At 63.6% G+C, this 57,671-nt stretch carries 49 protein-coding genes (2 of these 49 running past the window's edge); 41 read left to right on the top strand and 8 right to left on the bottom strand.

Features of this window, described 5'->3' with window-relative positions; translation table 11 throughout:
• The 9 genes from treC to BM154_RS00645 all read left to right on the top strand — a co-directional run.
• On the top strand, window positions 1–894 hold the 3' portion of the coding sequence (treC, locus tag BM154_RS00685) for an alpha,alpha-phosphotrehalase (protein WP_074879683.1). The gene continues 762 nt to the left of window position 1, outside the view; 894 of the gene's 1,656 nt are visible here — the last part of the coding sequence; the start codon falls outside the window, past its left edge; it ends in the stop codon at window positions 892–894.
• A gap of 100 nt (window positions 895–994) precedes the next feature.
• The gene (ptsP, locus tag BM154_RS00680; RefSeq protein ID WP_074882281.1) at window positions 995–3,538 is read left to right on the top strand and encodes a phosphoenolpyruvate--protein phosphotransferase; all 2,544 of its coding nucleotides are present in this window, start codon (window positions 995–997) and stop codon (window positions 3,536–3,538) included.
• A gap of 2 nt (window positions 3,539–3,540) precedes the next feature.
• The gene (locus tag BM154_RS00675) at window positions 3,541–3,849 is read left to right on the top strand and encodes a PTS transporter subunit EIIB (RefSeq protein WP_074879680.1); all 309 of its coding nucleotides are present in this window, start codon (window positions 3,541–3,543) and stop codon (window positions 3,847–3,849) included.
• A 235-nt stretch (window positions 3,850–4,084) separates the two neighbouring features.
• Complete coding sequence (locus BM154_RS00670) at window positions 4,085–6,739, top strand: glycosyltransferase (protein WP_074879678.1); 2,655 nt, start codon at window positions 4,085–4,087, stop codon at window positions 6,737–6,739.
• A complete protein-coding gene (locus tag BM154_RS00665) occupies window positions 6,739–8,178 on the top strand; it encodes a radical SAM protein (RefSeq protein ID WP_074879674.1) in 1,440 nt (479 codons plus the stop codon). The genes BM154_RS00670 and BM154_RS00665 overlap by 1 nt, the downstream gene beginning before the upstream one ends.
• Before the next feature lie 13 nt (window positions 8,179–8,191).
• Complete coding sequence (locus tag BM154_RS00660; RefSeq protein WP_074879671.1) at window positions 8,192–8,998, top strand: hypothetical protein; 807 nt, start codon at window positions 8,192–8,194, stop codon at window positions 8,996–8,998.
• 94 nt (window positions 8,999–9,092) lie between these two features.
• Window positions 9,093–10,262, top strand: coding sequence for an MFS transporter (locus tag BM154_RS00655; protein WP_074879668.1), 1,170 nt, complete (start codon window positions 9,093–9,095; stop codon window positions 10,260–10,262).
• 100 nt (window positions 10,263–10,362) lie between these two features.
• Entirely contained in the window at window positions 10,363–11,160 is a 798-nt protein-coding gene (locus tag BM154_RS00650) for a hypothetical protein (protein WP_074879665.1), read from the top strand.
• A gap of 114 nt (window positions 11,161–11,274) precedes the next feature.
• On the top strand, window positions 11,275–11,733 hold the full coding sequence (locus BM154_RS00645; protein WP_074879662.1) for a thiol-disulfide oxidoreductase DCC family protein: 459 nt from the start codon (window positions 11,275–11,277) through the stop codon (window positions 11,731–11,733).
• 167 nt (window positions 11,734–11,900) lie between these two features.
• Here the strand turns inward: BM154_RS00645 and BM154_RS00640 are convergent, their stop codons facing one another.
• The gene (locus tag BM154_RS00640) at window positions 11,901–12,770 is read right to left on the bottom strand and encodes a LysR family transcriptional regulator (protein ID WP_074879659.1); all 870 of its coding nucleotides are present in this window, start codon (window positions 12,768–12,770) and stop codon (window positions 11,901–11,903) included.
• A gap of 144 nt (window positions 12,771–12,914) precedes the next feature.
• Between BM154_RS00640 and BM154_RS00635 the strand changes: the two genes are divergently transcribed.
• Window positions 12,915–13,892 (top strand): hypothetical protein, encoded by a 978-nt coding sequence (locus tag BM154_RS00635; protein ID WP_074879656.1) that lies wholly within the window; start codon window positions 12,915–12,917, stop codon window positions 13,890–13,892.
• A gap of 132 nt (window positions 13,893–14,024) precedes the next feature.
• Window positions 14,025–14,801: a sulfite exporter TauE/SafE family protein gene (locus BM154_RS00630; RefSeq protein WP_074879653.1), complete on the top strand. Its 777-nt coding sequence runs from the start codon at window positions 14,025–14,027 to the stop codon at window positions 14,799–14,801.
• A gap of 177 nt (window positions 14,802–14,978) precedes the next feature.
• Here BM154_RS00630 and BM154_RS00625 read toward each other — a convergent pair whose 3' ends face one another.
• Window positions 14,979–17,120: a methyl-accepting chemotaxis protein gene (locus BM154_RS00625; protein WP_074879651.1), complete on the bottom strand. Its 2,142-nt coding sequence runs from the start codon at window positions 17,118–17,120 to the stop codon at window positions 14,979–14,981.
• Between the two features lie 365 nt (window positions 17,121–17,485).
• Here BM154_RS00625 and BM154_RS00620 point away from each other — a divergent pair, with 365 nt between their 5' ends.
• The 3 genes from BM154_RS00620 to BM154_RS00610 all read left to right on the top strand — a co-directional run bounded on the left by BM154_RS00620 (window position 17,486) and on the right by BM154_RS00610 (window position 19,882).
• Window positions 17,486–17,728 (top strand): hypothetical protein, encoded by a 243-nt coding sequence (locus tag BM154_RS00620; protein WP_074879648.1) that lies wholly within the window; start codon window positions 17,486–17,488, stop codon window positions 17,726–17,728.
• Window positions 17,729–17,995: 267 nt separating this feature from the next.
• Window positions 17,996–19,339, top strand: coding sequence for an APC family permease (locus BM154_RS00615; RefSeq protein WP_074879644.1), 1,344 nt, complete (start codon window positions 17,996–17,998; stop codon window positions 19,337–19,339).
• 207 nt (window positions 19,340–19,546) lie between these two features.
• Window positions 19,547–19,882 (top strand): hypothetical protein, encoded by a 336-nt coding sequence (locus BM154_RS00610; RefSeq protein WP_074879640.1) that lies wholly within the window; start codon window positions 19,547–19,549, stop codon window positions 19,880–19,882.
• Between the two features lie 395 nt (window positions 19,883–20,277).
• On the opposite strand, the gene BM154_RS00605 is transcribed toward BM154_RS00610, so the two are convergent.
• Window positions 20,278–20,970 (bottom strand): YetF domain-containing protein, encoded by a 693-nt coding sequence (locus tag BM154_RS00605; RefSeq protein ID WP_074879637.1) that lies wholly within the window; start codon window positions 20,968–20,970, stop codon window positions 20,278–20,280.
• A gap of 304 nt (window positions 20,971–21,274) precedes the next feature.
• On the opposite strand from BM154_RS00605, the gene BM154_RS00600 reads away from it, so the two are divergent.
• The 4 genes from BM154_RS00600 to BM154_RS00585 all read left to right on the top strand — a co-directional run bounded on the left by BM154_RS00600 (window position 21,275) and on the right by BM154_RS00585 (window position 26,604).
• The gene (locus BM154_RS00600; RefSeq protein ID WP_074879634.1) at window positions 21,275–23,197 is read left to right on the top strand and encodes a HAMP domain-containing methyl-accepting chemotaxis protein; all 1,923 of its coding nucleotides are present in this window, start codon (window positions 21,275–21,277) and stop codon (window positions 23,195–23,197) included.
• A gap of 283 nt (window positions 23,198–23,480) precedes the next feature.
• Window positions 23,481–25,019: a catalase gene (locus BM154_RS00595; RefSeq protein WP_074879631.1), complete on the top strand. Its 1,539-nt coding sequence runs from the start codon at window positions 23,481–23,483 to the stop codon at window positions 25,017–25,019.
• Window positions 25,020–25,098: 79 nt separating this feature from the next.
• Window positions 25,099–25,656 (top strand): ankyrin repeat domain-containing protein, encoded by a 558-nt coding sequence (locus BM154_RS00590; RefSeq protein WP_083414412.1) that lies wholly within the window; start codon window positions 25,099–25,101, stop codon window positions 25,654–25,656.
• Window positions 25,657–25,827: 171 nt separating this feature from the next.
• Entirely contained in the window at window positions 25,828–26,604 is a 777-nt protein-coding gene (locus BM154_RS00585) for a hypothetical protein (protein WP_074879628.1), read from the top strand.
• A gap of 29 nt (window positions 26,605–26,633) precedes the next feature.
• On the opposite strand, the gene BM154_RS00580 is transcribed toward BM154_RS00585, so the two are convergent.
• Window positions 26,634–27,842 carry an MFS transporter gene (locus tag BM154_RS00580; RefSeq protein ID WP_074879625.1) on the bottom strand — a complete coding sequence of 403 codons (1,209 nt, stop codon included), beginning with the start codon at window positions 27,840–27,842 and terminating at the stop codon, window positions 26,634–26,636.
• Window positions 27,843–28,072: 230 nt separating this feature from the next.
• On the opposite strand from BM154_RS00580, the gene BM154_RS00575 reads away from it, so the two are divergent.
• From BM154_RS00575 to recD, 4 genes are all read left to right on the top strand, one after another.
• A complete protein-coding gene (locus tag BM154_RS00575) occupies window positions 28,073–28,546 on the top strand; it encodes a winged helix-turn-helix transcriptional regulator (RefSeq protein WP_074879621.1) in 474 nt (157 codons plus the stop codon).
• Window positions 28,547–28,639: 93 nt separating this feature from the next.
• A complete protein-coding gene (gene recC, locus BM154_RS00570; protein ID WP_074879618.1) occupies window positions 28,640–32,089 on the top strand; it encodes an exodeoxyribonuclease V subunit gamma in 3,450 nt (1,149 codons plus the stop codon).
• On the top strand, window positions 32,086–35,736 hold the full coding sequence (gene recB / locus BM154_RS00565) for an exodeoxyribonuclease V subunit beta (protein ID WP_074879615.1): 3,651 nt from the start codon (window positions 32,086–32,088) through the stop codon (window positions 35,734–35,736). The genes recC and recB overlap by 4 nt, the downstream gene beginning before the upstream one ends.
• On the top strand, window positions 35,733–37,763 hold the full coding sequence (recD, locus tag BM154_RS00560) for an exodeoxyribonuclease V subunit alpha (RefSeq protein WP_074879612.1): 2,031 nt from the start codon (window positions 35,733–35,735) through the stop codon (window positions 37,761–37,763). The genes recB and recD overlap by 4 nt, the downstream gene beginning before the upstream one ends.
• A 177-nt stretch (window positions 37,764–37,940) precedes the next feature.
• On the opposite strand, the gene BM154_RS00555 is transcribed toward recD, so the two are convergent.
• Window positions 37,941–38,519: a Maf family protein gene (locus tag BM154_RS00555; protein ID WP_074879608.1), complete on the bottom strand. Its 579-nt coding sequence runs from the start codon at window positions 38,517–38,519 to the stop codon at window positions 37,941–37,943.
• A gap of 111 nt (window positions 38,520–38,630) precedes the next feature.
• Between BM154_RS00555 and BM154_RS00550 the strand changes: the two genes are divergently transcribed.
• From BM154_RS00550 to BM154_RS00490, 13 genes are all read left to right on the top strand, one after another.
• Window positions 38,631–39,158, top strand: a complete 528-nt coding sequence (locus tag BM154_RS00550) for a YceD family protein (protein WP_074879605.1) — start codon at window positions 38,631–38,633, stop codon at window positions 39,156–39,158.
• A gap of 12 nt (window positions 39,159–39,170) precedes the next feature.
• A complete protein-coding gene (gene rpmF / locus BM154_RS00545; RefSeq protein WP_025167420.1) occupies window positions 39,171–39,353 on the top strand; it encodes a 50S ribosomal protein L32 in 183 nt (60 codons plus the stop codon).
• A 3-nt stretch (window positions 39,354–39,356) separates the two neighbouring features.
• Complete coding sequence (gene plsX, locus BM154_RS00540; RefSeq protein ID WP_074879602.1) at window positions 39,357–40,373, top strand: phosphate acyltransferase PlsX; 1,017 nt, start codon at window positions 39,357–39,359, stop codon at window positions 40,371–40,373.
• 99 nt (window positions 40,374–40,472) lie between these two features.
• Complete coding sequence (gene fabD / locus BM154_RS00535) at window positions 40,473–41,423, top strand: ACP S-malonyltransferase (RefSeq protein WP_074879599.1); 951 nt, start codon at window positions 40,473–40,475, stop codon at window positions 41,421–41,423.
• A gap of 15 nt (window positions 41,424–41,438) precedes the next feature.
• Entirely contained in the window at window positions 41,439–42,182 is a 744-nt protein-coding gene (fabG, locus tag BM154_RS00530) for a 3-oxoacyl-ACP reductase FabG (RefSeq protein ID WP_042556697.1), read from the top strand.
• Window positions 42,183–42,374: 192 nt separating this feature from the next.
• Window positions 42,375–42,611, top strand: a complete 237-nt coding sequence (acpP, locus tag BM154_RS00525) for an acyl carrier protein (RefSeq protein WP_003245177.1) — start codon at window positions 42,375–42,377, stop codon at window positions 42,609–42,611.
• Window positions 42,612–42,819: 208 nt separating this feature from the next.
• Window positions 42,820–44,064, top strand: a complete 1,245-nt coding sequence (fabF, locus tag BM154_RS00520) for a beta-ketoacyl-ACP synthase II (protein ID WP_074879594.1) — start codon at window positions 42,820–42,822, stop codon at window positions 44,062–44,064.
• Window positions 44,064–44,876 carry an aminodeoxychorismate lyase gene (gene pabC / locus BM154_RS00515; RefSeq protein ID WP_074879591.1) on the top strand — a complete coding sequence of 271 codons (813 nt, stop codon included), beginning with the start codon at window positions 44,064–44,066 and terminating at the stop codon, window positions 44,874–44,876. The genes fabF and pabC overlap by 1 nt, the downstream gene beginning before the upstream one ends.
• Window positions 44,877–44,879: 3 nt before the next feature.
• Window positions 44,880–45,950, top strand: coding sequence for an endolytic transglycosylase MltG (mltG, locus tag BM154_RS00510; RefSeq protein WP_074879588.1), 1,071 nt, complete (start codon window positions 44,880–44,882; stop codon window positions 45,948–45,950).
• A complete protein-coding gene (tmk, locus tag BM154_RS00505) occupies window positions 45,947–46,579 on the top strand; it encodes a dTMP kinase (RefSeq protein WP_074879585.1) in 633 nt (210 codons plus the stop codon). Before mltG ends, tmk begins: the two co-directional genes overlap by 4 nt.
• Entirely contained in the window at window positions 46,572–47,558 is a 987-nt protein-coding gene (locus BM154_RS00500; RefSeq protein WP_074879581.1) for a DNA polymerase III subunit delta', read from the top strand. The genes tmk and BM154_RS00500 overlap by 8 nt, the downstream gene beginning before the upstream one ends.
• A gap of 33 nt (window positions 47,559–47,591) precedes the next feature.
• A complete protein-coding gene (locus BM154_RS00495) occupies window positions 47,592–47,948 on the top strand; it encodes a PilZ domain-containing protein (protein WP_013791815.1) in 357 nt (118 codons plus the stop codon).
• Between the two features lie 88 nt (window positions 47,949–48,036).
• Window positions 48,037–48,828, top strand: a complete 792-nt coding sequence (locus tag BM154_RS00490; protein ID WP_074879578.1) for a TatD family hydrolase — start codon at window positions 48,037–48,039, stop codon at window positions 48,826–48,828.
• Between the two features lie 269 nt (window positions 48,829–49,097).
• Here the strand turns inward: BM154_RS00490 and BM154_RS00485 are convergent, their stop codons facing one another.
• Window positions 49,098–50,231, bottom strand: a complete 1,134-nt coding sequence (locus tag BM154_RS00485) for an aminotransferase class V-fold PLP-dependent enzyme (protein ID WP_074879575.1) — start codon at window positions 50,229–50,231, stop codon at window positions 49,098–49,100.
• Between the two features lie 73 nt (window positions 50,232–50,304).
• Here BM154_RS00485 and BM154_RS00480 point away from each other — a divergent pair, with 73 nt between their 5' ends.
• The 3 genes from BM154_RS00480 to BM154_RS00470 all read left to right on the top strand — a co-directional run bounded on the left by BM154_RS00480 (window position 50,305) and on the right by BM154_RS00470 (window position 52,228).
• On the top strand, window positions 50,305–50,943 hold the full coding sequence (locus BM154_RS00480; RefSeq protein ID WP_074879572.1) for a TetR/AcrR family transcriptional regulator: 639 nt from the start codon (window positions 50,305–50,307) through the stop codon (window positions 50,941–50,943).
• Between the two features lie 99 nt (window positions 50,944–51,042).
• On the top strand, window positions 51,043–51,648 hold the full coding sequence (locus BM154_RS00475; protein ID WP_074879569.1) for a DUF4823 domain-containing protein: 606 nt from the start codon (window positions 51,043–51,045) through the stop codon (window positions 51,646–51,648).
• A gap of 13 nt (window positions 51,649–51,661) precedes the next feature.
• The gene (locus BM154_RS00470; RefSeq protein WP_074879565.1) at window positions 51,662–52,228 is read left to right on the top strand and encodes a DUF1285 domain-containing protein; all 567 of its coding nucleotides are present in this window, start codon (window positions 51,662–51,664) and stop codon (window positions 52,226–52,228) included.
• A gap of 38 nt (window positions 52,229–52,266) precedes the next feature.
• Here the strand turns inward: BM154_RS00470 and BM154_RS00465 are convergent, their stop codons facing one another.
• Entirely contained in the window at window positions 52,267–53,931 is a 1,665-nt protein-coding gene (locus BM154_RS00465; RefSeq protein WP_074879563.1) for an electron transfer flavoprotein-ubiquinone oxidoreductase, read from the bottom strand.
• Window positions 53,932–54,239: 308 nt separating this feature from the next.
• Here BM154_RS00465 and BM154_RS00460 point away from each other — a divergent pair, with 308 nt between their 5' ends.
• Window positions 54,240–54,989, top strand: a complete 750-nt coding sequence (locus tag BM154_RS00460; RefSeq protein WP_074879561.1) for an electron transfer flavoprotein subunit beta/FixA family protein — start codon at window positions 54,240–54,242, stop codon at window positions 54,987–54,989.
• Window positions 54,989–55,918, top strand: coding sequence for an electron transfer flavoprotein subunit alpha/FixB family protein (locus tag BM154_RS00455; protein WP_074879558.1), 930 nt, complete (start codon window positions 54,989–54,991; stop codon window positions 55,916–55,918). The genes BM154_RS00460 and BM154_RS00455 overlap by 1 nt, the downstream gene beginning before the upstream one ends.
• Before the next feature lie 45 nt (window positions 55,919–55,963).
• Here BM154_RS00455 and BM154_RS00450 read toward each other — a convergent pair whose 3' ends face one another.
• Window positions 55,964–56,947, bottom strand: a complete 984-nt coding sequence (locus BM154_RS00450; protein ID WP_074879555.1) for an alpha/beta fold hydrolase — start codon at window positions 56,945–56,947, stop codon at window positions 55,964–55,966.
• Between the two features lie 97 nt (window positions 56,948–57,044).
• Between BM154_RS00450 and BM154_RS00445 the strand changes: the two genes are divergently transcribed.
• Window positions 57,045–57,671: the 5' portion of a substrate-binding periplasmic protein gene (locus BM154_RS00445; protein ID WP_074879552.1), read on the top strand. The gene runs 204 nt beyond the window's last position; only the first 627 of its 831 coding nucleotides appear in the window; the start codon lies at window positions 57,045–57,047; its stop codon lies beyond the right edge, outside the window.

Raw genomic sequence — 57,671 nt, 5'->3', positions numbered from 1 at the left:
TCGCGCCCAGACTCGAAAGAGTTGTCGATGACCTTCAATTTCCACCACCTGAAGGTGGACTACCCCAACCAGCAGAAGTGGGTGCAGGCCGATTTCGACTTCCTGGCGCTCAAGCGCATCCTCTCCGACTGGCAGACCGGCATGCAGGCCGGCGGCGGCTGGAACGCCCTGTTCTGGTGTAACCATGATCAGCCGCGGGTGGTGTCACGTTTCGGTGATGACGGCGAATACCGCGTGGTTTCAGCCAAGATGCTCGCTACTGCACTGCATTTTCTGCAGGGCACGCCCTTTATCTATCAGGGCGAGGAGCTGGGCATGACCAACCCGGGTTTCGACAGCATCGAGCAATACCGTGATGTCGAGAGCCTGAATATCTACCGCCTCAAACGCAACGCTGGCGAAAGCCCTGCATCGATCATGGCCACCATCATGCAGAAGTCCCGCGACAACGGGCGCACGCCGATGCAGTGGAGCAGCGAGGCGAACGCCGGGTTCAGCAGCGCCGAACCCTGGATCGGCGTGCCTGGCAATGCCGAGCAGATAAACGTCGCCAACCAGTTCGACGATCCTACGTCGGTGCTGCACTACTACCGCCAGCTGGTCGGCTTGCGCCGCCAGGAGCCACTGATCCAGCAGGGCGTCTATCGCCAGTTGCTGCCGGAGCATGAGCAGGTGTGGATCTACCTGCGCGAAAGTGAAAGCGCCCATGAACGGCTGTTGGTGGTGAACAACTTCTATGGCACCTCGTGCGAAGTCGAGCTGCCTGAGCGGGTGATCGATACCGCCAGCCGACAGCGGGTGGTGATCAGCAATTACCCGGACTGCGAACCACGGGGGCGTCAGCTGTATCTCAGGCCTTATGAGTCCTTCGTTTTGCACCTTGCAGACAGCTGATCGAGGGCGGTGCCGCGCATGCCCGAGTCGCCGCGCGGCGCTCGACCCCGAGCAACCCAGTTACGCCATGCATTCCAAGAACAAAACCGCAGGTGAAGCCATGACCGTACCTCAACCCTTGCAATTGCTGGCACCGCTCTCCGGGGTGCTGGTGCCCCTTGATCATGTGCCTGACCCGGTGTTCGCCAATCGGGTGATCGGCGATGGCCTGTGCATCGACCCCACGTCGCAGACTCTGTGCGCGCCCCTGGCGGGCGTGGTCAGCGACCTGCAAGCCAGTGGCCACGCCATCACCATTACCCATGAGGGCGGCGCGCAGATTCTGCTGCATATCGGCCTGGACACCGTGAACCTGGCCGGCAAGGGATTCACCGCGCTGGTCGAAAAAGACCAGCGTGTCGAGGCCGGCCAGGCGTTGATCGAGTTCGATGCCGACCATATCGCCGTGCATGCGCGCAGCCTGCTGACGCTGATGCTGGTGGTCAGCGCCGAGCCGTTCAACATGCTTACCGGCGACAGCGCCAGGGTAGTCGGTGGCCAGCCGTTGCTGGAGCTTGGCCACGTCGGGCTGGCGGACGATGCGCCGGTGAATGAAGGGGAGGCGCTGGTCTCGCAGCCGATCAGCCTGCCCAATGCCAATGGCCTGCACGCCCGGCCTGCAGCGGTGTTCGCCCAGGCTGCCAAGGGCTTCAAGGCCGATATCCGCCTGCACCGGCAGCAGGACAGTGCCAACGGCAAATCCCTGGTGGCGATCATGGCCATGCAGCCGGCCCTTGGCGACGTTCTAACCATCAGCGCCACCGGTGAGGATGCCGCTGCGGCCATCGAGACGCTTGCCGAGTTGCTGGCCGATGGTTGTGGCGAGTCCGTGGCACCGGCTGCGGTCAGCGCGCCGGCCGTCGAAGCGGCGCCGGTAGCGAAGCCCTCGGCCATGTCGTTGCAGGGCGTCTGTGCTTCAGCAGGCTCTGCCCTCGGGCAGGTGGTTCAGGTGGTCGAGCGCAAGCTGGAGATTACCGAGGCCGCCGGCGACCCTCGGGCCGAGCTGCAAACCCTGGATCGTGCGCTGGCCGGGGCGTTGGCTGCCTTGCAGAAGCTGCGCGATGAGGCGGCAAGCGAGGCCCAGGAGGAGATCTTCAAGGCCCATCAGGAACTGCTGGAAGACCCGAGCCTGCTGGAGCAGGCCCGGCTGTTGATCAACCAGGGCAAAAGCGCCGCCTTCGCCTGGAACTCGGTAACCGAAGCGACCGCCGAGCTGTTCAAGGCCAGTGGCAACCGGTTCCTGGCCGAGCGTGCCCTGGACCTTGCCGATGTCGGGCAGCGGGTGCTCAAGCTGATGCTGGATGTGCAAGACAGCGCCTGGGAGCTGCCCGACCAGGCCATTCTGGTGGCCGAGCAACTGACCCCGTCGCAGACCGCGGCACTGGATACCAGCAAGGTGGTGGGCTTTGCCACGGTTGGCGGCGGGGCCACCAGTCACGTCGCGATCCTGGCCCGTGCGCTGGGGCTGCCGGCGGTCTGCGGGCTGCCGGCCGAGGTGCTTGCCCTGGCCGACGGCACCCGGGTACTGCTCGATGCCGACAAGGGCGAGCTGCATCTGGACCCCGATCCCGTTTCCATCGAGCAATTGCAGGCCGAGCGCGAGCAACTGACCCTGCGCCGGCAGCGCGACCTCGAGCAGGCCTCGCTGGCCGCCACCACCCGCGATGGCCATCGCTTCGAGGTCACGGCCAATATCGCCTCGCTGGCGGAGGCCGAGCAGGCCATTGAACTGGGCGGTGAAGGGGTAGGGCTGCTGCGTTCGGAGTTCCTTTACCTGGAGCGCAGCAGTGCGCCCAGCCAGGACGAACAGGCGGCCACCTATAGCGCCATTGCGCGGGCCATGGGGCCGGAGCGTAACCTGGTGGTGCGTACCCTCGACGTTGGCGGTGACAAGCCGCTGGCCTATGTGCCGATGGAGGCCGAGGCCAACCCCTTCCTGGGCATGCGCGGGGTTCGTCTGTGCCTGGAGCGCCCGCAACTGCTGCGTGAGCAATTCCGCGCCATCCTGGCGAGCTGCGCGCTGGCGCGCCTGCACATCATGTTGCCGATGGTCAGCCAGCTGTCCGAATTGCGCCTGGCCCGGCAGATCCTCGAAGAGGAAGCGGCGAGCATTGGCCTCAGCACGCTGCCCAAGCTCGGCATCATGATCGAGGTGCCGTCCGCGGCCTTGATGGCCGATGTGTTCGCGCCGCAAGTCGACTTCTTCTCCATCGGCACCAACGACCTGACCCAGTACACCCTGGCGATGGACCGCGACCACCCACGCCTGGCCAGCCAGGCCGACAGCTTTCACCCCTCGGTGCTGCGCCTGATCTCGACCACGGTGAAAGCCGCCCACGCCCATGGCAAGTGGGTCGGCGTCTGCGGCGCCATGGCCTCGGAACCTTTGGCCGTGCCGCTGTTACTGGGCCTGGGGGTGGATGAGCTGTCGGCCAGCGTGCCGCTGATTCCCGCCATCAAGGCGGCGATTCGCGACGTGCAGCTCAGCGATTGCGAGGCCATTGCGCGCCAGGCGCTGACGCTGGAAAGCGCCGGGCAGGTTCGTGAAGCCCTGCTGTCATGGCGGCCATCGTCGTTACCCCTGTCACCTGTACTGGAGAGCTGAGCATGTTCAATAAATTGCAAAGTGCCTTCTGGAAGGCCCTGACGCCGGATCTTGTGCCGGACGAGCCCAAGGTGACCACGGCGGCCGAAACACTGTTGCCGGCCAAGGTCGTCGAAGCCCTGGGTGGTGAAAAGAACCTGACCTCGCAACAGCGCGTCGCGATTACCCGCATCCGCGTGCAGCTACGTGACGCCGAGCAGCTCGACGAACCGGCGCTGCAAGCGCCTGGCATGCCCGCGGTAATGGTGCTGGGCAAGGGCGTGGTGCATGTGCTGACGCCGGTGGAAGTGCCGTTGGCTGAAACCGGCTGAAGCGCGGCGTGCCGATCGACTGAGTCATGCCTCCGGCAGTTGGTAGAGCCGGGGGCAATGCTCCCCATCATCTCCCGATGAACTGCACTTATTAGTGCCTCGCAGAACACTTGCCACAAGTTGTTCAACACCTTCGTTATTTCCGACGATGCATTCGGTGGGTAACTGTTCTCTGAATTTGGTTCTTTAGTTCGTGGTGATCAATAAAACACTGAAAGACTGAAGGAGTGGAACAATGCAACCGGGGGCTATTTTCATATCATTCGATGCCGTCGCGGTATCGGGTATTACCGTCGAGGCCCTGAAAGTGGCCAAGCGACTCCGACGTAATGACATCGCCTGTTATCTGGATGTGGGTTACGACATAAAGGTCGATAAAGGTAACTTCAATAAACCCTACGACGAAGAGAAAGAAATCTATCAGGGCGTGTTCACCCTTGTTCGTGTCGAGGGCATCGAGGCCATTCCCCATTACAAGGTTCCCTTCATCACGCACTTGCATGAGGTGCTGATCGGGCAAAGAGTTTCTGTTTCGGCTGAGCAAGAAGAGCAACTTCTCGCGGCGGTGGATGAAGCATCACAGGCTTTAGCCCAGCGAATCATCGCGTTGTGGGAATCGCTCGCCATCCGTTATGTGATCGTCGAGAACGGCACGCTGCCGGAAAACATCATCTACACCCGGGCGCTGTACCAGGCCATCGCCACCTATGGCAGGGAACATGGCCTGGGGAGTTTCGTGATCTGGCGCGATCACGACCTGATGTGGAACAGTGAAAAGGCCGTTATGAAGTACGGCCCCGAGCCTTACCCCCATGCCGTCAAGCCGGTGCGCTCGCCCCATATCCGCTACGTGACCCTCAATAACCACCTAAAGAACCTGCTCGAGCAATGGTGCGATCACCAGGTGCAGGTCGAGGTGCGCAAGAACACCTACGACTTCGACCGGCAAGGCACGTACCGCAACATCAGGGAAGGCCTGGATATCCGCGATAGCGACATGCTGATCGCCCGCACCACGCGCATCATTCCGCAAAAGCGCCAGGATCGCGACATCTGGCTGGTCTACCGGCTGAACCAGCTGTTCGCCCAGAGCGGCAGCGCACGCAAGGTGTATCTGGTGGTCGCCGGCGACCCCCAGGAGCACCCGGCGTACTTTGCCGCGTTGAATAAACAGGTCAGGGAACTGAACATCGAGCCGTTCGTGAAGTTCATCGGCTCGTTATCCCACGCTTGCATGCCGGTGAAGAAGAACGCGATCACCATCGAGGATCTTTATGGTTCCTGCGATCTGGTTTCCTTCCTGACGTCCTGGGGCTATGACAGTTACGGCAACCCCATAGGCGAGTCCATCAGCAACCAGCGTTGCTACATCACCACCCGCTATGAGTATTACCAGGAAGTGTATGGCCGGCACGGATTCGAAGCGCCGATCATGAATATTTCGCAAACCAATGATGGACTACCGGATGAACAGTTCGTCGATGACGTTTATCGCCTGCTCAACGACAAGTTACTGATGGCAGACATGGCGCGCAGAAACTTCGCTATTGGCCAGCGCGTGCTCGCCAATAACGTCGCCGGCATGCTCGACTTGAATGAACCTGGAGGAACTATGCGTGACACCATTTTTGTATCGGTCGTGCTGCCGGTTTATAACGAGCGTGACCGCATCGACAGCGTGCTGGAATCGCTGTTCCAGCAGCAGACCCGAGACGGCCTGATCACCCATGACAGTTACGAGCTGATCATCGTCGACAACAACTCCAGCGATGACTCGGTAGAGAAAATCAATGCCTTCAGAGCGCGCAATCCGGCCCTGGATATTCATGTCATCGAGGAGCGCGTGCAGGGCGTTTCGTCGGCGCGCAAACGCGGCATGGACTATGCCAGCGTGCGCTCGAAGCAGCGTGACCTGCGTCTGGGCACCAGCAGCAGGCACTACATCGCGTCCGCCGATGCCGACTGCACGGTGGACCCATTCTGGCTGCACGCGCTGATCAGAAAGATGGTCGATGAAAACGCCGACCTCGGCACCTGTAACTACTACTACAACCAGGCCGCCTTTCAGACCCGGCCGAACCTGTACGCCGAAATCGACAAGACGCTGCGTTGCCGCGAGATGTCGTTCTCGCTGTTCGGTGGCTTTCCCGACGGCAAGGGTTTTGCCGTCGAGCGTACGCTCTACGACAAGGTAGGCGGCATCGAGATCTTCTACCAGTTGCAGAACGGCCGTTTCGTGGAGCACCTCTCCGATGACTGGGACTTCGGCATCCGGGTCATCGCCTGGGGTGGCAAACCCGTCTACGCCCATGAGTCTCGCATCGAAATCAACAGCCGCCGCGTCGACACCATTCTGGAGGAAGTCATCACCGGCAAGGCCTATGGCCAGGATGGCATCATCATCATGAAGGACGTGCGCCCGGACGTGGAGCGGCAGCTGCCCACCCTGGCCGACACCAGTGCCGAGCAGTCGCGGCAGGCCTGGGAATACTCGATCAAGGATTACGTGCCCAAGAACATCGTGCTGCCGGCCTTGCTCAACCCCCATATCCTGCTGGAAAACAGCGCCGTGCGTGAGTTCTTCGGCGGGCCGCTGGCTGACCGTCTTTACCAGCGCATCCACGAAATCAAATACGAATCACGGGTCATCGATTTCAAGCCCATCCATGCCTACAAGACGCCGGCCTATCGCCTGTATTTCGAGTTTCGCGAAGAGCTGTTCAGCGCGTTGCGCCGTGCGGTAGGCGAGGACATCGGCTACCCACCGGCCTTGCCCGAGTGTTTCGCGGCCGTGAGGCCCGAGGATTTCCAACGCTTCGTCTACTACTTCTGCGAGGACCGCGAGTCCGGCGAAGCCCACAACTACTTTGCCAACGGCGGGGTGTTCTGATGAACCTCGAAGCGCTGAACTCACTGAACGATATCGACCCCAATTATCCGCTGCCTCGGGTCCACGAGTTTCTCTCCCGCCCGCAGAACAGCGCCATGCTGGACTACGTATTCAACGATCCCTTCGGCTGCCACGTGTTTCCCGGCGATATCGCCGACTACCCGCTGGAGGGCTTCTTCGCGGACATGGACCGTGAAATCGGCCAGGCCCGGCAGATTCACCTGTGGGCCTACATCCCCACCTGTCGCTACCGCTGCCACTTCTGCCAGTACCCCACGGTCATCCTCAATCCCAAGGCGGCGTCGTCGCAACAGGTGTTCGTCGACCTGGTGGACTACAACATCAAGGAAGCCAGGATGTGGCTGCAGAAGGTCCCCAGCCTGGCCAACGCCGAGGTGGGCGAATTCAATATCTTCGGCGGAACGCCGTCGCTGCTGCCCGAGCCCGAGCTGCGCCGCCTGATGGATTTCTACCTGAGCCATTTCAACTTCTCGGCCGCCACCATGCGCTTCGAAGGCGAGCCGGGCACCCTGACGCGCGACTACCTGCTGCTGTTGAAGGAGCTCGGCTTCACCAAGATCAGCTTTGGCGCGCAGTCCTTCGACGACCGCATCATCTCCGCCTGCGGGCGCATGCATTCGGCCGAAGAGTGCGTGCAGACCATCCTGCATGCCCGGGAGATCGGCCTGGAGTGGGTCAGTGTCGACCTCATCTACGGCATGCTCGGGCAGGGCGTGGACGATGTTAAGTACGACCTGGAGAAGGTCCTCGAGCTCGAGCTTTCCCATGTGGTCATCACCAAGCTGCACATGGAGGAGTTCATGAAAACCCGCACCGGGGTTTCCGGTGAGCGGCAAAGCCACTGGCAGCGCAAGGGCCTGATCGGCACCGACAGCATGACCTTTCCCGGCCTGGGCAAGCAGTACCAGATGCGCGAGCTGGTCGAGCGCTACCTCGCCTCGGGCTATCGCGAACACCCGACCATGTACTTCCACCAGAACCACCTGCAGGCGGAGAAGTGGAAGGGGATCATTACCGACCTGCCGACCCAGTACCCGGAGGTGGCGATCGGCCTTGGCGGCAGCTCGAAGTGCACCCGCGCCGAGGCGATCAACATCACCGGCTACAAGGCGTACAAGGAAGCGCTCGACCAAGACCGCCTGCCCATCGAAGGGAGCCGCGGCGTGTCGCCCCTGCAGCGTGAAGTCAATGCCTTCAAGATGGCGCTTTCCACGCTCGTGCCCGTGGACGACCAGGTGTTCAGGCAACGTTTCGAAGGCAGGAGCCTTTACGACAACCCGATCATCAGCCGCACCCTGGATACGCTGGTGGAAAAGGCCCTGGTCAGCGTGCAGGGCGACGTGGTCAGCCTGACGCCCAACGGCGTGACCCTGGTCGAGGCCATCATCAATACCCAGTTCGTCGAGCCCCATGCCTGAGGAGGGCCAGCCAATGACACAGCCAGACGCTTCAGCTGCGCCGGTCTTCAGCTTCTACTACATCGCCATCGATACCGAGGCCGGGGTAACGCCTGAACAATTCGAACGCTTCGTGCAGGAAAAGGGCGTGCACATTCCCTGTTATCCCGGCTGGAACTGGACCCTGTTGCGCGGCCTGCGCGGCGAGCGGGCCGGGCAGTACCTGATGCTTTTCGAAATACAAAGCGCCGCGCAGCGCGACCTGTACCTGACCGCCGAGGGCAACAAGACCCCGCTGGCTCGCCAGTTCTGGCACGAGCGCCCGGAGGCCCTGGATATTCTCGGCCAGTGGAAGCGCTACGCCACCTTCAGTGAACGGCCGACCCTCTACACCGATTACCGATTGCTGGCCGAGAACACCAGGAGCGACGTGCCCCGCGGCCCACGTTACCAGGCGCGCGCCGGCCAGGAGCCGGTGGCGCGGGTCATCGGCATTCACAACTTGGCGCTGCGTGAAGACGTCGAGGCGCACACCTTCGAGACCTTCATCGCCGAGAACCACCACCGCATCGAGGACTATCCCGACTGGAAATTCCATTTGCTCAAGGGCGAGCGGGGCAACCGGCTGGATCAGTACGTGGTGATGATGGAGATAGCCAGCCTGCAGGCGCTCGACGTGTTCTACCCGGAACCGGATATCGCCACCGACCAGGCGGCGCTGTTTGCCCAGGCGCATCGCGATACCAAGCAGATGTACGAGGAGTGGAAGCAACTCGCTTCGTTCTCCGGCTCGCCGCAGATCTACACCGATTACCTGTCGGTGGCGCAGAGCCTGAGCTGAGCGCAGGCGTTTTTCTCGCGGGCAGACCGCGGTGGCCGCGCTGCCTGCAAGCGTGGCCATCGCCGCCCACAACATGAACCTAGGGTCTCATGCCATGAATGCTGCCTGCCCGAGTATCGCTGCCAATCGCCTCCAGCAGCGCGCTACTCGCCATATTTTCTTTGTCGCCGGGCTCGGCATGGCGTCCTGGGCGCCGCTGATTCCTTTCGTCAAAACCCACCTCGGCATCGATGAAGGCACGCTGGGCCTGTTGCTGTTCTGTATCGCGGCGGGCTCCATGCTGGTCATGCCGCTGGCAGGCCGTGCCATCGCCAGGTTCGGTTGCAAGCGCCTGATCCTGAGCTGCGCCGCGATCTTCTGCCTGGTGCTACCCTTGATGATGCTCGCCGGCTCCGTCTGGGGAATGGCGGCGGCGTTGCTGGTGTTCGGCGCGGTCAATGGCCTGCTGGATGTGTCGATGAATGCCCAGGCGGTGATTGTCGAGCGTGAAAGCGGGCAGGCCAGAATGTCCGGCTTCCATGGGTTCTACAGCATTGGCAGCGTGGCCGGTGCCGGCGGTGTCACCCTGCTGCTGTGGGCCGGGCTTACGCCGCTGCAAGCCATCGGCCTGATCGTGCTGCTGATAGCGCTGTTCACCCTGGCTGCCCGCGGCCACCTGCTGGCCAGGCGGGTAGCGGAGAGTGGCGAGTCGGGCGGCACCTTGCAGGCGTTGGCCCACCCCGGGGTCATGTTCATCGCCGTGCTGTGCTTCTTCGTGTTCATGATCGAGGGGGCCATGCTGGATTGGTCGGCGGTGTTCCTGCACACCGAGCGCGGGCTGGACAAGAGCCATGCCGGGGTCGGTTTTACGCTCTATGCGATCGCCGTCGCCGTGTGCCGCTTGTATGGCGACCGCCTGGTCAACGCCCATGGTCGCCAGCGCATGCTGATGCTGGGCGGCGCCTGCGCCTCGCTGGGGTTGCTGCTGGTCGTGGCCGTCGACCTGCCAGGCGTTGCGTTGCTGGGCTTTGTGCTCACTGGCGTGGGCCTGTCCAATATCGTGCCGATCCTGTTCACCGCCGCTGGCAACCAGCCCGGGGTTGCGTCGGGCTTCGCCCTGTCTGCGGTCACCTTGATCGGCTACACGGGCCTGCTGAGCGGCCCGGCATTGATTGGCGTAGTGGCCCGGCACTGGAGCCTGACCGCGGCCTTCGCCGCGGGGATCGTGATCATGTTGCTGATTTGTGCCAGTGCCCGGCGCATTGCCCGTCACGGCACCGGCTGATCGGTGTCTCCAAGTCTTACGTCGTTGCCTCGATGGGCCCAGGGCTCCGCGCGGCAGCAACCTTGCCAGTGTCCTCTCGCTAATTTCCAGGGAGTCCTCTATGAACAACGTATCCGGGCCTGTATTCAGCCTGCACTACATCGGCCTCAATCTGAAGAAAGGCGTCACTGCCGCGCATTTCGAAGCGTTCGCCCGTGAACGCGGTATCCAGATTCCGGCTTATCCCGGCTGGCAATGGACGCTGCTCAAGGGCCTGCGCGGTGAGCGGCAGCATCAATACCTGATGCTGCACGAGGCACCCAGCGCCGAAGACTACGACCGTTACATCGACGCCAACGGCGATCACACCGCGCTGGCCCAGACCTTCTGGCATCAGCGCCCGCAGGCCCTGGAGCTGATCGCCGAATGGAAGACCTTCGCGACCGTCTCCGAGCGACCCACCATCTTCTCGCACTATTCGCAGGTCGCCGAGAATACCCGCAGCACGCTGCCGGAGGGACCCAACTACCAGGCACTGGCCGGCCAGGAACCCGTCGCCCGGGTCATCGGCATTCATAACCTGGCGCTGCGTCCCGGCGTATCTGCGGCGACCTTCGAACACTTCATCACCAGTAATATCCAGCGCATCGCCGACTATCCGGGCTGGAAATTCCATATGCTGAAATGCCAGGGCGGCAGCCGCATCGATCAATACGTGGTCATGCTGGAAATCGAAAGCCTCGAATCCCTCAATGCATTCCACCCGGAACTCGATGTTTCCACCGAACTGGCACTGCAGTTCGTACGCGAGCACCAGGACGCGGAACGCATGAACGAAGAGTGGCGCGAACTGGCGTCCTTTTCAGGCGCGCCTCAGCTCTACACGGATTACCTGACCATTGCTGGCAATTGCGGTTGATTGGGGGAGGGGCCAACCATCTCGGAGGCAAGATCTGCATATGTCCGAGCTGATGATTGTCGGCTTGGGATCCTGGGCATATGGTATGGAAAATCGCGACGGGACTGATCGTTAATGGACAGAAAGCCAACATGGCCGCTGACCCTCTATTTTGACGGCGAGTGCCCACTCTGCGCCCGGGAGATAAACACCCTTCGCGCGCGCGCCGCCCCGGAGCGCCTGCGCTTCGTCGATATCCGTGACGAAGGTTTCGAGCCCGAATCCATGGCACTCACCTTTGCCCAGATGGAATCATTGCTGCACGCCAGGTTTGCCGATGGAACCTGGGTCACCGGTCTGGAAGCAACGCTGTGGAGCTGGCGCGCAGCTGGCCTCGGCTTCTGGGCTGCGCCCCTGTCATGGCGCTGGGCCAGGCCGATGCTGAACGTCGCCTACCGGTTTTTTTGCCGCTGGCGCCCGCACCTGGCATGGCTGCCTCATCCTGATGGTGCCGGCCGCTGTAAAGGGCAGAGCTGTGCGCTTCCCGAGGCGGGGAATGCAACGCATAAGCAGCCACCGTCTGAAGAGCGTTAGGCCGCGAAGTAGGTCGAACTGGGTGATCCAGAGGCATCTTCCATCGCGAGTGGTCAGCATTGAATCGATGCCGAACGATCAGTTGATCCAATCCTTTAACCCGTAATCCCAACTTGACCTGCAGGGTCGGGCTTTCGCAGGTGCAGTGCCTGGGTCTGTCTTAGCCGCTAGATTGTTCTGAACGAATCTGTCATCAATTCTGCGAATGCATCTCTGGCGCGATGGAAGCCAACATTCTTGTTCCAGACGAAGTAATTCTGTATCGGCGCAAGCGACTCGAAGGTATAGCCTTTTATATTGCCAATCTTCTGATATTGCTCGAACACCCCTGTCGGGACCAAGGAGACCCCCGCGCCGGCACTCACGCAGCCAAGAATGGTGCCATAACTCGCTATGCTTGTGATGGGTGTCGATACCTTGGCAGCCTTCAACCAATTCTCGAGTGCCTGGCGATAAGGGCAGCCCTCAGGCCACATGAAAATGTTGAGGTTGTTGAGATCCTGTGGCGAGGTAATTTCGCCCAGCGACATTGAGGCGATCAATACCAAGGGTTCTTTATATATTTCCTGTTTGCCGATATCAGGGTGATCGCTGTTTACAGCAATTATCGCACCGTCCAGCTTGTGGTCGACGACGTCCGTAACCAAGTTTGACCAGGTATCGGTGCCGAATTGCATGTGCACTTTTGGGTAATGTGCGTGGTAGCGGGACAGCAGAGCCGGTAGACGGCCCGTCGCCGCCGATTCGATTGCACTTATTTTCAGCACGCCTGCTGGAGGCGCTTCGGGGTCAAGCGCCCTTTGCGCCTCCTGACAAACAGCTAGAATCTTGTTCACATAACCGAGAAATAACTCCCCTGATGGGCTAATGACGAGCCCACGGCCTTTGCGTATGAACAGGTCAACGCCCAACTCCTGTTCCAGTAACTTGATCCTGTTGGTGATATTGGACGGTACGCAGTGCAACACCTTGGAAGCTTTAACGATACTGCCTTGCTCGACGATCACTTTAAACATTTTCAGTTGCGACAGTTCCATTGCTACACCGACCATTCATTTAAAGTGAATAGGTTTTTGATTATAAGTTACTTGATTGTTGCTTACAAGTGACCTAGTTTCGCGTTTGTGTGCATTTATCAAATGCTAAGTTCATACATGCCCTTTAGGGAAAAAGGTGAGGCAATGAATTCTAACGTGGTGAAGAGCGCTGTTGTAATGCCCCGGCATCAGTTATCGATGCAGCAGTTTGGTGACGTATTCATCGAGGCGTTGCCCAGGCACATCAGCGCATTGAAGATACCGGGTCGCGTCATTACGGGTGATCAGCGTAAAGCGGCTATTCTGGCCCATGTCGATCATGTGTCAGAAATGCAATTGGCGATGTATGAAGTGCTCTGCCATGAGGCCACGCAGCAGGCGCAATGTTGGGCTGAAAAAAGTTTCGATGCGTTTTTGACGAAGGAGCTGGTTGATGAAGGTGTCTTGAAATTCTTCAACGGCTGGAATGAAACGCATAAAACAACCAGCCTGGTATCGGCGAAAATTATCATGCGATTGGCTGCAGATGCAGGTGCCGTTTCCTTGCATCTACAGCTTTTGTACAACAATGTCATGGCACATATGCATGAAGTTGCGAAGGATGATTTCGGGCTGGGCCATGAAGGGCACGACGGCATGTATGAATACATGACTACAGCTTTCGGCGCTTCGCGTTGGATCGAAAGACAGTATGCAGTAAAGGCGTGCAATGATTTTTCTGAGTTTCTTTATAAAGTAGGTGTGGCGGAAAATAAATCTCCCTTGCGCTCTCATGAGCACAAGCAGTCAATCCTGGTCGCGATGATGACGTCAGTGGCATCTGAGCTTTGGAATGGTCGCGAATACAACTATGTCGCGCAGTATATCGGCGAGAAGTTGCAGGCTGTTAACCCCTTGCTGCGCACCGACTTGAAGGCGCTTCGAGTTGCCAAGGGTTATGTCATGGGGCATTCAGGGGAGGTGGAAAACAGACCTGGGTTGCATGCGCTAGCCGCGGCTCAGGCCTACTGCCGATTCGCTGATATCGAGTTTGATATTGGCCGTCTGAAAGAGGTGATGCTCGACTATAACGGCCGTGTAGGCAATGCGTTTCGCAGTATGCATGATGCACTGAGCCATTGAATGAAAAAGTTTTACCGAGGCCGCTGATGCCGCGACAGGCGTCAGCGGCCTCTGACTCAGAAACATGATACCCGCACGATATTCCAGGAAGTCATGTGGCGGATCAGATAGTGGATGGCAAAGAGATGCAGTATGAGTTTTGAATATGCCATCGTGACCTTGGGTTTCTTTGCGTTCTGCGGTGGGTTGATCGATGCGGCGGTGGGTGGTGGGGGGCTAGTGCAAGTGCCTGCTTTACTCCACGCCTTACCTCAGCACAGCCTGGCAACCGTCTTTGGCACCAACAAGCTGGCGGTGCTTCTGGGTAATTTCTTTTCCATATCAGGCTACCTGAAGCGAATAACAATTGTGTGGAAGCTCATGCTGCCGACGATGGCCTCCGCTTTTTTATTTTCTTTTCTAGGCGCTTTTTCTGTCTCGTTGATTCCCAGGGAAATCATGGAGTATGTAGTCTTCGTGATCTTGATCCTGATGGCTGCCTATACCTTCGCGAGGAAGGATCTGGGTAAAGTCCATCGGGCTGCCGAGTGTGGGGTAAAAGAGGTTCTGCTCAGTGTGTTTTTTGGCGCATTGCTGGGGTTTTACGATGGCCTATTCGGGCCTGGCAGCGGAAGTCTTCTGCTATTCGTTTTCGTCAGATACTTCGGTTTCGATTTTCTCAACGCATCGGCCTGCGCCAAGCTGGTGAACCTGGGAACCTTTAGCGCTGCGCTGTTCTTTTTCATTCCCTCGGGCAACGTGTTGTGGCTGATCGGCGGCGTGGTGGGTTTATGTAATATCGCAGGGGCCCTCACCGGCGTGTTCCTGGCACTTCGTTATGGCAGTGGTTTCATTCGCGTCTTTTTCCTGATCCTGTTGGTATTCCTTATAGGTCGCATGGGATATTCAATCGTCTTGGGTGGAGGCTGATGGCAGGGTGTCAACGCCCGGTTCCAGCGGTTCCGATAGGGGCCGCGTTGGTCGCTGAAGCAGGGCAGGATATGTTGCACGCTCCGGCGCCGTTTTCCGTCCGGTCTGCAGCAGCCTCGCAACAAACCACCACGGCTTGTTGCGGCAATGCTATCTGGCTGCCTTTTCGCTACGACCCTAGACCTTGAACTGATCCATCAACCCCTGCTGGTGGTTGGCCAGCTCATTCAACGAGCGGCTGACCTGGGCGGATTCATCCGCCTGTTCGGCCAACGATTCGGTGACGTCGCGAATACCCGACACGTTGCGGTTGATTTCCTCGGCGACGGCGCTCTGTTCTTCGGCGGCACTAGCGATTTGCAGGTTCATGCTGGTGATCACCGAGACCGCATCGCCGATACGCTTGAGGGCGCTGACGGCGAGGGCGACGTGGCTGACGTTGTCCTGCGCCTGGAGGTGCCCGTCGTGCATGGATTCCACCACATCGCGGGTGCCCTGCTGCAGGCGTTCGATGACCTGGCGGATCTCTTCGATCGATACCTGGGTGCGGGTAGCCAGGCTTCTGACCTCGTCGGCGACGACCGCGAAGCCACGCCCGGCTTCACCGGCGCGTGCGGCTTCGATGGCGGCGTTGAGGGCCAGCAGGTTGGTTTGTTCGGCGATGCTGCGAATGGCTTCGAGCACCGAGCCGATCTGCTCGCTGCTGGCCGCCAGGCCTTCCACATCGCGCATGGCGGTGCCCAGGTCATGGGCCAGGCGTTCGATGCGCTGGGTGGTCTGGTCGACTACCTGGAGGCCTTCGCGGGTGGCTTCGTCGGCGCTGCGTGCCGCGGCGGCGGCCTCGGAAGCGTTTTGCGCCACGGCCTGGGCGGTGGCGCTCATCTCGTTGGAGGCGGTTGCCACCTGTTCGACCTCGCTGAGCTGCGCCTGCATGCCCTGGCTGGTGCGGGTGGCGATGCCAGAGGACTGGTCGGCGGTGTGGCGGGCGGACTGCACCGACTCCTTCACCTTCGCCACGATCGGCTGCAGCTTGTCGAGAAAGTGATTGAAGCCATCGGCCAGCCGACCGAGTTCGTCCTGCCGCGGGTAGGCGAGGCGGCGGGTCAGGTCGCCTTCGCCGCTGGCGATGTCTTCGAGCATAGTGGCGACCGAGAGGATCGGGCGGGTCACCCGACGGGCCATGAAATTCATCAGCAGAAGGCCCAGCACGATCGCGCCGAGCCCCACCAGCCAGGAGATCATGCTGTCCCGGGTGCGTTGCGACTCGAGGGTATCGGCGAGCGCCAGTGCACGGGTCAGCACGACCGGCTTCGGCGCCTGGATCAGGATGCCCCACGCCTTGGCGCCCGGAATGGGCTGGACGGGCTGCAACACCCCGAGCGCCTGCTCGCTCGACACCACGGAGGGCTGGCCGGACTGCAGTGCCTGTTTCAATGCTGGCGCCTGGGCCTGGTAGGCGGTGTCCAGAGGCTTGCCGAGCAGCTTCGCGTCACGGGTGTAGGCGGCCAGCAGGCCGGCCGGGCTGATGATGCTGATGTCGCCCTGGCCTTCGTACAGGCCGCGGTTGGCGGTTTCGGCCAGCGCTTGCAGCGCCGTGAGGCTGATGTCGATACCGATCACGCCGATCACCTTGCCGCCGTCCAGCAGCGGCAGGGCCACGCTGGTCATCAGCACGGGCTGGCCATTGACCTGGTCGACATAAGGATCGAGCAGGCACGGTGCCGCGCTCTTGAGCGGGCAGCTGTACCAGGCATTGTAGGCCGCGCCGCTGGGGCCGGGGGTAGTGTCGGCCAGCTCCTGCTCAGTCATCACTTCGGCTTCGAACGCGCCCGGTTTGCTCTGCGACCAGTAAAGGGCGAAGCGGCCCGCTTCGTTGCTGCTCGCGCTCTGGTTATCGGTGAAATTCCCGTCCTGGCCATCCAGGCGGTTGGGCTCGAAGGCGATGTAGATGCCGAGGGATTCGGGGCGCGCCTTAAGCGCATCGGCCAGCACGGCGGTCAGGTCGCTACGCAGGGCTTCGGCGCTCAGCACGCCTTTGCCGTGCTGTTTACGCAGCAGATCCACCTGTTTGGCGAGGCCAATGCCATACAGGTAAACCTCGAGGAACTCGCTGCGCATCCCTTGCGCCTGTGCCTCGGCAATGGCCTGCAGACGCAACTGCGCGGAGTCACCGAGCATATGGAAACTGGTGTCCTTGACCACATCGCTGCTGCGCGCCGCATAGAACTGCGAGACGAGTACGAGCAGGGACACGACGACCAGAAGGCACAGGCCGGCGAGGGCGGTCAGCTTGAACTGAATGGAGAGCCGATTGAACATGAAAACAGCCATTTTGCTGGGAGAGTCGTGGGTTATCGGCCGCTGCTCGGATTGCTGCAGCTGATCGAGAGGCCGTCCGTCCTGCCGTAGTCTGGATTGAAGGGGGAGCGGCGCGCCACGCCTGACCAGGTTTTGACAAGAGCTTGAGCCCCGACAACAAGGGTGAAGAGCCCTGGTGGCGCCTGGCGGTGAGGACACTGACCATCGCCAATTGCGCTCCCCTGCAGCCGGTGGCTGGCAATCGGTGGCCGGCAGATCTCTGCGCAGTCATGCGTTGCCGCTTGTCGAAACCATGGCACTCGCACGCCAGGCGGCCTTTCACAGCTGTATGCGCAGATGTCCTGCGTCGTTACGGGAGTGTTGTCATGGCAGTCGAACATAACCAACCAGAGTCCGCTTTCCAGGCTTCCAGCGATAAACCGGTGGATACCGGCGCCGGGCATGGCTCGGGGCTGGAAAAGGCCAAGTCCGAGCCAAAGCAGGGCGCCAACGAAGCCGATGCCAAGAAGAATCGTGTCGAATGGAACCCGCCAGCGGGTAACCCGGGCTCCGATCAGGACGCACTGCGTGACCGCGATACCGGCAGTGCCAGAACGAACGACCACTAAGCGCTGATCGCTGCAGCGAGCGGTTGCACGGTCTCCAGGCCCATGGCCTGAGCGCGCAACGCTCGCCTGTTTTTTGCTAGAGAGCCCGACTTTCTCTTCCCCCTCTACCTTCCATCAGCGGGCCGCGGCCCGGGCTGCGCCGTTACCGGTCGGCCGGCTTGTTGAATCTTTGCCGCTGCGCGGCATCTTTCAAAATGTAACGGTCAGCCATGACCGGCCTGCAGGCGGCTGTCGCCGCAGGTGCGCAACCCGAACAGGACGTGAACGATGCCAACCCCCAATACCCAGCCAGCCCCCACATTGAAGCGCGCTATCACCGGCTCGATGTTGACGCTGTTCATTCTCGGGGACGTGCTCGGTGCCGGGGTGTATGCGCTGGCCGGGGTGATTGCCGGAGAGGTTGGCGGAGCGGTCTGGGTTGCCCTGCTGGTCGCCCTGGGCTTCGCGCTGCTGACCGCCGGCTCGTACGCCGAGCTGGTCACCAAGTACCCCCATGCCGGCGCCTCGGCGGTGTTCGCGGCCAGGGCGTACAAGTCGCCGCTGGTGTCGTTTCTGGTCGGCTTCTGCATGCTGGCGGCAGCGGTGACCAGCGCGGCGGGGCTATCGCTGGCGTTTGCCGGTGATTACCTGGCGGCCTTCGTCGACATTCCCGCCCATGTCGCTGCGCTGATCTTCCTGGTGGTGATCGGCCTGCTCAACGCCCGGGGCATCAAGGAGTCGCTGTCGGCCAATCTGGTAATGACCACCATCGAGCTGTCCGGCCTGCTGCTGGTGATAGTCGCCGCTGCCTGGTTCCTGCGTGGCGGCGAAGGGGATTTCAGCCGCGTGGTGGAATTCAAGGCCGGGGTCAACCCCGCTGTCGCGGTACTCGCCGCGGCGCTGCTGGCATTCTACTCGTTCGTGGGCTTCGAGACCTCGGCCAACCTTGCCGAGGAAATTCGCGACGTGCGCAAGACCTACCCGCGGGCACTGTTCGGCGCGCTGCTGATTGCCGGCGCGATCTACATGGCGGTGGCAATCGGCGCCGCAGTGGTGATGCCGGTCGAGCAACTGGCGACCTCCACCGCGCCGCTGCTGGAAGTGGTCAAGGCCTCGGGCCTGGGAATCCCGCAGCAGTTGTTCGCCTTTATCGCGTTGATCGCCGTGGCCAACGGCGCCTTGCTGACCATGATCATGGCCAGCCGCCTGGCCTACGGCATGGCTCACCAGCGGCTGCTGCCCAGTGTGCTGGGCGGCGTGCTGCCAAAGCGTCGCACGCCAGCGGCGGCCATCGTGGCGACCACCCTGGTGGCCATCGCACTGACGCTGACCGGCTCGCTGGCGACCCTGGCGCAAACCGTGGTGCTGCTGTTGCTGTTCGTGTTCATCAGCACCAACCTGGCAGTTTTGGTGCTGCGTCGTGACAAGGTGGCAGAGGATCATTTTCGCGTGCCGACCTGGGTGCCGGTACTAGGCGTCGCCTCGTGCCTGCTGCTGATGACCCAGCAGGATGCGCAGACCTGGCTGCGCGCCGGTGCGTTGCTGCTGGCCGGGGTGGTGTTGTACGGCGTCACTCGAGCTGGCGGAGTGAAGCCACTCAAGGCCGAGGACTACAAGCTGGCGGACAGTTGAGCCTGCTGACCGGCCGCGTCTTGCCAGTGGCGAGACGCAGACTCTAGGCGCCTGCCCACAGTGCCATTAGCACGCCTGTGCTAATGACCGCGCCTCCCACCAGGGCTATGGTTGCTGGGTATCTCCAACGTTTTCAAGCCCTTGCGCTACTGCCGCGAGGCGGATCTTCGTTGTGGAGCATTCCCTACAATTCCAAGGAAGCACACCATGAAACGGCGTTCCCCGGTCACCATGTTTGCGCTGCTCGGCGCTTTGTTCGTCGGCCTCGCGGGTTGCAGCAACATCAAACCCACCGAAGACAAGCTCAAGTCGCTGGCCGAGACCAATCTCGGCGAGCCGGTGAGCAGCATCGGCAACGTGCGCAGCGATTCCATGCAGACTTATTTCGTGGCGCGTACCGGCTCCGGGGACTACAACTGCACGGTGCAAAGTGGCGCCAGCGGCGGCGCCTTTACCATAGCCAGCCTGGGCATGATGCAGCCCACCGCCTATTGCCAGAACAAGGCCAGCGGCAGCGGTCGACCAGCCCCGTTCGGCCAGTGAGCCCAGGGCCACTGGCCCGAACTCCGAGCCCAATGAAAAAGCCCGGCCAGGGATGGTCGGGCTTTTCCACCTCTGTCGCCTGGCTGCGAAAGCGGACGGCACGAAGGCTTGACCGGGGGACGCCGAGGCGCATGGCTGCGCCGCCAGCGCCGGCTTAGCCTGGGCCAGAAATATGCGGGGCGTTATTCGAGTTCGTGGAGCAGGGTGACACCGGAATACAGGCCGATCACGAACAGCGCCAGGAATACCACTGCCGAGCCGATCAGGAATGAAGTCATGGTGCGGGCCTTTTCTTCTTGGGCGCCTCGAGCTGGCGCGATAGAAGGGTAGAGGCACTGCCGCGCGGATCGGTTCAGGGGATTTTTCCCTGTGCCTGCTGGGCCATGGGCGGTCTGTCAGCGCAGCCGTTCGTGGCTCAGGGCTGGCGACCAGGTGTGCTGCCCGCAGCGCGGGCAATCGGCCGCTTGGCCACCCGCCATCGGCTGGGTGTGCGCGCAGCGCACGCAGGCATAAACGCCGGCTTCGGGTACCTGCTGGTATTCGCTGCGGTGCTCGGCCGGCAGCACGGAAAGGCCAGGTTTGACGGCATCGGGCGCGAAGAAGTACAGGCTCATGTCGCCATCGGTTTCCAGAATGCCCAGGCGCACCTGGCCAAGGTGCTCGACACCTTGCTGGCGCAGCTCCATGAAAAACTCGTCGGACGAGATGTTCAGGTGATCCAGGCTGTTCAGCTCGTAGAGTCCGTCCTTGATGATGGTCACCGGCTTGCCTTCCATCCAGTCGGAAAAGCGCTCGCTGCGGCGCATGGTCGTGACCGTGGCGCGGTACAGCACCAGCAGGGTGACGAACACCATGGCCACCGGCAGCAGGGGCACGTCGTCGTAGAACGATACGTCACCGGCCGCGGAGCCGAGGGTGAGGATTACTACCAGCTCGAACAGCGATAACTGGCGAATGCCGCGCCGGCCGCTGATCTTGAGGAACAGGAAGACCACCACGAAGGCGAATAGCGCGCGAAACGCCACCTCGCCCAGAAACAGCAAAGGCATATCACCGAGCAGCATGCGCTGCCAATCGAACGCACTCATTTTTCACTCCGAAAGCCTGCCGCTACTCAGTTGAGACCGCCAAGCCGGCGTTTGGGTCGAACTCGATCACGGTGTCTTCACTACGGGCAGCAGGCCCGCTCCAGAGCGTGGCGAGGCAAATTGGTTGAACCAAGCCGCTTCGCTTGCGTCAATGCGATATCAAAGTGATATCGCGCAGCCCAGTTGTCCGGTTTGGAGTACGTGCTCCATGCAACTACAGGCTGCCGATCGATCCCTGGCAGCGCTATCGGCCGGGTATCGGAACACTTCCCGGATTATCCATACGAGTAGTTGGAGCGACCCCATGAATGCATGGTTTGGCAATATAAGCGTCACCCTCAAACTGGCTCTGGGCTTCGGCCTGGTGCTGCTCCTGACCATGGCCCTGGCGCTTGTCGGCTGGACCAGCCTGGGCAGCGTGGTGCAGCGCAGCGAGCGTATGGCGGATGTCAATGGACTGACCCATACCCTCACCGATCTTCGCGTCGCACGCCTGCAGTACCTAATCGCCAATGGTGGCGACGAGGAAGGCAAGGAGGTGGAGCGACAAATCCAGGCGCTCTCACAGCGCCAGCAGGACATGCTGCCGCGCTTTCGCAACGCCGAGAATCAGCGCCTGATCAATCAGCAGATCGAGCTGATGAAGCAATACCAGCAGGCGTTCGACAAAACCCAGGCCGCCTACGTGACCAGCCGCCAGACGCGTACCGCGATGGTCGAGCTGGCCGATCGCGCCAGTGAGCTGATCGATCGTGTTCGCGAGGAAGTGGGCCGTTCTGCTGCGGGCAGCGAAACCGGCTTTGTCCGCTATCAGGCCATCGCGCGCACCGAGGATGACGTGCAGACCCTGCGTTATAACGTGCTCACTTACACCTCCGATGTCAGCGCGCGCACCGAGCAGGCGCTGAATCAGCAGATCGAGCGAGTCGGCCAGGGCCTCAATCTGCTGACGAGTGTGTTCACCGGCGAATATCGCGATGAGGTCCAGCAGCTGCAGAACACGCTAAACGACTACCGCAGCCTCTTGAACACCTACCGCGCGGTCACTGAGCAGCGTGTGCAGATGCGTGAAGCCATGACCGAGCAGGCGCGGGAAATCGTCAAGGGTAGTGATGCGCTGCTGGAAATGCAGGCCACCCTGCGTGATCGCGATACCACCTTCGCCAACCAGATGATGATCGGCGCCACCCTGCTGGCACTGTTGGTGGGTATTCTCTCGGCCTGGCTGATCACCCGGCAGATCACCCGCCCGCTGCAGGAGACCCTGGAGGCGGTCGAGCGCATCGCCGGCGGCGACCTCAGCCACAGCTTGCAGGTCAACCGCCGCGACGAGCTGGGTGTGCTGCAGCAGGGTATCCAGCGCATGGGCAGTACCCTGCGCGACTTGATCGGCGGCATTCGCGACGGCGTTACCCAGATCGCCAGCGCGGCCGAGCAGTTGTCCGCCGTGACCGAGCAGACCAGTGCCGGGGTGAACAGCCAGAAGGTGGAAACCGACCAGGTGGCCACCGCCATGCAGGAAATGTCCGCCACCGTGCAGGAGGTGGCGCGCAGCGCTGCCGAGGCTTCCCAGGCCGCCGTCGACGCCGATCGTGAGGCCGGCCAGGGTGACCGCGTAGTGGGCGAGACCATCGCGCAGATCGAGCGGCTGGCCGTCGAGGTAAGCCGTTCCAGCGACGCCATGGGCGAGCTGCAGAGCGAAAGCAACAAGATCGGCGGAGTGATGGACGTGATCAAGGCGGTGGCCGAGCAGACCAACCTGCTGGCCCTCAATGCGGCCATCGAGGCGGCGCGCGCCGGGGAGGCCGGGCGCGGTTTCGCTGTGGTGGCCGACGAGGTGCGTGGCCTGGCCCAGCGCACGCAGAAGTCCACCGAAGAGATCGAAGTGCTGATCGCCGGCCTGCAGCGCGGCACCCAGCAGGTGGCGTCGATCATGCAGAGCAGCCGCGAGCTGACCGACAGCAGCGTGGCGCTGACCCGCCGCGCCGGTGATGCGCTGGGTGCGATCACCAGCAAGGTGTCCAACATCCAGGCGATGAACCAGCAGATCGCGGCCGCGGCCGAGCAGCAGGGCGCGGTAGCCGAGGAGATCAGCCGCAGCGTGGTCAACGTGCGCGACATTTCCGAGCAGACCGCCGAGGCCAGCGAGGAGACCGCCGCCTCCAGCGTCGAGCTGGCGCGCCTGGGCAATCAGCTGCAGACGATGGTCAGTCACTTCCGGGTGTAATGCGTGGCGCCGGGTGATAGCGGGTTACTCGCTATCGCCCGGGGGGCCGGGGCGGATGCGGATCGGCGCGGTAACCGCGCAGGGCCATCCTTCGTTTTGGGGCGACGCTGCAGGCTATGAGCGGGGCGATTCGCCGCTTCGCTTACCACCACTTGGCTCTATCGGGTAATAAGCATTGCCTATCAAGGCGCTGCCTTTTTCCAATTTAGCGAAGCGGCGGGCCTCTCGTAGTTTGGTACGAGCGCATGACGCGCGTACTCATAAAAACGACGAGGATTCACCCATGAAACCCACCACCGCATGGGCGCCCGCCCTTGGTTTGCTGACCGCGGCCTTGTCCGCTTCGCTATTCAGCCTGTCGGCCCAGGCCGCCCCCCTGACCCGCGACAACGGCGCACCGGTAGGCGACAACCAGAACTCGCAGACCGCAGGCGAAACCGGCCCGACCCTGCTGCAGGACGTGCAACTGATCCAGAAGCTGCAGCGCTTCGACCGCGAGCGCATCCCCGAGCGCGTGGTGCACGCCCGTGGCACCGGCGCCCATGGCGAGTTCACCGCCACCGCGGACATCTCCGACCTGACCCGCGCCAAGGTCTTCAGCAAGGGCACCACCACCCCGGTGTTCGTGCGCTTCTCCAGCGTGGTGCACGGCAACCATTCGCCGGAAACCCTGCGTGACCCGCGCGGCTTCGCCACCAAGTTCTACACCAGCGAAGGCAACTGGGACCTGGTGGGCAACAACTTCCCGACCTTCTTCATCCGCGATGCCATCAAGTTCCCGGACATGGTGCACGCCTTCAAGCCCGACCCGAACACCAACTACGGCAGCAACCGCACCCAGTTCGACTTCTTCAGCCACGTACCGGAAGCCACCCGCACCCTGACCCTGCTGTATTCCAATGAGGGCACACCGGCCAACTACCGGCAGATGAACGGCAACAGCGTGCACGCCTACAAGCTGGTCAACGCCAGGAACGAGTACCGCTACGTCAAGTTCCAGTGGCGCAGCCTGCAGGGCATCAAGAACAACGACCCCAAGCAGACCGAGCAGATCCAGGGCAAGGACTTCAACCACATGAGCCGCGACCTGATCACCACGATCAACGCCGGCGACTATCCGAAGTGGGATCTGTACATCCAGGTGCTCGAACCGGCTGACCTGGCCAGGTACGACTTCGATCCGCTGGACGCCACCAAGATCTGGCCGGACGTGCCGTACAAGAAGATCGGCCAAATGGTGCTGAATAAGAACCCGGACAACGTGTTCCAGGAAACCGAGCAGGTGGCCATGGCGCCGTCCAACCTGGTGCCGGGCATCGAGCCCTCCGAGGACCGCCTGTTGCAGGGCCGGCTGTTCTCCTATGCCGACACCCAGATGTACCGCCTGGGCGCCAACCATGCCTTCCTGCCGATCAACAGCGCCAAGGTGCTGGTCAACAACGGCAACCAGGATGGCGCGGCGAACAATGGCCACACCACCACCGAGGTGAACTACGAGCCCAGCCGCATCAACCCGCGGCCTGCTACCGAGCATGCGCGCTACAGCAACCTGCCGCTGAGTGGCAGCACCGAGCAGAAGAAGATCCAGCGCGAGCAGAACTTCAAGCAGGCTGGCGAGCTGTACCGTTCCTACGACAAGAAGATGCAGGGCGACCTGATCGCCAGTCTGGGTGGCGCCCTTGCCGAGGCCGAAGACGAGAGCAAGCACATCATGCTGTCGTTCTTCTACAAGGCCGATGCGCAGTACGGCGAAGGCCTGACAGAGGTAGCCGGTGGCGACCTGGCGCGGGTCAAGGCGCTGGCCGCCAAGCTGCAGGACTGAGCCTGCCACTGCATGACGTGCGGCTCGCGCGAGCCGCACGTCGCGACCAGGCGCGGCTCAACGCCGCTCAGGAGGACACATGCTGCGTACCCTCTGTTTCACCCTGGCGCTGAGTGCCGCGACACCTTTGCTGGCCGCCACGCCGATGCCGGATGCCGAGCACGTCCAGGCGCAATTGCGCGATTACTACTTCCAGGCCGCCCGTGAGGGCAACGTGGCGATGCTCGACGAATTCATCGGCGCCGGTTACGACCTCGATACCGCGGACGAAAAGGGCTACACCGCACTGATCCTGGCCGCCTATCACGGCCATCGCGACGCGGTGGAGCGTTTGCTGGAGGCGGGCGCCGATGCCTGCGCTCAGGATCAGCGTGGCAACACGGCGCTGATGGGGGCGATCTTCAAGGGCGAGCTGCGCATCGCCAGGCGCCTGCTCGACGCCGACTGCAGCCCTGATCAGCGCAACGCCAGTGGCCAGACGGCAGCCATGTACGCGGCATTGTTCAAGCGCAAGGAGATGCTCGATGACCTGGCCAGGAAGGGCGCCGATCTGAACGCCGAGGACGCTTTCGGCAATTCGGTCCAGGGTCTGGACAACGGCGAAATACGCACACGCTGGACGGCGAAGCAGCCCTGACCCATGGGTGCTGGCCATCTTCTGGCCAGTACCCATTCGTCAGAAACCCCGCGCTAAAGCGGGTGGCGCGGCATTCGAGCGGCTACAAAGTGAGAACCTGTATCAATTCCAGGCCGTTCGAAAACAATAATGCCGTGCCAATCGCCGCCTTCAGCTAAGGACGCCGCACCGATGCCTGACTTCGCCAAAGCCGATCCGCAGGTGGTACCTCGCCTGCTCAACGATATGGAGCAACAGGGATACGCCGTTATCGAAGGATTTCTCACCGACGAGCAACTGCAGGCCGCCCGTGCCCACGTCCACCACGAAGTCGAGCGTCACGAGCACGAGTACTTCGCCCTGCAGGGGCAGGCGGCAGTGAAGGGCAGCATTTTCGAGCAGATGAGCGTTTCGCCCCAGGTCAAGGATCTGTTCCGCCAGGTCTACCAGGGCGGCATTGGCCAGGCGCCGCGTTCGCCGGAGATCTTTCCCGCCTTGCGGTGCCTGCAGGGGCTGACGGGCAAGCGCGAGTCCTATTACTTCCACTACGACGCCGCCGCACTGACCGCCCTGATCCCGCTGGTCACGCCCAGCGAGGGCCGCTACTGCGGCGACTTCATCTTCTTCCCGAACCTGCGCAACATCCGCTCCAACCTGTATGTGAACATCCTGGAAAAGGCGCTGATGCAGAACACCCTGACCCAGAAGCTGGTCACCTTCGCGGTCAAGCGCGGTTGGCTGAAACCGGTCACCATCAAGATCGTGCCCGGCAACGCCTACTTCTTCTGGGGCTACCGCTCGCTGCACGCCAACGAGCCCTGCGACCCCAAGGCGCTGCGCTCCACCGTGCTGCTGCACTATGGTGAGCCACACAGCCGCGACAACCTGGCCTCGCGCCTGTTTCTGGGCTGGAATTTCCGCCGCGCGCGGATCAGCAACGAGCGCACCACGCGCAAGGATGTGGGATAGCTGTACGCAATCATGCCGACGGCCACCGGTCAGTGCGCTGCCAGGCGGAGCATCGCCCTCCAGAACCAGAGGCCGGCCAGGCTCAGCGATGCGCCCAGCACGCATACCCCATTCCAGCCAAATGCTGCATAGGCCGATGTGCTGCTGATCGCACCCAGGCCGCTGCCCACGGCGTAGAAGAGCATGTAACCGCTGACCAGCCGCGAGTGTGCTGCCGGCTGGGTGGCGAAGATCAGGCTCTGGTTGGTGACGTGAATGGCCTGGCCGGCCATATCCAGCAGCAGGATGCCCAGCAACAGGGCGCCAAGCGATACCGGGGCCAACCACAACGGCAGCCAGGAGGCCAGCAACAGCAGCAGGGCATAGCCAGTGGTACGTTGGCCCAGGCCTTTGTCTGCCCAGTGCCCGGCCCGGGCCGCCGCCAGAGCACCAACCAGGCCGACAAGCCCTAGTGCACCGATGGCCGTTTGCGAGAGATTGTGCGGCGGTGCGCTCAAGAGCAACACGATGGCCGTCCAGAACACGTTGAACACGGCGAACATCAGCAGTGCCAGCATGCCGCGTACTTGCAGCGTGCGTTGACGGGCAACGAGGGTCAGTAACGATAGAAGCAGCTGGCCATAGCGAGGCGCTTCAGAGGAAAGCGGCTGAGCCGGCAGGTACCGCCAGAGAACCAGTGCCAGGCTCCCCATCACCGCTGCCGACGTTAGGTAGACGCTGCGCCAGCCTGCCAGGTCAGCCACCCCGCCGGCCATTACCCGAGCGAGTAGCAGGCCGACAAGCACCCCGCCCTGTGTAGTGCCGACCACCCGGCCGCGCTCGCTATCGCTGGCGGCCGCTGCCGCATAGGCGATCAGCCCCTGCGTCATGGCCGTACCGACCAGTCCTACTGCGAGCATGCCGGCTAGCAGCAGGGCAGGTGTTGGCGCCGCCGCGACGCATAGAAGCGCTGCAATGAGCGCAGCCAACTGCCCCATCATCAAGCGACGCCTTTCCACGCGATCGCCGAGTGGCACCAGTAGCAGCAGAGCGAGTGCACAGCCGATCTGCGTGGCGGTTATGACGCCACCCACGGCAGCCTGGCTGATCGCGAACTCGCGGGCCACTGCATCGAGCAGCGGCTGTGCGTAGTAGACGTTGGCCACGCTGAGCCCGGCAGCGCAGGCAAGCAGCATTACCAAGGCACTCGGCAGGCTCGTGGCAGCTGCTGCGGCAGGCGCGGCGGTAGGCAGAGGCATATGAGTATTCCTTTCTGGTTTTATTTTGAAACCAGAAAGGCTAGTGTTTTAGGTTTTAATTTGCAACTAGACATCCGTTGCCGACTGGTTGGTGGCGTTCATCCGTAGCGTTTTTAACCGCAAATGGACCGCAGGGCATAAGCGCGCTTCAATCAGCAGCAAAGACGTTTTAAAGTGCAACCAGACGACTGCCGGATCTCCTGCCAGCGAGTTTTGAAGGACGCATTCACATGGCCAGACGCAAACGCCACGATGATTCTCCGTGCCCGGTGGCGCGTGCGGTCGACCTGGTGGGCGACCGCTGGTGCCTGCTGATCATCCGCGATGCCTTCGATGGCGTGCGACGCTTTGGCGCTTTCCAGGCCAGCCTGGGCATCGCTCGCAACATCCTTGCCGATCGTCTGCGGGCGCTGGAGCAGGCCGGTATCCTCCAGGCTGTACCGGCCTCGGACGGCTCTGCGTACCAGGACTACGTGCTGACCGCCCGGGGCGAGTCGCTGTTTCCGCTGCTGGTGGCCATGCGGCAGTGGGGTGAGGAACAACTGTTCGCTGGGAACGAGGCTCACTCGACGCTGGTCGAGCGCAGCTCGGGCAAGCCCATTGCCAGGATGTTGCCGACCCGGGGGGATGGCCAGCCACTGGTTGCCGCGGATAGCTGTGTGATCAAGTTGCCCGCAACCACTGCGTCGCCAGCCAAATCGTGAGCCGGACTGGCGAGGTGATCGACTATTCGCGTCACACGGCCTCGCCGTGCTCTGTCATCATTCGCCGTCTGCTTCCGCACCCAGGAACCCTGCATGTCGGCGCTTAACCCCGGTCTGATCGTTATCCATGGCAACCGCCTCGAGGAGCTGCGTGCCCTGGCGGTGGAGTGGATGCGTCGGTACCCGCTGCGGCCGCTGGAGAACGAGGTGCTGCTGGTGCAGAGCAACGGCATCGCCCAGTGGCTCAAGCTGGCGCTGGCCGAGCAGGAGGGTTGTGGCATTGCGGCGGCCACCGATGTCAGCCTGCCGGCGCGCTTTCTCTGGCAGGCCTACCGCACGGTGCTGGGCAGCGCGGCGATTCCCCAGCAGTCGCCGCTGGACAAGGCGCCGCTGACCTGGCGGCTGATGCGCCTGCTGCCCAGCCTGCTCGACGCGCCCTGTTTCGCGCCGCTGCGGCGCTTTCTTGCGGACGACGCCGACCTGCGCAAGCGCCATCAGTTGGCCGAGCGCCTGGCCGACCTGTTCGACCAGTACCAGGTATACCGCGCCGACTGGCTGGCGGATTGGGCTGCTGGGCACGATCAATTGCGCAACGCTCGCGGGGGTGTGAAGCCGCTCGATGAAAGCGCACTGTGGCAGCCGCTGCTGTGGCGCACGCTGCTGGCCGATGTCGGCGAGGAGCATCTGTCCCAGAGCCGTGCCGGCGTGCACCCGCGCTTCGTCGCCAGGCTGGCGGAAATGGATACGCCGCCCCGTGGCTTGCCGCGGCGGGTCACGGTGTTCGGCATTTCCTCGCTGCCGGCGCAGCTGCTCGAAGCCCTGGCGGCCATGGCGCGCTTCAGCCAGGTGATGCTCTATGTACATAACCCGTCGCAGCACCACTGGGGCGATATCGTCGAGGACAAGGACCTGCTGCGCCACGAGTATCGCCGGCAGAAGCGCAAGGCCGGCGGCCAGGCGGGGCAGGTCGGTCAGTTGGGGCTGTTCGATACGGAAGAACTGCACCAGCATGGCCAGCCGCTGCTCGCCTCCTGGGGCAAGCAGGGCCGCGACTACATCAACCTGCTCGACCAGTACGACGAACCCCAGCGCTACCGCGAGCAGTTCGAGCGCATCGACCTGTTCAGCGCGATGGACGAGGGCACGCTGCTCGGCCAGCTGCACAACGACATCCTCGACCTGCGCCCGGTCGAGGAGAGCCGCACGCACTGGCCGGCCGTCGACCCGGCCAAGGATCATTCCCTGCGCTTTCACGTCGCCCACAGCGCCCAGCGCGAGGTCGAGGTGTTGCACGACCACCTGCTGGCGGCGTTCAGCGCCGACCCGACCCTGCGCCCGCGCGACGTGATCGTCATGGTGCCGGACGTGAACACCTACGCCGCCCATATCCGCGCGGTGTTCGGCCAGTTCGCCAGCGACGATGCGCGTTTCATTCCCTTCACCCTGGCGGACCAGGGGCTGCGCGGCAAGGAGCCCCTGGTGATCGCCCTGGAGCACCTGCTGCGCCTGCCCGACAGCCGCTTCAGCGTCAGCGAGATTCTCGACCTGCTGGACGTGGCCGCGCTGCGCGCGCGCTTCGCCATCGCCGACGATCAGTTGCCGCTGCTGCGCCGCTGGCTGGAAGGCGCCGGCGTGCGCTGGGGGCTGGATGCCGACCAGCGCGAAGGTCTCGGCCTGGGCGCCGGGCTGGAGCAGAACAGCTGGCGCTTCGGCCTGCGCCGCATGCTGCTTGGCTATGTGGTGGGTGGTGTCGGCGCGCGGGCGGGCATCGAGCCCTATGACGAGATCGGCGGCCTGGACGCCGCGCTGATCGGCCCGTTGACGCGTTTGCTTGACGCCCTGGAGCGCCACTGCGAAAGCCTGGCCGAAACGCTGCTGCCAGTGACCTGGGGCGAGCGCCTGCGGGCCCTGCTGGAGGACTTCTTCCTGCCCACGGACGAGCGCGACGAGGTGTTGCGCAACCAGGCCCAGGACGCCCTGGAGGGCTGGCTGGAACTCTGCGAGGCAGCCAGCCTGGAAGAGGCGCTGCCGCTGGCCGTGGTGCGTGAGGCCTGGCTGGGCGGGCTCGACCAGGGCGGCCTCAGCCAGCGCTTTCTGGCGGGGGCGGTGAACGTCTGCACGCTGATGCCGATGCGCGCCATCCCGTTCCGCCACCTGTGCCTGCTGGGCATGAACGATGGTGATTACCCGCGTAGCCAGGCGCCGCTGGACTTCGACCTGATGGGCGGCGACTACCGCCCCGGCGACCGCTCGCGCCGTGAGGACGACCGCTATCTGCTGCTCGAAGCGCTGCTGGCGGTGCGCGAGCGCCTGTATATCAGCTGGGTGGGGCGCAGCATCCGCGACAACACCGAGCGGCCGCCATCGGTGCTGGTCGGTCAGCTGCGCGACCACCTGGCCAGCGCCTGGCGCCTGGCAGATGGCGGTGACCTGCTCCACGCCCTGACCACCGAGCATCCGCTGCAACCCTTCAGCCGTCGCTATTTTTCCGGCCAAGGGCCGCTGTTCAGTTACGTGCACGAATGGGCCGCCTCCCACCGCGCGCCGCTGGCCCAGGCCGGCGAGCAGCCACTGGGCGCTTACCTGGCGGATGACGCGCTGAGCCTGGAAACCCTGCAGCGTTTCCTGCGTGATCCGGTCAAGCAGTTCTTCACCGGGCGTCTCAAGGTGCACCTGGACGAAGCCGAGCAGGCCGAGCTGGATGCCGAACCCTTCGCCCTGGATGGCCTGCAGCGCCATCAGATCCAGCAGCAATTGCTGCAGGCCGCCGCCCTGGCGCTTCAGGACGATCAGGATGTCGACGCGGCGCTGACACGGGCGGCGCAGCGTATCCAGCGCAGTGGCCTGCTGCCGGTGGCGGGCTTCGGTGAGCGCCTGCGCGCGCAGTTGCTCGAACCGCTGCCGGAGCAATTGCGCGGCTATCAGGCCCTGCTGCAAGCCTGGCCTGAGCGCCTGGCGTCGCCGATCCGCCTGAGCTTCGCCCATGCCGATTTGGCGCTGGAGGACTGGCTGGGCGAGCTACGTGTTGCCGACGGCGCCCTGGCGCGGCTGGAATTGCAACCCGGCGGGCTGAAGCGCAAGGACCGCTCCTACAAGTGGCACCGCCTGCTAAGGCCCTGGGTCAGCCATGTGGTAGCTGCCGCCTGCGGTCATCCGCTGACCACCCTGCTGGTCGCCGAGGACGTGCGCCTGGCCTTCGCACCGCTGCCGCAGGCCGACGGCGAGCAGGTTCTGCGTCACTGGCTGGAGGCCTTCGCGGCAGGCATGCAGGCGCCGCTGCCGGTGGCGATCCGAACGGTCGCGGCGTGGTTCGCCCAGCTCGACAAGGGCGCGGATGAGGAGCAGGGGCTGGACGCTGCGCGCAAGGTCTACGAGGGCGGCCATCTGGTGACCGGCGAAGTGCAGCAGAGCGCCAGCCTGGCGCGCCAGTACCCGGATTTCGACGCGCTGCTGCGCGACGGCCAGTTCGCCCAGTGGGGCGCCGTGCTCTACGGGTCGTTGCTCGCTGCCGAGATCACCGAGCTGAAGGACGACCAGCCATGAGCCAGCCCACACGCCCCCTGGCGCTCAGCTTTCCGCTGCACGGCAGCCGCCTGATCGAGGCCAGCGCCGGTACCGGCAAGACCTATACCATCTCGGCGCTGTACCTGCGCCTGATCCTGCGTCACGGCGGCGAAGCGGCCTTTCGCGAGCCGCTGCTGCCGCCGCAGATCCTCGTCGTGACCTTTACCGATGCAGCCACCCGTGAGCTGCGGGATCGCATCCGCGCGCGCCTGGTCGAGGCGGCCACGGTGTTTCGTGGTGATGCAGAAGGCGACGCCTTGCTGGCCACCCTCAAGGGCGACTTCGCCTCGACCGAATGGCCCGAGTGCGCGCGCCGGCTGGAACTGGCCGCGCAGTGGATGGACGAGGCGGCAGTGTCGACCATCCACGGCTGGTGCCAGCGCATGCTGCGCGAGCATGCCTTCGACAGTGGCAGCCTGTTCAGCCAGACCCTGGAAACCGACCACAGCGAACTGCTCGCCGAAGTGGTGCGCGACTACTGGCGCCAGCATTGCTACCCGCTGCAGGGCCTCGCTCTGGAGTGGGTGGCGGAGAACTGGAGCGCGCCGGACGAACTGGGCCAGCGCATCCGTCCGCTGCTCGGCGAGAGCGATGATAGCGCCGCCCAGTCCCTGGGTGATCTGCTCGACGCCACCCTGCAGGATCGTCAGCGTGCGCTGAGCGCCCTCAAACAGCCCTGGGCCGCCTGGGCCGACGCCCTGCAGGGCCTGCTCGACGGGGCCGCGGCCGAGAAACAGGTCGATGCCCGCAAGTTGCAGGCACGCTACTACAAGCCCTGGCTCGACAAGCTGCGCGCCTGGGCCCATGGCGATGACGAAGTGCTGGATATCGGCACCGGTTTTACCCGCCTGACCCCGGACGGCCTGGCCGAAGCCTGGAAAGTCGGCGCGCCGCCCGCGCACCCGGCGCTGGAGGCCATGGCCACGCTCAAGGCTGAACTCGATGCGCTGCCTGCACCGAACGATGCCGCGCTGCGCCATGCCTCCGCGTGGATTCGCCAGCGCTTCGACCGCGAGAAACGCCAGCGCGCCGAGATGGGCTTCGATGACATGCTCAGCCGTCTGGACGACGCCCTGCAGGGCGACAGCGGCCCGCGCCTGGCCGAGGTGATCCGCCAGCAGTTCCCGGTAGCCTTGATCGACGAATTCCAGGACACCGATCCGCTGCAGTACCGTATTTTCGACACGCTCTACCAGGTCGAGGCGAATCGCGACGACTGCGGGCTGTTCATGATCGGCGACCCCAAGCAGGCCATCTATTCGTTCCGCGGCGCGGACATTCACACCTACCTGCGCGCCCGCCGGGCCACCGCCGGGCGGCACTACAACCTGGACACCAACTTCCGCTCCAGCGAGTCCATGGTCGCGGCGGTCAACGGGCTGTTCGGGCTGGCCGAGGCCCGGGAAGGCGGGCAGGGCGCCTTTCTGCTGCGTGACGACCTGCCGTTCATCGCGGTCGGCGCCCAGGGTCGCAAGGAAGTCTGGACGGTCGAGGGTCAGGCGCAGCCGGCACTCAATCTCTGGCACCTGGCCAGTGACGAGGCACTTGCCAAGGGCCGTTATCTGGACGCCCTGGCCGCCAGCGCAGCGGGCGAGATCGTTCGCCTGCTGGTGCTTGGCCAACAGCAGCGCGCCGGCTTTCTCAAACAGGGCACGCTGACGCCCCTGCGGCCCAGCGATATCGCCGTGCTGGTGCGCGATTTCAAGGAAGCCCAGGCGATTCGAGGCGAGCTGGCAGCCCGCGGCGTGCGCAGCGTGTACCTGTCCGACAAGGACTCGGTGTTCGCCACCGTGGAAGCCCATGACCTGCTGCTGTGGTTGCGCGCCTGCGCCGAGCCCGATCAGGATCGCCCGCTGCGCGCGGCGCTGGCCAGCTCGACCCTGGCTCTGAGCCTCACCGAGCTGGAGCAACTGAACCTCGACGAGCGCTTCTGGGAGGCACGGGTCATGCAGTTTCGTGGCTATCGCCAGCGCTGGCAGCGCCAGGGCGTGCTGCCGATGCTGCGCCAGCTGCTGCAGGATTTCGGCCTGCCACAACGGCTGATGAGCCGCCCGGACGGTGAGCGGGTGCTGACCAACCTCTTGCACCTGGCCGAGTTGCTGCAGCTGGCCGCCGCCGAGCTGGACGGCGAGCTGGCGCTGATCCGCCACCTGGGTGAGTGCCTGGCCGGGCGTGGCCAGGCCGCCGAGGAGCAGGTGCTGCGCCTGGAAAGCGACGACGCCCTGGTGCGCGTGGTGACCATCCACAAATCCAAGGGCCTGGAATACCCGCTGGTGTTCCTGCCCTTTATCTGTGCCTTCCGCGCGCTGGACGACAAGCAACCGGTGCAGGTACACGACGGCGAGCGCCGCCGCCTGCTGCTCAAGCCCGACGAGGCCAGCCTGGAGAAAGCCGAGCAGGAGCGTCTCGGCGAAGACCTGCGCCTGCTCTATGTGGCGCTGACCCGCGCCCAGCATGCCTGCTGGCTGGGCATCGCCGACCTGAAGATCGGTACCGCCAAGACTTCGCGCCTGCACCAGTGCGCCCTGGGTTATCTGCTCGGTGGCGGGCAGCCACTGGCGCAAAGCGCACAACTGATCGACTGGCTCAGCCCGTTGGCCGATCCACCGCGCTGCGTGGCCTTGCCGGTGCCCGAAGCCTGCGACCAGACGTACCGCGCCCAGGATGCCGATGCCTTCGAGCCCCATTGGCGTACACCACTGCGCCGCGCCGCCGAGCACTGGTGGATTGCCTCCTACAGTGCCCTGCGCATGGAGGAGGGCGAGGCCATCACGGTGGAGCACCACCCGGTCGACCGCCATGACGACCTGGCCCCGGACAGCTCGACCGTGCAGATTGCCGGCGACGACGAGAATCCGGCCCTGGCGCTGGAGCAGATCCCGCCTTCTGCCCAGGGCCTGCACCGCTTTCCACGTGGGCCGAACCCCGGCACCTTCCTCCACGGCCTGCTGGAAATCGCTGCCGCCGAAGGCTTCGCGGCCATGGCCGCGGCACCGGACGTACTGCGCGAGCACCTGGCGCGACGTTGCCAGCGGCGCGGCCTGCAAGTCTGGATCGAGCCGCTGTGGCTGTGGCTGCAGGGCCTGCTGGTGCAGCCCATGGCGCTGGGCAATGGCCAGTCGGTGAGCCTGGCGAGCATTGGCGAATACCAGGCAGAGCTGGAATTCTGGTTCGAGGCCACCCGCGTCGACGTGCTGCGCCTGGATGCCCTGGTGCAGCATTTCGAGATGCCGGGCGTGGCGCGACCGCAACTGAGCCCGGATACCTTGAATGGCATGTTCAAGGGCTTTATCGACCTGGTGTTCGAGCATGAGGGCCGTTACTATGTGGTCGACTACAAGTCCAACTGGCTGGGTGCCGACGAGCAGGCCTATACCTTCGAGGCCATGAGCGCCGCCGTGGCCAGCCACCGCTACGACCTGCAGTACGTGCTCTACGTGCTGGCCCTGCATCGCCACCTGCGCCTGCGCCTGGCCGATTACGACTACGACACCCATATGGGCGGCGCGCTGTACCTGTTCCTGCGTGCACCGGGTGCGGGCCAGTACCTGGCGCGACCGCAGCGGGCGCTGATCGAAAGGCTGGACGCACTGTTTCTCGGCGAGCCGATGGAGGCGCTTTCATGACGCCGATGCTGGAAAATCGCGACGCGCTGTTCGAGCTGCTGGCGGCCTGGAGCGAGCGCGGCTGGCTGCGTGAGCTGGATCGTACCCTGGCGCATTTTTTCGCTGACCTCGACCCCCAGGCATCACCGCTGCTGCTGCTGGCGGCGGCGCTGGCCAGCCATCAATTGGGCCAGGGCCATGTGTGCCTCGACCTGCAAACCACCCTGGCCGACCCGGATTCGACGCTGTCGCTGCCGCCGGAAGGCGAGGACGCCGATGGCGTCAGCCTGCTGCCGTCCGAGGTGCTCGCCGGCCTGGGCGTCGATGCCTGGCTGGCGGCCTGTGCCAGCAGCGCCTTGCTGCAGGATGCCGAGGATGAGGTCGCGCCGCTGGTACTGCGCGGCACCTGCCTGTACCTGCGTCGTTACTGGGAGTACGAGCGCAGCGTTGCCGAGGATATCGGCGAGCGCTTGCAGGGGGGCGCTGCGCCGGCCGATCTCGCTCAGCGCCTGGCCGTGCTGTTTCCCGAGCCGCTGCAGCTCGATGGCACGCGCCTGACCGACTGGCAAAAGCTGGCCTGCGCCATCGCCGCGCGCGGGCGCTTCACCCTGATCACCGGCGGCCCTGGCACCGGCAAGACCACCACCGTGGTACGGCTGCTGGCGCTGCTGCAGGCCGCGGCGCTGGATAACGGCGCGCCGTTGCGCCTGAGCCTGGCCGCGCCCACCGGCAAGGCTGCCGCACGGCTGACCGAATCCATCGGCGCCCAGGTGGCGAGCCTGCCGGTAAGCGACAGGGTGCGCGAGCAGATTCCCAAGACAGTCACCACCCTGCATCGCCTGCTCGGCAGTCGGCCGGACAGCCGACACTTCCGCCACCATGGGGCCAACCCGCTGCCGCTGGATGTGCTGGTGGTCGACGAAGCCTCGATGATCGACCTGGAAATGATGGCCAATCTCCTCGACGCGCTGCCGATGCATGCGAGGCTGATCCTGCTGGGCGACAAAGATCAGCTGGCCTCGGTGGAGGCCGGCGCGGTGCTAGGGGACCTGTGCCGAGATGCCGAAGCCGGCGGCTACAGCGAGGCCACCCGCGAGTGGCTGGCGCAGCAGACTGGCGAGGGCATCGAGGGAGCAGGGCTGCAGCGGGGCGAGCAGGCGCTGTCCCAGCATATCGTCATGCTCCGCCATTCGCGGCGCTTCGCCGGTGGTTCCGGCATCGGCCGGCTGGCCCTGGCGGTAAATCGTGGCGCGGCGCTGGAGGCCCGTGAGGTGTTGGCCGCCGGGGGCGCGGACCTGCACCAGCTGCGCCTGGCCGGTGAACAGGACCGCGCCTTCGAACGCCTGCTGCTCGACGGTTTGCCCGGTGGTGAAGAGCGCCCGGTGGGCTATGCCGATTACCTGAGCGTTCTGCGTGAGCAGCGGCCAGGTTTGCACGATGGCGAGGAGCGCTGGAACAGCTGGGCCGCCGCCGTGCTGGCGACGTTCGACCGTTTTCAACTGCTGTGCGCGGTGCGCAAGGGGCCCTGGGGTGTCGAGGCGCTTAACGGGCGCATCGCCCATGCTCTGTTGCAGCGCGGGCTGATCGAGCAGGAGCATGGCTGGTACGAAGGTCGCCCGGTGTTGGTGACGCGCAATGACTACGGCCTGGGCCTGATGAATGGCGATATCGGTATCGCCCTGCGCCTGCCGGAACCCGCGCTGGAGCCGGGCGGCCCGTTGCGCTCGGCGCTGCGCGTGGTATTTCCGCGCAACGATGGCTCCGGCGGCCTGCGCTCGATCCTGCCCAGCCGCCTGGGCGCCGTGGAAACCGTGTTCGCCATGACCGTGCACAAATCCCAGGGCTCGGAATTCGCCCATTGCGCCCTGGTGCTGCCGGACACCCTCAACCCGGTGCTGACCAAGGAGTTGGTGTACACCGGCATCACCCGCGCCCGTGACTGCTTCAGCCTGATCGAAAGCCGCGCCGGCATCTTCGAGTCGGCCATTGGGCGGCGAGTCGAGCGGCGTAGCGGGTTGTGGGAGCGGTTGGTTGGTGATGTGCCTTAGCGGTACAGCCGTCATATTTTGCTTGATGGGTTTGCACCCATCCTACTGAACTATCACATGTGGCAGGGCGCCATGCGCCCGATTGGCGGGCATGGCCAGCTCCCACAAATATATGATAGAGGGTTTGTAGCTTGTAGGTCGTAGGATGGGTGCAACCCATCAATCATCTCCCTGGGCTCAAGGCACCTTCACCCCAACGCCATCGAGCATCTCCACCAGGCGAATCAGCGGCAGGCCGATCAGGCTGTTGACGTCACTGCCTTCGGTGCGGCGGAACAGGCTGATGCCAAGGCCCTCGGCCTTGAAGCTGCCGGCGCAGTCATAGGGCTCTTCTGCCTGTAGGTAGCGGGTGATCTGCTCGGCATCGAGCGCGCGAAAATGCACGGTATAAGGAACGCAGTCGACCTGGCAGTCGCCGCTTCTGCTGTCGAGCAATGCCAGGCCGGTGAGAAAGGTCACGCTTTTGCCGCTGGCGGCGCTGAGTTGGGCATGGGCGCGTTCGAAATCGTGGGGTTTGCCGAGCACCTGCCCGTCGAGCACGGCGACCTGGTCCGAGCCGATGATCAGGTGCGCGTCGAACCGGCCGGCCAGTGCCTGCGCCTTTTCCCGGGCCAGGCGGCGTACCAGTTGTTCGGCGGACTCGCCGTCTCGGCGCGATTCGTCGATACTTGGCGCGGCCCATTCGAAGGGCCGGCGCAGACGGCTTAGCAGCTCGCGGCGGTAGGGGGAACTGGAAGCGAGAACCAGGGGCAGCATGGGCATTGACCTCGTGCGGAACGAGCCGCCGATTCTAGTCGTCGACAAAGGGCCTGGACAGGCGGAATTTCCTTTGACAGCGCCCGGTTGCATCCATAGAATGCGGCGCCTATGTCAAATGGCCCGATTCCACCTCACGTTGATCCACGCAAACTCGCTGACCGCGGCGCCACCCTTCAAGGTGAATTGCCGTTAGCTGATTTGTCGAGGCTCTGCGACCCTCTCGCCGATAATGGCGGCAACGTGCGCGCGAAGCTGAGCTTCGAGCGTGACGAGCGCCATGCTGTGGTCATCCACAGCCAGCTTGAGGTCGAAGTCAAGATGGTTTGCCAGCGGTGTCTGGATCAGGTCACCTTACCGATCCGCAGCGAATGTGATTACGCTGTGGTGAGGGAAGGCGCGAATACCCAGTCCGTGCCGCAAGGCTATGACGTACTGGAAATGGGTGAAGATCCTCTGGATCTGTTGGCCTTGATCGAGGATGAGCTGTTGCTCGCCTTGCCCATCGTGCCAATGCATGACCCGAAAGATTGCCAGCAGCCGGCGGGCCTTGATGAGCCCGAATCGAGCGAGGACGAGGTGACGCGGTCCAACCCGTTCAGTGTATTGGCACAGTTAAAGCGTGACCCAAACGTTTAGGAGTTAACTAGTATGGCTGTTCAGCAGAACAAAAAATCCCGTTCCGCCCGTGACATGCGTCGTTCGCATGACGCGCTCGAGGGTAACGCTCTGTCCGTTGAGAAGAGCACCGGTGAAGTTCACCTGCGCCACCACGTATCGCCGGAAGGCGTTTACCGTGGTCGCAAAGTGATCGACAAGGGCGCTGACGAGTAAATCTTGTCCGCTCCGATCATCGCGATTGATGCAATGGGTGGGGACTTCGGTCCCCACTGCATTGTTCCAGCCAGCGTCGCCTGTCTGGCCGAATTCCCCTCGCTGCACCTGGTCCTCGTCGGCCAAGCCCCTCTGATTGAAGAATTGCTCGCTGGTATCCCCGGTGTCGATCGCTCGCGCCTGCGCGTCGAGCATGCTGCGGAAATTGTCGAGATGGGCGAGCGCCCCGGTCAGGCCCTGCGTGGCAAGCCGGATTCATCCATGCGCGTGGCGCTCGAAGCGGTACGCGACGGGCGCGCTCACGCCTGTGTAAGCGCGGGCAATACCGGTGCGCTGATGGCGCTGTCGCGGCATGTGTTGAAAACCCTGCCGGGTATCGACCGGCCTGCGATGATCGCCGCTATTCCCAGTCGCAAGGGCGTATGCCTGCTGCTGGACCTGGGCGCCAATGTCGATTGCACGGCCGAGCAGCTGTGCCAGTTCGCGATCATGGGAGCGGTGGCGGCCGAGGTGCAGGGCATCAAGGCGCCGCGCGTCGGTTTGCTGAACGTGGGCAGTGAAGAGACCAAGGGCAACCAGCAGGTCAAGCAGGCCGCCGGATTGCTCGAGGGCGTCGAAGGCCTCAACTATGTCGGTTTCGTCGAGGGCGATGGGCTGTATGGCGGCGAGGCCGACGTGCTGGTGTGCGACGGTTTTGTCGGCAATGCGCTGCTCAAGGCCAGCGAGGGGTTGGTGACCATGATAGTGGCGCGGCTCGAGGCGCTGTTTCGCGGCTCTTTGCTGGGGCGCGTCGCCGGGCTGCTGGCCTTGCCGCTGCTGCGTCGCCTGCGCGGCGAGCTGGCGCCGGCGCGGCACAATGGGGCGAGTTTTCTCGGCCTGCAGGGCATCGTGGTGAAGAGTCACGGCAGCGCCGGGCCGGATGGTATAAGGAGCGCCATTGCCCGGGCGATGACCGATGTGCAGGAAAATTTACCGACGCGACTGGGTGGTCGAATCGAGCACTTGATCCGTAATATGTGACCGCTCGGGATGGGCCGCCATCCAAGGTGTCAGATTTCCAGCGCTTGCCACTGGCGAGCGTAAATTTTTCGACGAGAAGATCACTAAGGGAACCGTTACATGTCTGCATCCCTCGCATTCGTCTTTCCCGGTCAGGGCTCGCAAGCCCTGGCCATGTTGGCCGGACACGGCGCCGAACAGGCGCTGATCCTCGATACCTTCGGCGAAGCTTCGAGCGCCCTGGGTTATGACCTGTGGGCATTGACCCAGCAGGGCCCGGAAGAGCAGCTCAACCAGACCGACAAGACCCAGCCCGCCATTCTGGCTGCCTCCATCGCCCTCTGGCGTCTATGGCTGGCCGAAGGTGGTGCGCGTCCGGCGTTCGTTGCCGGGCACAGCCTGGGTGAATACAGCGCGCTGGTCGCCGCCGGTGCCGTCGGTTTTGCCGAGGCGGTCAAGCTGGTCGAGCTGCGTGGTCAGCTGATGCAGCAGGCCGTACCGGCCGGGCAGGGCGGCATGGCGGCGATCATCGGCCTGGAAGATGCCGAGGTGCAGGCTGCCTGCGCCGAAGCGGCCCAGGGCGATGTGGTCAGTGCGGTGAACTACAACGCACCGGGGCAGGTGGTCATCGCCGGCTCCGCGGCTGCCGTGGCTCGCGCCGTGGAAGCCTGCAAGGCCCGTGGCGCCAAGCGCGCACTGTCGTTGCCGGTCAGCGTACCGTCGCACTGCGAACTGATGCGCCCGGCGGCCGAGCGCTTTGCCGAGGCGGTCAACGCCATCGCCTGGCAGGCGCCGCAGATCCCCCTGGTGCAAAACGTCAGCGCTGCCGTGGTGGCGGATCTGGATACCCTCAAGCGCGACCTGCTGGCTCAGCTGTACAGCCCGGTGCGTTGGGTCGAGTCCATCGTTCGCCTCGGCGAGCAGGGCGTCACCGATCTGGTCGAATGCGGCCCGGGCAAGGTGCTCTCGGGCCTCAACAAGCGGTGTGTCAAGGGCATCAACACCCACAACCTCGACACCCCAGAAAGCTTTGCCGCTGCGCGCGCCGCACTGGCCGACGTACAGTCCTGAACAAGGGAGAATGCTATGAGTCTGCAAGGTAAGGTTGCACTGGTCACCGGTGCCAGCCGTGGTATTGGCCAGGCCATCGCCCTGGAACTGGGCCGTCAGGGCGCCGTGGTGATCGGTACCGCCACCTCCGAGGCGGGCGCCGAGCGCATTGCCGCGACCCTCAAGGAAAACGGCATCGAAGGCACCGGCCTGATGCTCAACGTGAGCAACGACGAGTCGGTCGCGGCTACCCTGGAAAAGATCCAGAAGGATTTCGGCCAGGTGCTGGTGCTGGTCAACAATGCCGGTATCACCCGCGACAACCTGATGCTGCGCATGAAGGACGACGAGTGGTACGACGTGATCGATACCAACCTCAACAGCCTCTATCGCCTGTCCAAGGCCGTGCTGCGTGGCATGACCAAGGCGCGTTTCGGGCGTATCATCAACATCGGTTCGGTAGTGGGTGCCATGGGCAACGCCGGGCAGGTGAACTATGCAGCCGCCAAGGCCGGTCTGGAAGGTTTTGGCCGTGCGCTGGCCCGTGAAGTGGGCTCGCGCTCGATCACGGTAAATGCTGTGGCACCGGGCTTCATCGATACCGACATGACCCGTGAATTGCCCGAAGCGCAGCGTGAAGCGCTGCTGACACAGATTCCGCTGGGCCGTTTGGGGCAGGCGCAGGAAATCGCCAACGTGGTTTCTTTCCTTGCTTCCGATGGTGCAGCTTACGTCACAGGGGCTACTATCCCTGTGAACGGCGGGATGTACATGAGCTGAATTCGAGGGGCGCCGTCGGCGAACGTCTTCGATTCGATGCAAACGTGGTGATAAAGCTGTAAGTTTGCCAATCGAATCGTTGACGTATTTCCGTGGGCGCCGCTGGCTTTCAGCTTGAAAAGCTGAAAACCCTTTCTATACACTTGCCGGCACAACCAGCTGGCTGGATTTGTCCAATAGGAGTGATAACACGTGAGCACCATCGAAGAACGCGTCAAGAAAATCGTTGCCGAGCAACTGGGCGTGAAGGAAGAAGAAGTAACCAACAGCGCTTCCTTCGTTGAAGACCTGGGTGCCGACTCGCTTGACACCGTTGAGCTGGTGATGGCTCTCGAAGAAGAATTCGAGACCGAGATCCCGGACGAACAAGCCGAGAAGATCACCACTGTTCAGGAAGCCATCGACTACGTTACTGCTCACGCTCAGTAAGCAGTTCGTCGCTTCCCGAATCGGAAAAGCCGCACGTCTGCAAAGGCGTGCGGCTTTTCTTTGACGGCTCGCCTAAAAGCTAGAAAGCGCCTAGGGCGTTCCTGCTCGGGTACCACTACTCCGAGCCAATCGCCGGATGATCAACTTCCTGGGCAATGGTTGCCAGGAACATCATGGCGTCGAGAAACCTGATTAAGAGGAGATTGCTGTGTCGCGTAGACGCGTCGTGGTTACCGGTATGGGCATGTTGTCGCCGCTGGGTAACGATGTGCCGAGCAGCTGGCAGGGCATTCTGGCCGGCCGCAGCGGTATCGGCCTGATCGAGCACATGGATCTTTCCGCTTTCTCGACCCGCATTGGCGGTTCGGTAAAGAATTTCGATGTCGAGCCCTATCTGGCGCCCAAAGAGGCGCGCAAGCTCGACCTGTTCATCCAGTACGGCCTGGCCGCCTGCTTCCAGGCTGCCCGCGACTCCGGGCTGGAAGTCACGGACGCCAACCGTGAGCGTATCGGTGTGGCCATGGGCTCCGGCATCGGCGGCCTGACCAACATCGAGAACAACTGCAAGTCGCTGCATGAGCAGGGGCCGCGGCGTATCTCGCCGTTCTTCGTGCCGGGTTCGATCATCAACATGATCTCCGGCTTCCTGTCGATCCACCTGGGTCTGCAGGGCCCCAACTACGCGATTTCCACGGCCTGCACCACCGGTACCCACTGCATCGGCATGGCCGCGCGCAACATCGCCTATGGCGAGGCGGACGTGATGATCGCCGGTGGTGCCGAGATGGCCGCCTGTGGCCTGGGTCTCGGTGGCTTCGGGGCAGCGCGGGCAATGTCCACCCGCAACGACGAGCCAACCAAGGCCAGTCGCCCTTGGGACAAGGAGCGCGATGGCTTCGTGCTGTCCGACGGCGCGGGCGCCCTGGTGCTCGAAGAGCTCGAGCATGCCAAGGCCCGCGGTGCAACCATCTATGCCGAGCTGATCGGCTTCGGCATGAGCGGCGATGCCTTCCACATGACCTCGCCCCCCGAAGATGGCGCCGGTGCGGCGCGCTGCATGGCCAACGCCCTGCGCGATGCCGGCATCGAGCCGTCCGCAGTGCAGTACATCAACGCCCACGGCACCTCCACCTCGGCCGGTGACAAGGCGGAGGTGGCGGCGATCAAGACGGTGTTCGGCGAGCACGCGCACAAGCTGGCGGTCAGCTCGACCAAGTCCATGACCGGGCACCTGCTGGGCGCTGCCGGTGCGGTGGAGGCGATCTTCAGCGTGCTGGCACTGCGTGACCAGATCGCGCCGCCGACCATCAACCTGGACCAGCCGGACGAAGGCTGCGACCTGGACTTCGTGCCCCACGAAGCACGCAAGATGCCGATGGACGTAGTGCTGTCCAACTCCTTCGGCTTCGGTGGCACCAACGGCTCCCTGGTATTCCGCCGGTACGCTGACTGATGCTCACCTGGGTCGACGGTCAGCCAGCGGCCTCGCTGCCGCTGGTAGACCGCGGCCTGGCCTACGGTGACGGCCTGTTCGAGACCATGGCGGTGCGCAGCGGCAGCCCGGTGTTGCTGGAGCGGCATCTGGCTCGGGCCACTGCCGGTTGCGAACGCTTGCATATCAGGCTGGATGCCGATCGGCTACGCAACGAAGTCACCGCCTTTTGCGCCGAGCTGGGTCAGGGCGTCGCCAAGCTGATCGTGACCCGCGGTGATGGTCAGCGTGGCTACGCACCCTCTGCCGGAGCGCCGCGGCATATCCTGCAGTCCGCCGCCATGCCGGCGTATCCCGCCCAGCACGGGGAGCAGGGCGTTTGCCTGTACCCCTGTGCGACGCGTCTGGCCGAGCAGCCGTTGCTCGCCGGCCTCAAGCACCTCAATCGCCTCGAACAGGTACTGGCGCGCGCCGAATGGCAAGATGCCGAATATGCCGAAGGATTGATGCGCGATGTGTCGGGCCGGGTGATCGAAGGGGTATTCAGCAACCTGTTTCTGGTCGCAGGCGGCAGGCTGGTCACGGCCGACCTGCAGCGTTGCGGGGTGGCCGGGGTGATGCGAGCTGAGCTGCTGGCCCAGGCGCAGGCGCTGGGTATCGAGTGCCAGGTCCGCGATATCGAACTGGACGAACTGCTGGGCGCCGATGAAGTCTTCTTGTGCAACAGCCTGTATGGGGTGTGGCCGGTGCGTCGGCTGCAGGCGCGTCACTGGCCGGTAGGCCCGCTCACCCGTAAACTGCAGGCCCTTGCCCGTCATCTACTGGACCGCTGATTCGTGATTCGCAAATTACTGTTGATGCTCGAAGTCGTCGTGGTGCTCGCCGGCCTCACCCTGGGGCTGGTGGCCTGGCAGCAGCATCGTGCGCTCGAGCAGCCGCTGACGCTCAGCGAGGAACGGCTGATCGAAGTGCCCGCCGGCGCCACGCCTGGCGGCGTGCTCAATCGCCTGGAGGCCGACGGGGTGATCGACGGCGCCTTCTGGCTGCGCCTGTACTGGCGTTTCAACCTGCAGGGCCAGCCGCTGCACAGCGGCGAGTACCGGCTGACTCCCGACCTGCGAGCGCGCGACCTGCTCGACCTGTGGCGTCGCGGTGAAGTGGTGCAGTACAGCCTGACGCTGGTCGAAGGCTGGACCTTCCGCCAGGTGCGTGCCGCGCTGGCACGCCAGGACAAGCTCGACCTGACCCTGAGCGAACTCAGCGATGCCGAGATCATGGCCAAACTCGGCCAGCCCGGCGAGAATCCCGAAGGACGCTTCTTCCCCGATACCTATCGCTACGTGCGCGGCATGAGTGACCTGGACCTGCTCAAGCAGGCCCACAAGCGGCTGCAGGTGGTGCTCGAGGAAGAGTGGCAGAAGCGCGCCGAGGGCCTGCCCTACAAGGACGCCTACGAGGCGCTGATCATGGCCTCGATGATCGAGAAGGAAACCGGGGTGCCCGAGGAGCGCGGCGAGATCGCCGGGGTGTTCGTGCGTCGCCTGGCCACCGGTATGCGTCTGCAGACCGACCCCACGGTGATCTTCGGCCTCGGTGAGCGTTACCAGGGGCGCATCACCCGTGCCCACCTGCGTGAACCGACGCCTTACAACACCTACACCATCGACGGCATGCCGCCGACCCCCATCGCCCTGGTCGGCCGTGAAGCGATCCATGCGGCCCTGCACCCGGTCGAGGGCAAGACCCTGTACTTCGTGGCCCGCGGCGACGGCAGCCATGTGTTTTCGGAGACCCTCGAGCAACACAACCGCGCCGTGCGCGAGTACCAGTTGAAGCGCCGCGCGGACTACCGATCCAGCCCGGCGCCCATTCCCCAGACCAGCGATAGCGATAAGGACACCCCGTGAGCGGCTTGTTTATCACCCTGGAAGGCCCCGAGGGCGCCGGCAAAAGCACCAATCGCGAGTACCTGGCGGCGCGTTTGCGTGAACGGGGGATCGACGTGCTGCTGACCCGTGAACCCGGCGGCACGCCGCTGGCCGAGCGGGTCCGCGAACTGCTGCTGGCCCCCAGTGATGAGGCCATGGCCAGCGATACCGAACTGCTGCTGGTGTTCGCCGCCCGTGCCCAGCATCTGGCCCAGGTCATAGTGCCAGCGCTCGCGCGTGGCGCGGTGGTGCTCTGTGATCGCTTTACCGATGCCACCTACGCCTACCAGGGCGGTGGCCGGGGTCTGGATGTCGCGCGCATCGCCCAGCTGGAGGACTTCGTGCAGGGTTCGCTGCGCCCGGACCTGACTCTGGTGTTCGACCTGCCGGTGGAGGTGGGCCTGGCGCGCGCGGCTGCCCGAGGCCGCCTGGATCGTTTCGAGCAGGAGGGGCGTGCCTTCTTCGAGGCGGTACGCAGCACCTACCTGCAGCGTGCCAAGGCCGAGCCGGCCCGCTACCGCATTCTCGATGCGGCGCAGTCCCTTGAGGCGGTGCAGCGTGACCTCGATGCACTGCTGCCGCAATTGCTGGAGCTGCAGCGTGGCTGACGTCTACCCCTGGCAGGCGGCGCTCTGGCAGCAACTGGCCGGGCGCACCCAGCATGCCCACGCCTATCTGCTGCATGGCCCGGCCGGTATTGGCAAACGGGCGCTGGCCGAGCGCCTGATGGCCTTGCTGCTGTGCAAGTCGCCGGTGGCTCTGCAGCCGTGCGGGGAGTGCAAGTCGTGCCATCTGCTGGCGGCTGGCAGCCACCCGGACAACTACCTGCTCGAGCCGGAAGAGGCGGGCAAGCCCATCAAGGTCGACCAGGTGCGCGCCTTGGTCAACTTCGTGGTGCAGACCGCGCAACTGGGCGGGCGCAAGGTGATTCTGCTCGAACCCACCGAGGCGATGAACCTCAATGCTGCCAACGCGCTGCTGAAAAGCCTGGAAGAGCCCTCGGGCGATACCGTGTTGCTGCTGATCAGCCACCAGCCAAGTCGTCTGTTGCCGACCATCAAGAGCCGTTGCGTGCAGCAGGCGTGCCCCTTGCCCAGCGAGGCGATGAGCCTGCAATGGCTCGGCGAGACCCTGCCCGCTTGCAGCGAGCAGGAAATCCGCGAGCTGTTGTACCTGGCGGCGGGCTCGCCACTGGCCGCTGCCAGGTTGCAGGAGCAGGGCGTACGCGAGCAGCGCGCCCTGGTGGTCGACGGAGTGAAGAAACTGCACAAACAGCAGGTATCGGCCAGCCAGTTGGCCGAGGGTTGGAAGGACGTACCGCTGCCGCTGCTGTTCGACTGGTTCTGTGACTGGGCGCAGCTGATCCTGCGTTATCAGCTGACCCAGGACGAGAGGGGGCTAGGCCCCACGGACATGGCCAAGGTGGTGCAGTACCTGGCGCAGAAGGCGGCGCAAGAGAAGGTGCTGGCTATTCAGGACTGGTTGCTGCAGCAGCGCCAGAAAGTGTTGGGCAATGCCAACCTCAACCGTGTGCTGCTTCTCGAAGCCTTGTTGGTGCAGTGGGCAAGCCTGCCTGGACCGGGCTAGAATCGACCCTCGTCACGACATCAGGAATCACGCATGAACTTGCCACCTAATCTGGGACCCCGTAACGGCATCCTGTCCCTGACCATCAAGGACAAGTCCGTGCTGTATGCCGCCTACATGCCCTTCATCAAGAATGGCGGCCTGTTCATTCCCACCAACAAGAGCTACAAGCTCGGTGATGAAGTGTTCATGCTGCTCAACCTGATGGACGAGCCGGAGAAGATTCCGGTTGCCGGCAAGGTGGTATGGATCACCCCCAAGGGCGCCCAGGGCAACCGCGCCGCTGGCGTAGGTGTGCAGTTCAACGAAGGCGATAACACCGCCCGCAACAAGATCGAGACCTACCTGGCTGGCGCCCTCAAGTCCGATCGCCCCACCCATACGATGTAACAGCGGCGCCCTCGCCGGCATGGCTGGCAGGCCCCTTGGCCTGCCAGGTCACCTGCCGCATCCCGCCTGCCGCTCAAGGTTGTGATTTATGCTCATCGATTCCCACTGCCACCTCGACCGTCTCGACCTGGCCGCCCATGGCGGTTCCCTGGACGCCGCGCTGGCTGCCGCCCGTGCCCGCGGCGTCGGCCACTTCCTGTGCATCGGCGTGAGCGCCGACAATGCCGCTGCCGTGCGTGAGCTGGCGGGGCGCTACGCCGATGTCGACTGCTCGGTCGGCATTCACCCGCTGGATCTCGAGCCCGGCAGCGCCCCGGCCCTGGACTGGCTGCTCGCCGAGCTGGATCACCCCGGTGTGGTGGCCATTGGCGAGACGGGCCTGGATTACCACTACGAGCCGGAGGCGGCCGCGCTGCAGCAGGAGGCCTTTCGCCTGCACCTGCAGGCCGCGCAGATCACCGGCAAGCCGGTGATCGTGCATACCCGTGAAGCCCGTGCCGATACCCTGAGGCTGCTGCGCGAAGCGGCGCTGCCCCAGGGCGGCGTGCTGCACTGTTTCACCGAAGACTGGGAGATGGCCAGGGCGGCGCTGGATATCGGCTTCTACATCTCGCTGTCCGGCATCGTCACCTTCCGCAGCGCCGAGGCGCTGCGCGAGGTCGCCCGCCAGGTGCCCGCCGACCGCCTGCTGGTGGAGACCGATTCGCCGTACCTGGCGCCGGTGCCGCACCGTGGCAAGCCGAACCTGCCGGAGTACGTGCGTGACGTCGCCGAGTACCTGGCATCGTTGCGTGGCGTCAGCTTTGATACCCTAGCGCAGCAAACCGGCGACAACTTCCGGCGGTTGTTCCCGCTGGCGCGCGTCGCCACTGGCGCCTGAGGCAGCCAGGAAAACCGCGAGCGGTTCTGCCGTCGCTTGCGCCGTTGCAAAAGGCTGGCCGCCAAGTGATAGACAAAAAAAACCCGGCTTCGGGACGGAATCCGGGTCAAGACCATTAGGAGTCGAACGAAGTGCGCGGTCCTCGGCACTTCGGCCGCTGCGACACTTGGGGGATATGTCGCACCGGTACGCTTGAGTATTGGTCATCCGCGGCCATCGTCCATGGCGTCTTTAAACGGATTTGGAATACTCCTGCCGACTCTGAGTGCCTATTCGTCGAGGATCGCCCGCACGCGCTGCAGGGTGTGCTCGATTACCCGTGCCTCGGTATAGAAATGCGGTGACAGGCGAATGCCGCCACCACGCTGGGCGCAGATGATCTGTTCGGCCTTGAGGCGTTCGTGCAGTTGGCGATTGTCCCAGGCGTCTGCCGTGAAGGTGACGATGCCGGCGCGCCTGTCCGGCGCCTGGGCGCTGAGCAGGCGCACGCCCGTCATCTGGTTCAGGCCATCGAGCAGCCATTGCACCCGCTCGTGCAGGGCGCGCTCGACCTCTGGCATGCCCACTTCCTCGAGCAGCGACAGGCTGGCCTCCAGTGCCATGGCGCCGAGCATATTGGGGCTGCCGCATTCGAAGCGCCGCGCGCTGCGGGCCGGCGCCCAGTCGTCGCGGTCATAGTCGCCGGCATGCTCGAGCATGTGCCAGCCATATTCGTGCAGGGCCAGCCGTTCACGCAGATCCTGGCGGCAATAGAACACGCCCAGGCCTTCCGGGCCGAGCATCCATTTGTGGCCGTCGGCCATGGCGAAGGCGCAGCGGCTGCGCTGCACGTCCATGGCCAGGGCGCCCAGTTGCTGGATGGCGTCGATACACAGCAGCACACCTCGTTGCTCGCAGCCGGCGCCCAGACGCTCGAGGTCGAGGCGCAGGCCACTGGCGTACTGCACGGCGCTGATGGCCATCAAGCGGGTGCGCGGGGTGCAGGCAGCGAGCAGGGCGCCTTCGGCATCGTCGCCCTGCAGGTCGACCTGCACCACTTCCACGCCGCGTGGCCGCAACGCTTCCCAGACGATGCGGTTGGAAGGGAATTCTTCGCTGCTGATGATCACCTGATCGCCTTCACGCCAGTCCAGGCCAAAGGCCACGAAGGACAACGCCTCGGAGGTGTTCTTGACCAGCGCGATATCGGCGCGCGAGGCGGCGTTGAGTAACCGCGCCAGCCGCTCGCGCAGGGTGCGCTCGGTGACCAGCCACTGCGCATAGTCACGGGCGCCGGTAGCGATATTCTCCCGGGCGAAGCGCTCCACGGCCCGTGCGGCGCGCGCCGGCCAGGGGGCGACCGCGGCGTGATTGAGGTAGTAGAGATCGGCCGGCTGGGGAAACTCGTCAATGATGGCATTCATGTCGCGTGATCCGTGCAATTTGGCGTTAGTTGGGCATAATAGCGGACTTGAATTCCGACCTTGTCATTTCCCTATGCAGAAAGAACCCCGCAAGATCCGTGAGTTTCGCCGCCGCGAGCAGGAGATTCTCGATATCGCTCTGAAACTCTTCCTCGAGCAGGGTGAGGACAGCGTGACCGTGGAGATGATCGCCGACGCCGTGGGCATCGGCAAAGGCACCATCTACAAGCATTTCAAATCCAAGGCGGAAATCTACCTGCGCTTGATGCTCGACTACGAGCGCGACCTGAACGAGCTGTTGCATTCGTCCGATATCGATCGTGACAAGGAAGCCTTGTCGCGGGCCTATTTCGAATTCCGCATGCGCGATCCGCAACGCTACCGCCTGTTCGATCGCCTGGAAGAGAAGGTGGTCAAGGGCAACCAGGTGCCGGAGCTGGTCGAGCAGTTGCACAGCATCCGCGCCTCGAATTTCGAGCGGCTGACCCAGCTGATCAAGGGCCGTATCGCCGAGGGCAAGCTCGAAGACGTGCCGCCATACTTCCACTACTGCGCCGCCTGGGCGCTGGTGCATGGCGCCGTGGCGCTCTATCACTCGCCGTTCTGGAGCAATGTGCTCGAGGATCAGGAAGGCTTCTTCCAGTTCCTGATGGACATCGGCGTGCGCATGGGCAACAAGCGCAAGCGCGACAGCGAAACGCCTCCTACCTGAGTGCGCGCGGCCTGCTCGGGCCGCCCATGACTCCTGGCGCGAAATCTGCTTAGAGCAGTCATTCGCCGGTTTTCCGTCACCGGTGTCGGGAGATTTCATATGCGTAACCTGTTCGCCCTGGCCTTCGTGCTGAGCCTGGCTGGCTGCATGAACGTCAGCGACATGGCCGATGGCGCCACCTATCACTTGCGCGATGCGGGCGTGCTGGACTACAGCAAGGTCCGCCGCTCGGCATCCTGGCGCCTGCAGGCCGACTCGTTCATCTATATCGCCCAGGGGCCTTTCACCCCGACCGGCAAGCATGCCTACCCGCGGCCCAACGTGGTCGCCGAGGAAGCCTTTAGCGGCTTCGTCGAGTACTTTCCCATGGTGAGAAGGGCGAAGGCGCCGGTCGGCCTCGATGAGGCTTTGGCCGAGGCGCGGGCCGCTGGCGCCCACTATCTGCTCTATACCCGCTTCGCCTATGCCGATGATCGCATCGGTACCCTGGAGGAATGGGAAGATCAGGAGGAGTTCGAGCGCCTGGGCACCGACCGTAGCGTGCTGCAACTGATGCTGATCGAAACCAACACCCGGTTTCTGGTGGACACCGCGCGCATTCGCAGCCGCGGCGGGTTTCTGACCTTCTACGACGCCAGGCCCGAGGATCTGATCCGGGCGCCGCTCGAGGATTATGCGCGTACACTCCTGGGTTTCAGCCGATAACTCGGGAGAGGCGATGAGCAAGGGCGACAAGGCCGGCGATCTGCTGGCGCAGATCCCGCCGGCAGGCAGCAAGGGCATGCCGCCGGTGCATCTGTGGAATCCTGATTTCTGCGGCGACATCGACATGCGTATCGCCCGTGACGGTTCATGGTTCTACATGGGCACGCCAATCGGGCGGCCGGCGATGGTGCGGTTGTTCTCGACCATCATCCGCCGCGATGGCGATGACTACTTCCTGGTCACTCCGGTGGAAAAGGTCGGCATCACGGTCGATGACGCCCCCTTCGTGGCGGTGACCATGCAGGTGAGCGGGCAGGGCGAAACCCAGCTGCTGAAGTTCGTCACCAACGTTGGCGATGAGGTCGAGGCCGGTGCCGAGCACCCGCTGCGGGTCGAGCTGGATGCGCAGACCCAAGAGCCTTCACCCTACGTGCATATCCGCGCTAATCTGGAAGCGCTGATTCACCGCAACCTGTTCTATCAGTTGGTGGAACTGGCGCAGCAGCGTGAAATCGATGGCCGGCCCTGGCTGGGTGTGTGGAGCGGCGGGGTGTTCTTTCCCATTGGGCCGCTGGAGTAGCGGCCAAGAAAAAGGCTCCCGAGGGAGCCTTTTTGATTTTACATATTGGGGTAGTTGGGGCCGCCGGTACCTTCCGGCGCCACCCAGGTAATGTTCTGGGCTGGATCCTTGATGTCGCAGGTCTTGCAGTGCACGCAGTTCTGCGCGTTGATCTGGAAGCGCTTGCTGCCATCGTCGTTGGCCACCACCTCGTACACGCCGGCCGGGCAGTAACGCTGCGCTGGTTCGTCGTACAGCGGCAGGTTCTTGTCGATCGGAATGCTCGGGTCGGTGAGCTTCAGGTGGCAAGGCTGCTCTTCTTCATGGTTGGTGTTGGAGAGGAACACCGAGCTGAGCTTGTCGAAGCTGAGCTTGCCATCCGGTTTCGGGTAGGCAATTTTCTTGCAGTCGGCGGCCAGCTTGAGGCAGGCGTAGTCCGGCTTGTTGTCGTGCAGGGTAAAGGGCAGCTTGCCGCCGAACAGGTTCTGGTCGACCCAGTTGATGCCGCCGCCGATCACCGCGCCGTACTTGTGGATCGCCGCACCGAAGTTGCGGCTGCGGAACAGTTCGTCGTACAGCCAGCTGGCCTTGAAACCGTCGACATAGCTGCGCAGCTCGTCGCCGCCTTCACGGCCGGCGGCCAAGGCTTCGGCGATGGCTTCGGCGGCCAGCATGCCGGACTTCATGGCCGTGTGGCTGCCCTTGATCTTGGCGAAGTTCAGGGTGCCCAGGTCGCAGCCGATCAGGGCGCCGCCCGGGAAGACCATCTTCGGCAGCGAGTTGAGGCCACCCTTGGCGATGGCGCGGGCTCCGTAGGAGACGCGTTTGCCGCCTTCGAGGTATTGCTTGAGTACCGGGTGGTGCTTGAGGCGCTGGAACTCGTCGAACGGTGACAGGTGCGGGTTGGCGTAGGACAGGTCGACGATCAGGCCGACCACCACCTGGTTGTTCTCCAGGTGATAGAGGAACGAGCCGCCGGTGTTCTCGGTGCCCATGATGTCCATCGGCCAGCCAGCGGTATGCACCACCAGGCCAGGCTGATGCTTGCTGGGGTCGATGTCCCAGATTTCCTTGATGCCGATGCCGTAATGCTGGGCGTCGGCCTCGCTGTCGAGGTTGTACTTGTTGATCAGCTGCTTGCCGATATGGCCGCGGCAACCCTCGGCGAACAGCGTGTACTTGGCGCGCAGTTCCATGCCCGGGGTGAAGTAGCCTTCCTTGGGGTTGCCTTCACGGTCGACACCCAGGTCGCCGGTGACAATGCCGCGTACCACGCCGTTCTCATCGATCAGCGCCTGCTGAGCGGCGAAGCCTGGGTAGATCTCCACACCAAGGCCTTCGGCCTGCTGGGCCAGCCAGCGGCACAGGTTGCCCAGGGAAATGATATAGTTGCCTTCGTTGTGCATGGTCTTGGGCACGAAGAAACCCGGAACCTTGATGGAGCTGTCGGCATCCTTGAGTACATAGATGTCGTCGCCCTTGACCGGCGTATTGAGCGGGGCGCCCAGCTCTTTCCAGTCCGGGAATAGCTCATCCAGCGCACGGGGTTCGAACACCGCGCCGGAAAGAATGTGGGCACCCACTTCGGAGCCTTTCTCGACCACGCAGACGCTGATTTCCTGGCCTGTTTCGGCGGCTTTCTGCTTCAAGCGGCAAGCGGCGGACAGGCCGGCAGGGCCGGCGCCGACGATGACGACGTCGAACTCCATAAATTCGCGTTCCACGGGCTATCTCCTCATCAAGGCTCTCTAATTTTCATGGCGGGCCGGCATCCTTCCCGAGGCACGCTCGCGCAGTATATAGCGAGCCCGGATCAGGGCCAATACAAACGTTTGTTTGAATTTTCTGTAGGCCTGCTAGAATCCGGCTACAACACGAATGGCTCGCAGCCAGTTGTATTGACCGAGCTAGGTCGTACGGTCAAGATACGGGCGGTTTTGCGCTCGTCGTCTGGGCTGAAGGTCGCTTGTCTGCATCACCGCATGCTCGCTTCTGGCGACATTCCTATTCACCGGAGAGTAACGAGGAATCCATGAAGGTTCTTGTAGCTGTCAAACGAGTGGTCGATTACAACGTCAAGGTTCGCGTCAAGCCGGACAACAGCGGCGTCGATCTTGCCAACGTCAAGATGTCGATGAACCCTTTCTGTGAAATCGCCGTTGAAGAAGCCGTACGTCTGAAAGAGAAGGGCGTCGCCAGCGAGATCGTGGTCGTTTCCATCGGCCCGGCCCAGGCGCAGGAGCAACTGCGCACCGCCCTGGCGCTGGGTGCCGATCGTGCCGTGCTGGTCGAGTCGGCTGACGAGCTGAATTCCCTGGCCGTCGCCAAGCTGCTCAAGGCCGTGGTCGACAAGGAGCAGCCGCAGCTGGTCATTCTCGGCAAGCAGGCCATCGACAGCGACAACAACCAGACCGGCCAGATGCTCGCTGCCCTGACCGGCTATGCCCAGGGCACCTTCGCCTCCAAGGTGGAAGTCAGCGGTGACAAGGCCAACGTGACCCGTGAGATCGACGGCGGTCTGCAAACCGTTGCCCTGAATCTGCCGGCCATCGTCACCACCGACCTGCGCCTGAACGAGCCGCGCTACGCCTCGCTGCCGAACATCATGAAGGCCAAGAAGAAGCCGCTGGAAACCCTGACGCCTGACGCGCTGGGCGTTTCCACTGCATCCACCGTCAAGACCATCAAGGTCGAGGCGCCTGCGGCACGTGGTGCCGGTATCAAGGTCAAGTCGGTCGCCGAACTGGTCGAGAAACTGAAAACCGAAGCGAAGGTGATCTAATGACTATCCTGGTTATCGCTGAAAACACCAATTCCGCGCTGGCACCTGCCACCCTGAACACCGTTGGCGCTGCCCAGAAGATCGGTGGTGACATCCATGTGCTGGTTGCCGGCCAGGGCGTTGGCGCCGTTGCCGAAGTCGCTGCCAAGATCGCTGGCGTGGCCAAGGTGCTGGTCGCCGACAACGCTGCCTTCGCTCATCAGCTGCCGGAAAACGTCGCGCCGCTGGTGGCCGAGCTGGGCAAGAGCTACAGCCACGTACTGGCTGCCGCTACCAGCAACGGCAAGAACATCCTGCCGCGCGTCGCCGCGCAGCTGGACGTCGACCAGATCTCCGAGATCGTTTCCGTGGAAAGCCCGGACACCTTCAAGCGGCCGATCTATGCCGGCAACGCCATCGCCACCGTGCAGTCGTCGGCTGCGGTGAAAGTGATCACCGTGCGTGCCACCGGCTTTGACGCCGTGGCGGCCGAAGGCGGCTCCGCTGCCATCGAGAACGTTTCGGCAGGCGGCGACGCCGGCAAGTCGGCGTTCGTCGGTGAAGAGCTTGCCAAGTCCGATCGTCCGGAACTGACCGCTGCCAAGATCGTCGTGTCCGGCGGCCGCGGCATGCAGAATGGTGACAACTTCAAGCACCTGTACACCCTGGCCGACAAGCTCGGCGCTGCGGTGGGTGCTTCCCGCGCCGCGGTCGACGCCGGCTTCGTGCCCAACGACATGCAGGTCGGCCAGACCGGCAAGATCGTCGCGCCGCAGCTGTATATCGCCGTCGGCATCTCCGGCGCGATCCAGCATCTGGCGGGCATGAAGGACTCCAAGGTGATCGTCGCGATCAACAAGGACGAGGAGGCGCCGATCTTCCAGGTGGCCGACTACGGGCTGGTGGCCGACCTGTTCGAAGCCGTACCGGAGCTGGAAAAGCTGGTCTGATCCGCTTTCCCCGCAACGAAAAACCCGCTCATCGAGCGGGTTTTTTTATTGGCTGTCAGAGCCTTGCTGGGCCTGCGACGGTTGGCGCTGCTGGGCCGCCTGGAGGCTCGCCTGGTCGATGAACTTGAGGTAGTCGGCGGCGCTCTCTTCCGGGCGCTCGAGTATGGGCGCGTGGCCGCAGCCCTTGATGATCACTACGCTGGGCTTCTTGAGCAGTGGCTGCATGGTTTCGATACTGGACACGTCGAGGATGCGATCCTGGTCGCCCCAGAGCAGCAGGGTGGGGGCCTGGATTCTCGGCAGCTCCGGCTCCAGTGGCAGATAACGGTCGCGCAAGTGCTCGAATACCTCTCGCTGGTGTGCGCTGTCCGCCACGGCGCGCTGCGCCAGGTATTGATGAAGCCGCTCCGGTAGCTGCGGCGGGGCCACGAACAGCCAGTCGAGCAACTGATCGAATTGCGGCGCGCTTTCCACCAGCAACGGGTTGTCGCCCTGTTCCTCGAGGCGCTGGAAAAACGCGCTGCGCCGCGGCGCAGTAACTCCGGCATTGGCGATCAGCGCCAGGCTGGTGACCTTTGCCGGATAGCGGGCTGCGTAGAGCGCGGCGATATGCCCACCCATGGAGTGGCCGGCCAGGTGCAGGCGGCGTATACCCAGAGCATCGACGAACGCGGCCAGCCGCTCGGCCTGGGTGCCGACGTCGTAACTACCGTGCGGGCGGTCGCTGGCGCCGAACCCTGGCAGGTCGACGGCAATGACGTGGTAGCGCTCGGTCAGGTTCCGGGCAAACCATAGCCAGGTGCTCTTGTCGGCGCCGAAACCATGCACCAGCACGATGGTCTCGGCGCCTTGGGGCCCGCCTTCGTAGTAGCTGATCTGCAGGTCGTTGACGCTGACCTGGCGTTCGTGCAGCCCGGCCCGCCATTGCTCGAGGCGGTGGTAGGCCGCCAGTTGTGCGGCCGGTGACAGGTACAGCAGCGTTGCGGCTGCCGCAGCCAGGAGGAGTGCGGCGAGAATCAATTTCTTCATGCGGCGTCTTATCGCTGATTATCCAGGGCGTATGAGCTAGCATGTCATGAAACCCCGGCCGGTGGATGGCTGGCCGTATTGAATCGAGAGTGTGTCCATGGTTGAGCGAGGTCTGGTCTGGTATGCGCTGTGCTTGTCCGCGACCATGCTGCTGGGTAGTGGCGCACAGGCCGCGGGCAAGTGCGAGCGGCTGGTTGCCACGGGCAATCCCGAGTACCCGCCCTATCTTTGGCGCGACCCGCAGAACCCGGAAAAGCTGATCGGCGCTACGGTCGATCTGCTCAAGGCGGTTGCCGAGGACCTGGGCGTCGGCATCGAGGTAATCTATGCCGGGCCCTGGTCGCGTGCCCAGGAAGAGGTGCGTACCGGCCGCGTCGACATGCTCGCCGGGGCCTTTGTGACGGTGCCGCGCCTGGAAACCATGGATTTCGTGCACCCGGCCTTTCTGTCCACGCCAAGCGTGGTATGGGTGCGCAAGGGCCGCGAGTTCCCCTATGCCAGCTGGGCTGACCTGCAGGGGCGTACCGGCGACACGTTGGTCAACAACAGCTTCGGCCAGGCCTTCGACGCCTATGCGCGCGACAACCTGACCCTGGAGGGCGTGTCCAGCCTTACCCAGGCGTTTCAGAAGCTGTTGCTCGAGCGCACCGACTACGTGCTCTACGAGCGCTATCCCGGCCAGGCCCTGGCCTCGACCCTGGGGCTGCAGGATGACCTGCAGGTG

Source organism: Phytopseudomonas argentinensis (assembly GCF_900113905.1).
Classification (GTDB): Bacteria; Pseudomonadota; Gammaproteobacteria; order Pseudomonadales; family Pseudomonadaceae; genus Aquipseudomonas; species Aquipseudomonas argentinensis.
Note: the sequence above shows the minus strand (reverse complement) of the source record. Positions and strands in the feature narration are given on the sequence as shown.

Excerpts from the sequence above, each read along its gene's own strand:
- BM154_RS00575 (WP_074879621.1), top strand. The coding sequence starts at position 28,073 with ATGGCCAGACGCAAACGCCACGATGATTCTCCGTGCCCGGTGGCGCGT.
- BM154_RS00555 (WP_074879608.1), bottom strand. The coding sequence starts at position 38,519 with ATGCTGCCCCTGGTTCTCGCTTCCAGTTCCCCCTACCGCCGCGAGCTG.
- BM154_RS00675 (WP_074879680.1), top strand. The coding sequence starts at position 3,541 with ATGTTCAATAAATTGCAAAGTGCCTTCTGGAAGGCCCTGACGCCGGAT.
- recB (WP_074879615.1), top strand. The coding sequence starts at position 32,086 with ATGAGCCAGCCCACACGCCCCCTGGCGCTCAGCTTTCCGCTGCACGGC.
- BM154_RS00605 (WP_074879637.1), bottom strand. The coding sequence starts at position 20,970 with ATGAGTGCGTTCGATTGGCAGCGCATGCTGCTCGGTGATATGCCTTTG.
- BM154_RS00610 (WP_074879640.1), top strand. The coding sequence starts at position 19,547 with ATGAAACGGCGTTCCCCGGTCACCATGTTTGCGCTGCTCGGCGCTTTG.
- BM154_RS00460 (WP_074879561.1), top strand. The coding sequence starts at position 54,240 with ATGAAGGTTCTTGTAGCTGTCAAACGAGTGGTCGATTACAACGTCAAG.
- BM154_RS00550 (WP_074879605.1), top strand. The coding sequence starts at position 38,631 with ATGTCAAATGGCCCGATTCCACCTCACGTTGATCCACGCAAACTCGCT.
- fabG (WP_042556697.1), top strand. The coding sequence starts at position 41,439 with ATGAGTCTGCAAGGTAAGGTTGCACTGGTCACCGGTGCCAGCCGTGGT.
- recC (WP_074879618.1), top strand. The coding sequence starts at position 28,640 with ATGTCGGCGCTTAACCCCGGTCTGATCGTTATCCATGGCAACCGCCTC.
- BM154_RS00490 (WP_074879578.1), top strand. The coding sequence starts at position 48,037 with ATGCTCATCGATTCCCACTGCCACCTCGACCGTCTCGACCTGGCCGCC.
- BM154_RS00625 (WP_074879651.1), bottom strand. The coding sequence starts at position 17,120 with ATGTTCAATCGGCTCTCCATTCAGTTCAAGCTGACCGCCCTCGCCGGC.
- BM154_RS00455 (WP_074879558.1), top strand. The coding sequence starts at position 54,989 with ATGACTATCCTGGTTATCGCTGAAAACACCAATTCCGCGCTGGCACCT.
- BM154_RS00470 (WP_074879565.1), top strand. The coding sequence starts at position 51,662 with ATGAGCAAGGGCGACAAGGCCGGCGATCTGCTGGCGCAGATCCCGCCG.
- BM154_RS00670 (WP_074879678.1), top strand. The coding sequence starts at position 4,085 with ATGCAACCGGGGGCTATTTTCATATCATTCGATGCCGTCGCGGTATCG.
- BM154_RS00590 (WP_083414412.1), top strand. The coding sequence starts at position 25,099 with ATGCTGCGTACCCTCTGTTTCACCCTGGCGCTGAGTGCCGCGACACCT.
- BM154_RS00645 (WP_074879662.1), top strand. The coding sequence starts at position 11,275 with ATGGACAGAAAGCCAACATGGCCGCTGACCCTCTATTTTGACGGCGAG.
- BM154_RS00495 (WP_013791815.1), top strand. The coding sequence starts at position 47,592 with ATGAACTTGCCACCTAATCTGGGACCCCGTAACGGCATCCTGTCCCTG.
- BM154_RS00640 (WP_074879659.1), bottom strand. The coding sequence starts at position 12,770 with ATGGAACTGTCGCAACTGAAAATGTTTAAAGTGATCGTCGAGCAAGGC.
- BM154_RS00600 (WP_074879634.1), top strand. The coding sequence starts at position 21,275 with ATGAATGCATGGTTTGGCAATATAAGCGTCACCCTCAAACTGGCTCTG.
- rpmF (WP_025167420.1), top strand. The coding sequence starts at position 39,171 with ATGGCTGTTCAGCAGAACAAAAAATCCCGTTCCGCCCGTGACATGCGT.
- ptsP (WP_074882281.1), top strand. The coding sequence starts at position 995 with ATGACCGTACCTCAACCCTTGCAATTGCTGGCACCGCTCTCCGGGGTG.
- fabD (WP_074879599.1), top strand. The coding sequence starts at position 40,473 with ATGTCTGCATCCCTCGCATTCGTCTTTCCCGGTCAGGGCTCGCAAGCC.
- BM154_RS00585 (WP_074879628.1), top strand. The coding sequence starts at position 25,828 with ATGCCTGACTTCGCCAAAGCCGATCCGCAGGTGGTACCTCGCCTGCTC.
- BM154_RS00660 (WP_074879671.1), top strand. The coding sequence starts at position 8,192 with ATGACACAGCCAGACGCTTCAGCTGCGCCGGTCTTCAGCTTCTACTAC.
- BM154_RS00450 (WP_074879555.1), bottom strand. The coding sequence starts at position 56,947 with ATGAAGAAATTGATTCTCGCCGCACTCCTCCTGGCTGCGGCAGCCGCA.
- BM154_RS00615 (WP_074879644.1), top strand. The coding sequence starts at position 17,996 with ATGCCAACCCCCAATACCCAGCCAGCCCCCACATTGAAGCGCGCTATC.
- BM154_RS00620 (WP_074879648.1), top strand. The coding sequence starts at position 17,486 with ATGGCAGTCGAACATAACCAACCAGAGTCCGCTTTCCAGGCTTCCAGC.
- pabC (WP_074879591.1), top strand. The coding sequence starts at position 44,064 with ATGCTCACCTGGGTCGACGGTCAGCCAGCGGCCTCGCTGCCGCTGGTA.
- BM154_RS00665 (WP_074879674.1), top strand. The coding sequence starts at position 6,739 with ATGAACCTCGAAGCGCTGAACTCACTGAACGATATCGACCCCAATTAT.
- BM154_RS00595 (WP_074879631.1), top strand. The coding sequence starts at position 23,481 with ATGAAACCCACCACCGCATGGGCGCCCGCCCTTGGTTTGCTGACCGCG.
- BM154_RS00485 (WP_074879575.1), bottom strand. The coding sequence starts at position 50,231 with ATGAATGCCATCATTGACGAGTTTCCCCAGCCGGCCGATCTCTACTAC.
- BM154_RS00650 (WP_074879665.1), top strand. The coding sequence starts at position 10,363 with ATGAACAACGTATCCGGGCCTGTATTCAGCCTGCACTACATCGGCCTC.
- BM154_RS00580 (WP_074879625.1), bottom strand. The coding sequence starts at position 27,842 with ATGCCTCTGCCTACCGCCGCGCCTGCCGCAGCAGCTGCCACGAGCCTG.
- BM154_RS00635 (WP_074879656.1), top strand. The coding sequence starts at position 12,915 with ATGAATTCTAACGTGGTGAAGAGCGCTGTTGTAATGCCCCGGCATCAG.
- BM154_RS00655 (WP_074879668.1), top strand. The coding sequence starts at position 9,093 with ATGAATGCTGCCTGCCCGAGTATCGCTGCCAATCGCCTCCAGCAGCGC.
- BM154_RS00630 (WP_074879653.1), top strand. The coding sequence starts at position 14,025 with ATGAGTTTTGAATATGCCATCGTGACCTTGGGTTTCTTTGCGTTCTGC.
- BM154_RS00475 (WP_074879569.1), top strand. The coding sequence starts at position 51,043 with ATGCGTAACCTGTTCGCCCTGGCCTTCGTGCTGAGCCTGGCTGGCTGC.
- recD (WP_074879612.1), top strand. The coding sequence starts at position 35,733 with ATGACGCCGATGCTGGAAAATCGCGACGCGCTGTTCGAGCTGCTGGCG.
- BM154_RS00480 (WP_074879572.1), top strand. The coding sequence starts at position 50,305 with ATGCAGAAAGAACCCCGCAAGATCCGTGAGTTTCGCCGCCGCGAGCAG.